We start from the raw sequence: 57,671 nt of genomic DNA, 5'->3' as shown, positions 1-57,671 counted from the left end.
TCTAATTGTTGGGAGTATCTATTTATTATTTTAAATCAATTTTATCAAACAGATTTAATCGTAGGGCATGATATTAGAGATAAAATAATTTACACAAAGTGTCATGATATCAAATTTATAAAAAAAGGTGAGGGTTATAAAATCAAGGTAACCTCTTTACCAGACAATCAAATCGAAGAGATAAAGCCGGATTTAGAAAAAGAACATAAACTTTTTAATATCTCCATTAACAAAAAAAAGAATATATTCACAAGAATTTTGAAAAAGAAATATACAGTAAATGATAGCCTACAATCATTATTAGATATATATTTTTCAGAAGAAGTTAAAGAAGTTATTGCTTTAAGGAATGAGATGGTTCATAGGAGATCATTAGGGGCTAAATATACTATGGCACCACTAGATGTTATTCCAGGGCAAGGTGTTAGTGTTAATCAGCAAGGGTGGTATTCTTTCAAAGAGATAGACATTAAACTTGAAAAAAACTTAGTAGCTATTCGCCAAGCTATACAATTAATGATTAATATTATTTTTTCTAACGAGGTACCAAATCTAAGTGTTAACGAAAATTTAACATTTTTTGTATTTAAGGTGAAATGTAATAATTGTACAAAAATATTATTAATTAATGATATTATTTTAAAAGGTTTGGAGTCCATTAAAATATCTGCCATTTGTCCAAATTGTAATAGTAAGGATACCGATGTAGGAGAGAAAATGGAGGTTTCTGATAGATATTATTACTCTAACCTAATAGAGTACAATAATTTTTTATTTGATTATTGGAAAAAAGAGGATTAAAAATTAAATGAATTTAATCAGAACTAATAGATGAATGATTTGCTGCAGCCTCTAGCTAGGTAAGTAGGTCGATATCGAGTTCCTTATGTACATTTCCTATAGCGAAGGAAGCAAATAAAAATATAAAATCAAGCTGAACATATTGCTATATCTCTTTTCTATATAACTTGAATTAAAGCTTCTATCTCCTTCAAAGCGGGTAAAGGATACAAACCCACTTTCGAAAGGATGATCTGACATGACACGCAATGAACAACTAGAAGAACTTCGATATGCGATGCGACAAACAAAAGATAAGCGATTATTTGAACGTTACCAGTCTGTACTTTTACATCTTGAAGGAAAAAACAACATTGAAATTGCTTCGATTATTCAACGTAATCGAGCGACTGTTGGTGAATATATTAAAGCCTATAAAAAAGAAGGTATTGCTGGCTTACGTATGGGCATTTCCACAGGTAAACCAAGTCGTTTAACGGTCGAACAGCGAGCTGAACTGGCTGAAATGATTACAGCGAAAACCCCTGCCGATGTAGGGTTCGCGCCGTATACGAACTGGACATTAGCCTTGCTTGTATCACTAGTTGAACGGGAATGGGCTGTTTCCTATTCTTTACGTGGTATGTCAAAATTATTGGAACGCATGCAATTTAGTCACACACATCCTACCTATACGTTGGCGAATGCGGATCCTGAAAAACAAAAGACTTTCAAAGAGGAAACCTTTCCTGTTTTAAAAAAAGCTATTTTATGAAGAAATCGATCATATTCTCTTTCAAGATGAGTCCATGATTCGCGATTATCAAGCGATTCAAAAGTCGTGGTTTTCAAAAGGTAAGCAGCGTCAAATTCCTACGTTTGGCAAGCATCAGGGTGTTAAATTAATGGGTACCTTGAACTACGAAACAGGTGAAATCTTCTGTGTCGAAGAAGAAAAATACGATGCAGAAGTCTTTTTCCGTTTCTTAGAAAAAATTCTCGTACATTATCCACACGGGAAAATTGCGATGGTGCTAGATAACTCCCGCATTCATCATGCAAAGCTCATTCAGCCATTCTTAAACGCGCATCAAAATCGACTACAGCTCGTCTTTTTACCACCTTACAGCCCACAATTGAATTTAATTGAAGGTTTATGGAAATGGTTAAAAGACAGTGTCATTAATAATGTCTTTTTTCCGAGTACGCCGAAAATTAAACTTGCGGTTCGCCAATTTATTAACTGCCAGAACAAAAATAAACAGGGAATAATCGATCGGCTTTGTGTTAGATTCTAAAGTTCAATTTATATAGCATCTAAAAAGTAAATTTTGATTTTAACTAGAAACAAATTTATTCAAGCAATCACTTTCTAGATCAATTTTTGGGTTTTCCATGTTTTATAGGAAAAGAAGTTCAGTTTATAAACTATTAAAATAAAGGATAAAAAAGCCTCAATTTGCTTCACTAAATAGAACTGTATCAAGTTTTCTATTATTCAAATTCACTGATTCCAGCAGCATTCCGGGAAAAAATACGTGAACAAAAACCAGTCTCTCCATACAAACCACTGTCAACTTACGTTAAATAAAATAGAAAATAAATAAATATGGCACACACAGCTATATCCGGTAAAATTTCCGCTTCGCCCGGAAAAGTGCGGCAATTGGCGGGAGCTCTGAACTTCCTCCATTCAACTGTGTGTACTCCTTTTTCTCTGTTACACTTAAATAGTAAAAAAGAACCCGTAGGCGGGACCTTTCGCAAGTGTCCTGCCCACGGGTTCCATAATATTTTCCCCGTCCATTATTAAGGAATCGGCTGTTTTGGTTTTAATTTATCATTGCCCCTTATTGCTAAAGGACCCCACTCTGGATCCTCTTACTTTAGCTGATCATTCAGCACACTATCCTCCAAAACCGAAAATTTATCTCCATATACTTTCGTTATATGTTTTTCACCCCATGAACATAATGAACTTAAAATACTTTCCAGGCTTTGTCCATATTCACTAAGCTCATATTCTACTTTTGGCGGAATTTGATTGTACACAATCCGATTGATGACCCCATCCTCTTCTAGCTCACGCAGCTGCTGGGTAAGCATTTTTTGGGTGATATTTGGCATGAGGCGCTTCAATTCGCTTGTCCGTTTTCTTCCATGAGTCAGATGACAGAGAATCACACATTTCCACTTTCCGCCAATTACTTCCAGTGTCGCTTCAACGGAAATATTATACTTCTTTTTTTGCATAATGTTCCTCCTTATTATAGGCGCAAAAAAGTACCTATATAACGTTTTGGTGCCTATATTACTTTAAAGTGCGTACTTTTATTTATGAACTCTATATATCATAATAACATTTGCAGGCTGATAAACACCATACTTTCTTTCAAATATTATTATTCACTGAAATGAAAGTTTACATGTATATAAAAGAAAAAGGAGAAAAGAATATGGAGTTAAGTAAAAAGCAAAGCATTTTAGCATTGCTTGCTTTAGCGGTAAGTGCATTTGCAATTGGAACGACTGAATTTATCAGTGTCGGATTGCTGCCTCTTATAGCGGAAGATTTAAGTATTCCTGTGACCACTGCAGGATTAACGGTTTCTTTATATGCCTTAGGGGCAACATTTGGAGCACCTATTTTGACAGCTCTGACATCGGGAATGCAGCGTAAAACATTACTGCTTTGGATTATGATTGTCTTCATTATTGGCAATACCCTTGCGGCAATTTCTACAACTATTGGATTGCTGCTGGTGGCGCGAGTAATTTCGGCATTTTCACATGGGGTTTTCATGTCAATCGGATCGACGATAGCTGCAGATTTAGTTTCGGAAAATCGCAGAGCCAGCGCGATTTCCATAATGTTTACAGGTCTAACAGTAGCTACGGTAACGGGTGTTCCTTTTGGTACGTTTATCGGACAGCTGCTAGGTTGGAGAACAGCCTTTATTACCATTGTTATTATTGGTGTTATTGCCTTGATTGCAAATAGCATTCTTGTGCCGTCAAATTTACGGAAAGGAGTAAAAACTTCCTTTAGTGAGCACCTTAAGCTTGTAACGAACGGACGGCTACTGCTTTTATTCATCATTACAGCATTAGGGTACGGCGGTACATTTGTCGTGTTCACCTTCCTGTCCCCGATGCTCCAGGATATTACGGGATTTAAAGAAGGAACTGTGGCCGTCATTTTATTAGCCTATGGACTTGCGATAGCAATCGGGAATATGATTGGAGGTAAATTATCCAATAAGAATCCGCTTGGTGCATTGTTCTATATGTTTATAGTACAGGCCGTCATTTTATTTATTTTAATGTTTACGGCACCATTTAAAGTTGCTGGATTAATAACCATTCTTTTAATGGGGCTGTTGGCATTTATGAATGTGCCGGGGCTGCAAGTATATGTCTTGATGCTGGCCGAGCGCTTTGTCCCTAGTGCAGTTGATGTCGCATCAGCAATAAATATCGCTGCTTTTAATGCAGGGATTGCGCTTGGCTCATTTGTAGGCGGTCTGATTACAGATTCAATTGGACTTATCCATACTTCATGGATTGGGGCACTTATGGTTTTGGCGGCAGCAGTCTTAACAGGATTTAGCAAATATTTGGAACGGAAAGATCTAAAAAGTAATGCATAATAATATTTTGGAGGTTTCAGGAATGATGATAAAAAATTTACAAGATACAACTACTTTGCATAACGGTGTGAAAATGCCTTTGTTCGGACTGGGGGTATTTAAGGTCGAAGAAGGCCCTGAATTGGTGAATGCAGTTAAAAATGCGATTAAACATGGATACCGCAGTGTGGATACAGCTGCGATTTATGAGAATGAAGAAGGAGTAGGAAAAGGGATTAAAGAAGGCTTACAGGAAACAGGCATTTCGAGGGAAGAGCTTTATGTGACGTCCAAGGTTTGGAACGCGGATCTTGGGTATGAATCAACTATCGCTGCATATGAAACAAGTTTAAAGAAGCTTGGCTTAGATTATTTAGACCTGTATTTGATCCATTGGCCGGTTGAAGGAAAATATAAAGAGGCGTGGAGAGCATTGGAAACACTTTACAAAGAAGGCCGGGTAAAAGCAATCGGCGTCAGCAATTTCCAGATTCACCACTTGGAAGAGTTAATGAAGGATGCAGAAATTAAACCAATGATCAATCAAGTGGAACGCCATCCTCGTTTAACCCAAAAGGAACTGCAAGCATTTTGTCAAAGCAATGGTATCCAGCTTGAAGCGTGGTCACCGTTAATGCAAGGCCAATTGCTGGACAATGGCGTTTTACAGAAGATTGCTGACAAGCATCAGAAATCTGTTGCTCAAGTCATTTTGCGTTGGGACTTGCAACAAGGGGTTGTTGTCATCCCGAAATCGACAAAGGAGCATCGAATTGTTGAAAATGCGAATGTGTTTGATTTTGAATTGACGAATGAGGAAATGAAAATCATTGATGAATTGAATCAAAATCTTCGTGTAGGACCAGACCCGGACAATTTTGATTTTTAATATAAAAGAACCCGGACTTCGAGTTCTTATACAGTGCAGGGAAATAGGGAAATGGATCTCTTTTTTCCTGCGCTTTTTTTGAGTGTGCCTGGCATTGCACAATAACCCGGTGGCGAAAATCCGATGCTTAGCTTGGATGCAGAAACTGTTGGCGAAAGATAGCGTGTCCATGGTGACGGAATAGCTGTAGCCCAACATTTTTTAAATAAATATATGTACTCTTGGTTAAACTTTAGAGTGGAAAGTATGAATGCAGACAGTCATTATTAATACTTTTCAAATAAAAATCAATGGAGGATGGCCATGTCAAATATGGGGACAAAGCGCAATAATGCAAAACCCAAGGGTAAGCAAATTGCGGATAAACTAGAAGTAAACCGAAATCTCAGGAATTCCCGGCAAGAGGAGTTTGAATCTGAATTTGATTTCAATGCAGCTTCAGCAAAGGAAAAAAACTTTGTGGAAGCACAAGGCAAAACAGGCATCAAGCAACCTGTAAGTGAACGAACTGCATGGCACTAGTTTATATTTGACAACTATTCAACACATTGAGATGAAGGACTAAGGCATGAGCCTTGGTTCTTTTATTGATTGGAAAGTACATGCAGAAATTATAAAAACTTAGGCACCTTAATACAGTGTCTAAGTTTTTTGTTCAAATTTATTTAGTCGCGCTCATGCTTCTTCGCGTTCCCTTTTATTTCCTCGATTTTCTTCATATACTCCTGATATTCTTTCTCGACATCCGAAGTTGCGGGCAGAAAGGAATCTGGATTTAAATCGACCCGCTTTCCGTACCGACTCATTTGGTAAATAATCATACCGTTGTTTGGCTTTCCATTGAATGTAATCATCGGCACTGCATCGAATAATACATAATAAAAAGCGTAGAATACAAAGCGGTCCCAAAATGTCTTGTATTCCCCAGCCCATCCGTTGGCAATCAAGAAATTGATTGTAAGACCAAGGAATAAATTGATCAAAATTGGCCCCGAGTAGATGCAAATATAAGCGAACTTACTGTCACGCTTTAATTCATCATATGAAAACCAACTATAGAAATGATAGTATTTGCGAATATCAAACATCCCAAGCTTTATAATTCTAGGGCCAGAACCAATTGTTACTCTTGGTTCTGTAACACCAAATAGCCAGCTGACAATTAAGTAGCCCATCTCCCGAAGAAATACAACGGCAGGCAAGATGATAAATGCAGAAATAGTAAGAGATATGAGATCCGATATTCCAAACATATAATATCCACTCCAAACGAATATGTCATAAGTGGATACCCTTCATAAAGTATTTAAAACATATAATCGAAAGGCAAAAAATATATGGATGTTAATATGTTTTAAGAAATAGTCACTTATTCTTTATATCGCTTTCCTGCATTTTTCTAATATTATCCGAATGGTAAGGAGAACCGTCAACTTCATTTACCACGCTAAACGGGTTGCCATCCAAGTCGAAGAAATCGAAACACTTCATACCGCCAAAATCGTCAAGTTCGGTAATAGCGATATTATTGTTTTTAAAATGCTGGTGGGCAGTTTCAATATCGTCAACAATAAAATTATAATAGGAATTTTTCTCGTTACCCTTTGCAGTAAATTCAGTAGGTTGCGTAGTTTCAACTTTTACCAAGGCCAATTGTGTTGATCCTGTCGGCAAATAAAACCCGACGCCATCTTCCCAACGTTCAATTACTTTTACACCAAGGAATTTTTCATACCATTTTGTAGATTCTTCAATATTTGTGACCGGGATAAATATACTGCCTATTTTAAACATGATTTTCCTCCTTCAAATGAAATTCTCGTTTATAACATATATAATATTGTAAAAACTAGACTTACGTATATAAATTAAAATCCCCTCCAAAAAAGAGTTTTTATTTTAACGGATATTTGTACAGAGAAGAGAACGATCCTATAATAATCGGGATTTATATAAGGAGACATAAGCATGCTTACTGTAAGGCAAATATATCAACAAGACTATCCGGCAGGTAAAAAAGTATTTTATAAGTATACATCAGAACAATATTATAATATCCGCATGGAAAGAAAAGAGAATGGCTGGATTTTCATTTTAAACGAAGAACGATTTGATGCCCCTTTTGTGAAAAAAATGGAGGAAGAAATTTTTGAACCATATAAAGAAGGTTCGGAAGTTTATGTAGGGGAAGTTGATGGCGAAGAATGTGCCGTTATAGTAATTCAGCAAATGGAATGGAACAACACATTATTAATCCATGATTTATATGTTGACGAACGATTCAAGAAAATGGGTATCGGTAGAACATTAATTGAAGCAGCTAAAAAGAGAGCGGCCGAACTAGGAGTAAGGTCGATAACATTGGAAACGCAAACAGCCAATTATCCAGCTGTCCAGTTTTATTTAAAAAATGGTTTTGAACTGATTGGATTAAACACAATCTCCTACACAAACGAAGATGTAAAGAATCATGAAGTACGCATAGAAATGGGCTTTATATTACATTCAGCCTATTAGCTGCGTTCCTTTGTGTTCAGCTTTGCGCCTTCAGAAAGAATCTGCATCGTAAATACCGTATCGATTTCGCTTCTGCAATTATAAAGTTTAGAAGGAAAACGCCCTTATACTTGTCGTGAGGATAAGGGCAAATAAAAAAACTCCTAAAGCGGTATTTAGGAGTTTTTCATTTTATTTTTATAAAAATCGTATTAAATTCATTGAAAAAAGTGCATACAAATGATAAATTTATATAGATATGCATTAAATACATTATTAGTGTATATTATCCCTATTTTAATTATATATGATATTTCTCCATTAGTCAACACTTAAATAATTCAGAGGAGTGAATGCTATGCATGTGGATTTCCTAGAGGAACAAAAACGTTTGAATGATGTTACGCGTGTTATTACAGACCAAATACTTCAAGTAGAATCGGAAATGTCCAATTCCAAAAATGAAGTGGTAAATATCCGCAAGCATTTTTGGGATGAAATCAAAGTGAATACAGATACATTTGATGATTTTCTTGAAACGATTATTAGCTTAAGACAGGAAACACAAGCTCTATCTGTTAGCCAAAGTACGTACAGTCACGTGGCAAAGCGGCTGGCAACGTTGCGCCGCATGCAGACAGTTCCCTATTTCGGACGAATAGATTTTCTTGAAGAGGGATATACAGCCGAGGAGCATATTTACATTGGCATTTCCTCCCTAATGGATGAAAGTAAAGAAGATTTTCTCATTTATGACTGGAGGGCACCGATTTCCAGCGTCTACTATGATTATGAACCAGGTCCTGCACAGTATAAAACGCCAGGTGGAATGATTTATGGAGAGCTAGAAAAAAAGTGGCAATATGTTATACGCGCACGTAAATTGCAATCTATGTTTGATACGAGCATCACAATCGGCGACGAAATTTTACAGCAGGTGCTTGGAAAAGGCACGGATAAGTATATGCAAAATATTGTGGCGACGATTCAGAAAGAGCAGAATCGTATTATTCGCCATGATCAAGGGCGTTTGCTTATTGTGCAAGGGGCGGCCGGCAGCGGGAAAACATCCGCAGCGCTTCAGAGAATAGCGTTTTTGCTATATAAATACAGGGACCATTTAAAAGCGGACCAAATTGTATTGTTTTCGCCGAACGCCATGTTTAACAGCTATGTTTCCAATGTGCTGCCAGAACTTGGTGAAGAAAATATGCAGCAGGTTACATTCCAGGAATATTTGGATCATCGGCTGAGCAAAGAATTCCAGCTGGAAAATCCATTTGACCAGTTAGAGTATGTGTTGACAGCATCAAATACATCTTCGTATAAAACAAGGATTAAAGGAATACGTTTTAAAGCATCAGGCCATTTCTTTGAGGCAATTAAATTATACCGGGAAACATTAGAGAAGTCAGGCATGCTATTTAAAGATATAAAGTTCAGGGGGAACGTCATTGTCCCGGCGCAACAACTGGCAAATAGGTTTTATGGGAACGATATTTCATTGAATTTCCATGGCAGACTGGAAAAGCTAAAAGAATGGCTAATGAATCACATAAAGGAAATAGAGAAGGTTGAACGTTTGAAACCATGGGCAGAAGAGGAGATCGAGCTGCTCAGCAATGAAACCTCTCATAAAATCCATAAATATTTGGCGGAGAAAAAGGGCTTTGCGCGGGAGGAGATGGCAGATTACGAGATGGATCATGAAGCGCTTATTCGAGTCATCGTCCGTCAAAAACTGAAACCATTGAAAAAGCGAGTTCAAGCCCTTGATTTCATTGATATAGAAGGGGTATATAAGCAGCTTTTTTCTGATCCGTTATTGATGAGGCAACTAAAGGTGGAAGTACCAGAGGAATGGGGGGAAATTTGCCAAGCCACACTTCAAATGCTGGGAGAGGGAAAACTGTATTATGAGGACGCGACACCATTTTTATTATTGCAGGAATTGATTCAGGGCTTTCAAACGAATCGCTCGATAAAGCATATTCTCATTGATGAAGCACAGGATTATTCCCCATTTCAATTCGAATTTTTAAAGCGCTTGTTCCCCTCAGCCCAAATGACAGTGCTAGGAGATTTTAATCAGGCAATTTTTGCTCATGCGAGTGAAATTGCTGATTTCCAAGTACTTAATAATTTATATGGAGAAAATCAAACAGAAGTAATTAATATGAGTCGCAGCTACCGTTCGACAAAGCCAATTATCGAATTTACGAGCAGCCTCATCGCGAATGGCGAAAAAATCATACCATTTGAACGTGCGGGCGAGCTGCCGGTGCTGACAGAAGTAAAAAATCATACCGAATTGCATCGCTGCATTCAATCCAAAGTATCTGCTTTGCAAAGCGAAGGCTATGAAAGCATTGCAATCATATGTATTTCGGCGGAGCAAAGCAAGGCTGCATTTGAGGCTTTGATGAACCAAATCGATGGCATCAAGCTACTGAAATATAGCTCGGCGGAATATGAACAGGGGGTTGTAGTAATCCCTACTTATTTAGCAAAGGGCATTGAATTTGAGGCGGTCATTATTTACGATGCAGCGGAACAAATATATGGAGAAGAAAGCTTGCGCAGAATTTTCTATACCGCTTGTACAAGGGCAATGCACGAGCTGCAGCTTTACAGTGTAGGCAAACCGAGTCCATTTCTGCAAAAGGCTGTACAGGAGAACTCGATCCGTATGGAATTGGATTATTAAAATCGGATATAGGTAAAAGAGCAAAAAATGATTTGGAAGATTAAAATTTCCGTTTTCGTTTCGTTTGCCCAATTGCCTTTTTCGCCTCATATACGAAAGTACCCTGAACGATAGGTTTATTAAGTCTATTTCCAGGGTACGACTTGCGCTGCGAATATTCCGTCATTTGTTTCACCAAACCATTTTTGATAATCCGTATTAGAAGTAGTTGCGTTTTAATACTCATTGAAATTCGTATTAAATTTAAAAAATTATGCTGCAACAATAGGCGAGTAAATAGTTCATCTGCGGAACTTTTCATACGTTAGTAAAGATACAATACGAATAAGGAAGGAGGATATAATTGGTTAATCGAAATTGGTTTGGCTCATTTGACGAAGACAGAGATCAAGGGTTTCCAGGCTATGCTCAGCAATTGCCGGCACAGACGGCTCCTACTCAATTCGCATCTCCCCAAATATCACCGACAAGACAATATGTACAAAGAAACGTAACAAACATGGTCGTACCACATATTCACCCATCCCATTTAACGACTGTTAACCAGCAATATATTAATAATCAGCACTATTTCCCTCATACGGAATCTGTAATGAATGAATGTTTCGAGACGAATACAATGTGCGGAACGCCGTTTAGGCCGGGCGGCGGCTGTGGTTGTTCAAAACGGAGAGGCTGGTAAACAATCCATTAACCTATTCTATAATTTCCAGCGTTGATAATTAAGGATTATCTGATCAGCTTAGCGTAAAAATTCCAATTTAAAATAATGATAGCACTGTCTATAATGGACAGTGCTATTTTACATTCAATCAATGATTCATAAAAACTGATTCTATTCAAATTGTTTCTGCTGCAATTACAACTCAGCATTAACGATAAAAGTCTATGTTGCTTTTGTATATTTCCGTTGATTTTAAAATACATTGGTAGAAAGTAATGAGCATAAGGAGAAATGATTATTCCTAAAATCGCCTCGGTTAGTACATATACGCCACCCTTTTCATTAGCCCAGTCCAATATTGAGCAATTGACGAAAGAGCTTTTTCAAAACAAAATCTCAAGGTTAGAACGGTTATTAAAAGTTTTTGAGAATGGCGAAATCGAAAGACGGAATTTTTGTGTTCCGCCTGATTGGTACCGTGAAGAGCATACCTTTGAAGAACGCAATTCGCTCTATATTGATATAGCTGCCCGGTATAGTGTCGAAGTCATTAATAGATGTTTAACGAATCGCTCTTTTTTACGAAACGATATTTCCGCGGGGGACATTGATGCAATAATTTTCGTCAGCAGCACAGGGATTTCAACACCAAGCATCGATGCCCGTATCATGAATTTGCTCCCCTTCTCAGATCAAATTGTCAGAATGCCTATATGGGGACTTGGTTGTGCTGGGGGAGCGGCCGGAATTAGCAGGGCTTACGATTATTGCAAAGCATATCCAAACGCTAAAGTTCTCGTAGTATGTGTGGAACTATGCAGCTTAACGTTCCAGAAGGATGACTATACAAAAAGCAACTTAGTAGGGACATCGCTGTTCGCGGATGGAGCAGCTTGTGCACTTGTTTGTGGCGATCATGTGGAGCTTGAACAGGATGTATTGACACCGCATATCGTTGGCCGTAGATCGAAGTGGATGCCGAATTCGGAAGATGTAATGGGCTGGAATGTGAAAAATGGCGGATTACATGTTGTATTTTCCAAAAGCATCCCGAGTATTATTTCAAACTGGCTTGGTCCTTTTATCCATGAATTTTTAAGCGCCTGTAATGTACCAGTAGAGCAAATCGTTAATTTCGTTGCACATCCTGGCGGGAAAAAAGTGTTAAATGCTTATGAAGATGCATTGCAATTAACGAAAAACCATACGAATGTTTCACGTGAAATATTAAAAAATCATGGAAATATGTCTTCCCCAACGGTCTTTTACGTTTTGGAACAATTTATGCTTAAGAAAAGCAAATTGAATACGCTGGGCTTATTAGTAGCTTTAGGTCCTGGTTTTAGTGGTGAAGTAGTGTTGCTGGAATGGGGGGAGTGAACTGATTTTCCACTTCATAATGGCTTTTGTTGTCGCTCAAAGATTAGTGGAATTGTTTATAGCAAAAAGAAATGAAAAATCAATGCTCGCCAAAGGGGCCTATGAAGTCGGGGCATCGCATTATCCGTTGATGATTTTGTTGCATGCAGCCTTTTTTGTAAGCCTTTTTATAGAAGTGCTCTATTATAAATCCATTTTTACACCGCATTATGCCTTGTTGTTTGTATTTTTACTATTGCAGCTGTTAAGGGTATGGTGTTTACTTTCGCTTGGAACGTTTTGGAATACGAAAATCATTGTTTTGCCAGGTGCCAATGTTGTCGTCAAAGGTCCGTATTCCTATATCCGGCATCCCAATTATTTAGTCGTATGTCTAGAAATTGCTGTGCTCCCCCTCATGTTCCAAGCGTATGTCACAGCTATTTGTTTTACAATTTTAAACTTCATTATCCTCTCGATCCGTATTCCGATAGAGGAAAGAGCGCTAAAAGAAGCGACGGACTACGCTGCGCCTGAACAACGGAACATTTAATATGTATAATAAAGCACTGATTCCATAGCGGATTAGTGCTTTACTGCTGCTATCGGGATTCCGCAAAAAACAGCGTAACTTAATGGTGGGCTGAATTCGAGGATTCTTTAAAATAGACATGATAAATAATCCTTATACGCTTTAGCCTTTTGTTCTTTAACGTATATTTTCCTGCTATGAGGGTAAACAGATTAAAGAATGACTTATTGAAGTTGAATTCTAATACTTTTTCCAGCAGGAGGGATCTATTTGAAAGCAGTAACTTATCAAGGCGCGAAAAAAGTGGAAGTGAAAGAAGTTCCGGATGCAAAGCTTAAAAAGCCAGATGATATTATTGTCCGCATTACCTCAACCGCTATTTGTGGTTCAGATCTCCATATATACCGAGGAGCTGTTCCGGCCAGAGACGGCTTTATTATTGGCCATGAACCGATGGGAATAGTAGAAGAAGTCGGTCCTAATGTGACAAAGGTGAAAAAAGGCGACCGGGTTGTGATTCCTTTTAACGTTTCTTGCGGGGAATGCTTTTACTGTCAAAACGAAATGGAAAGCCAATGCGACAATTCCAATGAAAATCCGGAAATCGATTCGGGCGCTTATTTTGGGTATACAGAGCGTTATGGGGATTTTCCGGGTGGCCAGGCTGAATATATGCGTGTACCATACGGGAATTTCATACCGTTTAAAGTGCCGGAATCCTGTGAATTGGAGGATGAAGCATTATTGTTTATATCGGATGTGCTGCCGACCGCATATTGGAGCGTGGAGCATGCAGGGGTAAAAAAAGGGGATACGGTCATTGTGCTTGGTTCAGGACCGATTGGCTTAATGGTGCAAAAATTTGCCTGGATGAAAGGGGCAAATCGCGTGCTTGTCGTAGATCCGCTGTCATACCGTCTTGATCATGCGAAACAGAAGAATAACGTGGAAATATTCAATTTTGATGATTTTGATGATGTAGGGGATCATCTTCATGAAATTACAAAAGGCGGAGCGGATGTTGTCATTGACTGTGTAGGGATGGATGGTAAAATGTCGCTCATGGAAAAGGCACAGCAAAAGCTAAAACTGCAGGGCGGAACATTAAGTGCGATTGATGTCGCCATTAAGGCAGCGAGGAAGTTCGGAACAATACAACTAACGGGCGTATATGGTTCGAAGTATAATATGTTCCCGCTTGGCAATATTTTCGAACGCAATGTAACGGTAAAGATGGGACAGGCACCGGCCATCCACTACAGTCCGATGCTTTATGACATGGTGGCTCAAGGGAAAATTGATCCGACAGAAATTATTACACATAAAATGCCGTTATCGGAAGCAAGCGAAGCATACCGGATGTTCCACGATCATGAAGATCAGAGCATTAAGTTCATATTAAAGCCGTAAATAGCCAAAAACTACCCGCAACGCTGAATAATTCGCGTTGTAGGTAGTTTTCATGTTGGCATATTATCTGTTTTACTGTTCCACTAAAGAAAAATCCTGAATTGCTATAATGCGGGTCGCTACTTGGCGCACAAAATATTCATCATGGGAGATAAACAGAATTGTCCCATCATAGGCTTGCATAAAGTTTGTTAGAGCTTTGCGAGTTGCAATATCGAGAAAGTTTGTCGGCTCGTCCAATAACAGCACATTGTAACGACCTAAAAATAGTTCACTTAAAAGCAGACGAATACGTTCGCCGCCGCTTAATGCTTGTATATTCTTTTGCAAATCACTTTGATCGAATTGCATATGATGCAAAGCACTTCGAATCATTGCTTCATTATAGTCGCTTCGGGATTTCATAAAGCCCCAAATTGTTTCCGGCGGCAAGCTTTGATAGGCAAGCTGCGAAAATTGGCCGATTTTCACTTTTGGAGAAAGGTCTATGTTTTCATGGCCACCGGTAATTGCCTGGAACAGTGTAGATTTCCCGCTGCCGTTAGGGCCTGTGATAGCAATCTTCTCCCGTAGGCCAATATGCAAATTTGCATGCTGCAACAAGATGTTATCCGCAACTTTCAGCTCGATATTTTGTATCATTACCGGAAACCTATTATGAAGCTCCAAAGATTGTGATTGCCGGAATTGGATGGGGGCAGTTTCTTTTACTTCTTCGATTACTTGTAGCTGCTCAATCCGTTTTTCAATGGCCTTTGCCGAGCGATGAACGGCTTTTTGGCTCGTTCCCTTTGATTTCGTTTCAAACATCCTGTTCGCTTTCGCCTTTGTTTCTTTCTTTGACATATTCGTTGCTTGTGTAATCTTTTCAGCCTTTTTCATTTTTTCGGCGGCAGCTTTTTCTAAATGGGCTTTTTCACGCGTGTATTTTTCATACGCTGCTTGTTGCTGCTGCTTCATTATTTTCTTTTGTGCTTCATAATCTGAATAGTTACCGCTAAAAATGGAGATTTGTCCCTCATCGACTTCCCAAATCGTCGTTACTACACGGTCGAGTAAATGGCGATCATGACTAATCAGCAAAATGGCACCGTAATAATATTGTAGCTGTTCCTGTAAAAAGTCGATTCCTTCTTTATCTAAATGTGTTGTCGGTTCATCGAGAAGCAATGCCTCATAATAATGGCTAAATGCCTGTGTTAGCTTCAGTCGTGTCTGTTCACCACCACTGTGCGGATGAGCCGCTTTCAATTTATACTTTAATGTCATATCTAGATTAGTTAGCTCAAGGGCAGGATTTGTTTGCTCAAAATAATAAAAATCAGCATTCGCTTTCAAGGTGCCTTGCTGTGGCGATAATGCCCCTGCCAATAATTTTAACAGTGTGCTTTTTCCGGCTCCGTTTTTGCCGACGATCCCAATACGGTCAAATTGATGTACCGTCAATCGCGGGATCGTTAATATATTCTTATTTAAAAATTCGATGTGTATATTTTTTAAGTCATAAATGATAGTTTCCATTGTTGCTACCTCCGAAATGGTTTATTTCGTACCGATAGCGTGATCGATACGAGCGGGTTAAGATCGTCCCGCCCGTATTAAAAGAATAATAGCATCTGCATAGTTTTAGTCCTCCATTAAAAAAAGTAAGCCTAAAACGCAATAAAAAAGCAGATATTTTGTATGCCTGCCCAGAAAAAATATAGAAAAATCCCGTTAAAAAGGGCTTTCCTCATATAATCTCCGTTTACAAGCATGACAAAAAAGTTCCTGTATTATAAGGAATCCCTTTTTTATTGCCAGCTTAGCGTAAACGAATTGAATACATAGGGAAAACCCTCCTTCTCATAAAGTACTTTCACTATAATCGATTTCTTTCCGTTTTTCAATCGAAAAATAACAACATAGAGAGGTTATAGTAAAATCATCCTTCATGAAAAATGCACCCCGTAAAGCCCCTCATTTGGTAAAATTGAATTAACGGCTAACTATATGGAGGTGCTTCATGGAATATTGGGATTTGTATGATGTACATCGTGTGAAAGTGGATCGGACAGTACAGCGTGGGCAAGCATTACAGCAAGGACAGTATCATATGGTCGTTCATATTTGCATTTTCAATTCGGATGGGGAAATGCTTATTCAGCAACGTCAGCCTTTTAAGGAAGGGTGGCCGAATATGTGGGATATTTCAGCAGGCGGAAGTGCTGTAGCGGGCGAGACGAGTCAGCTGGCCGCACAAAGGGAACTGTTTGAGGAAATCGGCTACGAATATGACTTTCAAAACATTCGCCCGCATTTCACGGTTAATTTTGAAAGAGGTTTTGATGATTATTATTTAATCTTTGAAGATGTGCCGTTGCATACACTTACATTGCAATATGAGGAAGTGAAAAATGTAAAGTGGGCAAGCATGGGGCAAATTTCGGAAATGATTCAAAATGGCGAATTCATTCCTTACTATGAAAGCTTTATTCAGCTATTATTCCAAAACCGCAAGCAGCGCGGAACAGTTCAGCGATAATGAAAAATGAAGAATAGCGCGTGTTTTACCGAGTTGTTTCCATATTGGAAATTATAAAATAGGTGCTGCCTCAGTATACTTTTTCATAGTATGATGGAATTATGTAATAGAAGGAGTGGATTTTTGATGAAAAAGTTTTATTTGCTGTTGTTCTTTGCACTTGCAACAGTTGTGCTAGCTGCATGTGGTGATGGAAAAACAGAGAGCGGAGAGCAGGAAAGCGCGACGGATTACGCCGCGGCTGTAACGGAAAATCCGATTGTGACGATCACGATGGAAAACGATGAAAAAATCCTCATTGAACTGGAGCCGAAAACAGCACCGAACACAGTGGCAAACTTTATTTCCCTCGTGGAAACAGGCTTTTATGACGGACTTATTTTCCACCGTGTCATTCCAGGGTTTATGGTGCAGGGCGGAGATCCGGATGGTACCGGCATGGGCGGTCCCGGTTATACGATTAAAGGGGAATTTTCATCAAACGGTTTTGAAAATACATTAACGCATGAGCGCGGCGTTTTATCGATGGCTCGCACAAATATGCCAGATACGGCGGGTTCCCAATTTTTCATTATGGTTGAACAAGCAACGCATTTAGATGGGGACTATGCAGCATTCGGCAAGGTAATAGAAGGAATGGATGTCGTGGACAAAATTGTTGCCGTTGAGCGCGACAGCGGAGACAAACCATTGGAAGACCAGAAAATGAAAACAGTGGAAGTGGATACGAAAGGCTTTGATTACCCAGAGCCGACCGTAGAAAAATAAAAGGGTTACGCGAAAGGTTGTGCTGTAAATGGCTCAATCTTTTTTTACGGATTTTTGCGGATTTCCAATTTAACGAATCTTTTTTCTTCCTTGTTCGTACGTTAAAAGGGGAAAGAAAATGGAGGCTTACTGTTATGGAAAAAACGAAAAAATTAATGGTCGGTGTATCGGCCACAGCTTTATCTTTCAGCTTAGCTGGTTGTGGCACATCAACGAGCAGCTTACCACCAAAACCTGCAGATCAAAGCTGCCACGATTGGGATTGGTCAGAAGAAGATGGCGTATGGCAATGTGATGAAAGTCGTTCGGGTCATTATGGATCGTATTACTATGGAGGACGCTATTATAAAAACAAATCCGCATTACAGAGTAACAATGATTATGCAAATTACAAATCTGTACAATCGAGCTCGGGATTTGGCAGTGGCTCAAAAAGTTTTGGAGGATAAGGGAGACAAAAAACGATGAATGCATATTTAAATTTTCTATCATATATTGGCGTATCACTAAGTTTATTAGTTATCGGAATGTTGCTCTTCACTTTAAGCACACCGAAAATTAAGGAATTTCAACTAATTGCACAAAAGAATGTATCGGCCGCGATGTTATTAGGAGGTAAAGTTATGGGGCTTGCTGTCGTATTAGGATCAGCGGCCGAGTATTCCATTTCGTTGATGGACATGGCAATTTGGGGTGCTATTGGAATTGTCGCACAAGTGGCTGTCTTTTTTGCCGCGGAAATTATTACGATTCGCTTTAGTATTCAGAAAGCAATTGAAGAAGATAATCGTGCTGTCGGTACAATCTTATTAATTTTGTCATTAGCAGTCGGCTGGATAGTAGCAAAATGTTTATCTTACTAGCATGAGGTGGGTGAGTTCTTGAAGCAGTTAATTTATTATATTGATAAAGGAAATAACCAGTATGAGGCATTTTATGAATATATGGCAACAGATGTTGGCTACGATGAATTTTATGCAAGACAGCTTTGTACGTATTTCATCATGCGCGGTACACAATATGAGCTGACATCAAATGAAATGGAAGGGGATTCGGAAGTTCTCGTATTAAAGGAAGTAGGGCGGAATTTATCGGGAGAGGATGAGCAAAACTTCCGTGGGCGAGGCATTCATATTGAATTTAGAAGCCCGAATGAACGCGAAAATTACCGTCTTCTATCACGCATTCCTTGTGCCACGCATTTTGAAGTGATTCGCTATTTACTGAAAGATGTTGTGGAATTGCCAGCGACAGGGCAAATGCTTGTTACATCTACAGAAATAGATGAAGATCGCGGTGTTTATGTAATATATGTAACAGATTTGAAAGCGAGCTGAGGAATTTGATATATAAAAGCAAACGCCAACAGTTTTATGCGGAAATCGGTAATTTTTGGGCGGATTTATATGGGGAAGAATACGCCCTTTATGATATTTATGAAGTAACTGATTGCGATTTTAAAAAAATTCGAATAGCGACTGAGCGAACAGGCAAAATCTACTTTAAAATCGCTGAATTGTTGCGCAATGTACCCGATGAAACATTACTTGATATGGGCTATCCCTATGAAACAATACCATTTCTCCGTTTAAAATCGGTATTAGCAGAAAGTGTAATTGCACGATTTGATTTTATTCCATATAACGAAAGCTATAAATGCATAGAAATGAATGCCGACACTCCAACTTTTATTAAGGAGCTGTTTTTTGTGAATGGACGAGCTTGCCAAGAGTTTTCGATGGACAATCCGAATGCAGGAATGGACTCCCTTTTGGAAGAGGCGGTCAGAACGAGTATTGAGCAAAGCGCACTTTCTCCTGCGCCGCATATCGTCTTTACTGGCGATGATCAAAATAGGGAAGATTATTATACAACTCTTTATTTAATGCAATTTATACGGGGAGCCAAATTTACACCATTGCATAAACTTCAAATTCAACGCGATATAGGGCTGTTTGATGAGGAAGGAAAGCGTATTGATATTCTTTATCGCCAAACATTCCCAATCGAAAATCTAATTCAAGATGAGGATGAAGCGCGAAACAAAATAGGTTTATGGCTTTTAGAGCTTGTCGAACAAAATAAGTTAAAAATCATTAATCCAATTTCCGCCTTTTTATTGCAAAATAAAGCGGTTCAATCGGTCATTTGGGGATTGCATGAGCAGCGAAATGAATATTTCAGCGAAGAAGAACATGAATGGATTGCTGAATATTTTTTGCCGACTTATTTGGAAGAGACTGTATTTCTTGAAAAAGGGCTGCCTTTTGTGAAAAAGCCAGTATTTGGTCGTGAGGGAGATACAGTTGAAATTTACAATTCAATAGGTCAGTTAATGCAAGAAGATGCGCAAAAGTCCTATCATCATTACATAAAAGTGTATCAACAATATATTGAACAACCGAAAATAAAGTTTCAGAGCGAAAAAGGGGAACAAATGGGGGAATTGCTATTTGGAAGTTTTTTGATTAATGGGAAACCCGGCGCTATAGGGGTGCGAGTAGGTGCGATGATTACGAATAATTTATCGTATTATTTGCCGATTGGTGTGAAAAGATAATAAAGAACTAAGAAAAGGTTTCCAAGAGAAATTGCCCTCTTGAAAACCTTTAGCATTTTAAATACTGCTACTTATCCGTAAAGAAAATCGCAATTGTGCCTCGGCCGACATGTGCCCCGATTACAGCCCCGATTGTTGTTGTTTCGATATTCTTTGGCTGCAATTTATCTTCAATCGCCGCTTTTACTTCCTTCATCAGCTCTTCATCATTACTATGGGAAATCCCGACAGTTTTATTCGCAAAATCGCCGCCACGCTCTTTCATAATCGCAATCATACGCTGGGTCGCTTTTTTAAAGCCGCGTGTTTTTTCAAGAGGAACAAGTTTCCCATCTTCCATATTCAGGATTGGCTTAATGTTGAGCAAGCCGCCCATAAAGGCACTCGATTTTGATACCCGACCGCCTTTTGCTAAATAATTCAGATCGCCGACAGTAAATAAATGCTCCATTGAATACGCCATTTTAGTCAGCTTGTCGACAGCTTCATCAAACCCGGTATCCGATTTATTTAACCGGACGGCTTCTTTCACGACTAAGCCTAGACCGTAGGAGGCGCATTTTGTATCGATAATGGCTAATTTTAATTCAGGATAATTTTCAAGCACTTGGTTTTTTGCAAGAATGGCTGTTTGACATGTACCAGACAGTTCGGATGAAAAGGCTAAATAAATCCCTTCTTCACCTGACTTCGCCAATTGCTCAAATGTTTCCAAAAAGATTTCCAACGAAACTTGAGATGTTTTTGGCTGTTCGCCTTCTCCAATGGCAGCATATATCTGATCTGTTGAAATACCAATAATGTCCTCATATTCAACGCCTTTCACTAGTACACGCAACGGAAAAAGATGGACGTCTTCTTTATCAAAAAAAGATTTAGGCAGGTCAGACCCACTATCCGCAAAAATTTTCATAAACATCCCCCTTAACTTATATAGTTTTAATTTTCATTAGTATAACGAACTATTTTCATTTGTCATATATCTTTCACGATGTTTGTCCTATTTCCCGTATTTGGTAATAAAATAACCCCATATTATATGTACTATCAAATTTATATAATTATGCTATTGATGGGGAAAAACAACATAATATCAGATGACAGTTAAGCTAGGAAAGGTACAATATGTTTTACAAACTCGCAACAATAAATATATCATATACATTTATGAACAATCATGATGAACCCTTAATTTTGACATATGTCTAAATCTACCTCGATAGTCGGAGCAATCGGTGTGTCTTCTTTACATATGTAAATGAAGAAAACTGAAGTATAGAATAGTTGGAATATACAGAATATAATAACAATTAAACCCTTCCAATACGAAAAATGCTCACAATTGTTGAGAGATTTCTCGTTCATGCCGAGCTTTTTAATAGCTTATAGCTAAGCAATCTGTATATATTTTAATCTTTTAACAATTGTGTTACACTACAATAAGGCAATAAATGATATAGAATGAATGGAGTCGCTTCCTTATTAGGTTGTCGATAGTAAAATATAGCGCTTACATTATTCTAAAAATCTTAATATATATACAAGGGAAGGTAAAAATGAGTAACAAGCATATCAAATCAGACGTTATCTTAATTGGTGCCGGAATTATGAGTGCAACTTTAGGTACAATGCTTAAAGAATTAGCACCGGATTGGAAAATCAAAGTTTTTGAGAACTTAGCAAAAGCGGGTGAGGAGAGCTCTCACGAATTAAACAATGCCGGAACAGGGCATGCAGCTTTATGTGAGCTTAACTACACAAGCGAGAAAAAAGACGGAACAATCGATATTACAAAAGCGATTAACGTTAATACGCAATTCCAAGATTCACTACAATTTTGGTCTCATCTTGTAAACAAAAAGCAAATCGAAAAACCGGAAAATTTCATTATGCCTTTACCGCATATGAGTATGGTACAAGGTGCAAGCAATGTTGAGTATCTTAAAAAGCGTCATGCGGCAATGACAGCTAATCCATTATTCGAGGGTATGGAATTCTCTGAAGATCCTGAAACACTAAAACAATGGATTCCATTAATTATGAATGACCGTAAATCGAACGAACCAATTGCTGCAACAAAAATCGATTCTGGTACAGATGTAAACTTTGGGGCGTTAACTCGTACTTTAATCGCAAACCTGCAAAAACAAGATGTAGATGTAAACTACAACCATAATGTTTTAGATGTAAAACGTTTAAAAGATGGTTCTTGGGAAGTAAAAGTCCACGATAAAGAAAGCGGTAAAGTAGAGTACCACACTGCAAAATTCGTGTTCTTGGGAGCTGGCGGCGGTAGCCTTGAGTTACTGCAAAAATCTGGTATTCCTGAATCAAAGCACATCGGCGGATTCCCGATTTCCGGTTTATTCTTAGTTTGTAATAATGAAGAAGTGATTAACCAACATCATGCAAAGGTATATGGTAAAGCAGCGGTTGGTGCACCACCGATGTCAGTACCTCACTTAGATACTCGTTATATCGATGGTAAAAAATCATTATTATTCGGACCTTTTGCGGGCTTCTCTCCGAAGTTCCTGAAAACAGGTTCAAATATGGATTTATTTGCATCGATCAAACCGCATAACTTAGTGACACTGCTTGCTTGTGGTGTGAAAGAAATGGCATTGAGCAAATATTTAGTTTCTCAATTGGTTCTTTCAAAAGAGGCACGTATGGGTGAATTACGTCAGTTCATTCCAGCTGCTAAATCAGAAGACTGGGAAATCAGTGTTGCAGGTCAACGTGTTCAAGTAATTAAAGACACAGATGCTGGTAAAGGTACATTACAATTCGGTACTGAAGTTGTTACTGCACAAGATGGTTCAATTGCAGCTTTACTTGGGGCATCTCCAGGTGCTTCTACAGCGGTATCTGTAATGTTAAAGGTTATTAAACAGTGCTTCCCGCAAGAGATGAAAACTTGGGAGCCTAAGATTAAGGAAATGATTCCATCTTACGGCGAAAACCTCGTTGAAAATACGGCACTTCTTAAAGAAATACATGAAACAACAGCTAAAGCATTAGGTTTAAACAAAGCATAATTGATCATAGAAAAGGACCTTTAATCATTGTCGGATTAAAGGTTCTTTTTTCAATTAAGAAATTGCGTTATAGTAAACACAATAAGAAAAAGAGGAGGAACATCGTGTATAAATTAGATTATGACTCCCCAATCGGGATTATCGAAATTGCAGCAACAGAGCAATATATTTCGTCGATATTGTTTGCTGAACGAGAGGAAATTCAATTTTTTCAAACGAGCGAAATGCCCCAGCTCTTATTAAAATGCCGCAAAGAGCTAGACGAATATTTTAAAGGGCAACGCAAAGATTTTTCGGTGCTTTATAAACTTGAAGGAACCGCTTTTCAAACATCTGTATGGCAAGCATTGACGACCATTCAATACGGGCAAACCGCTTCTTACAAGGAAATTGCACAACAAATAGAAAATGAAAAAGCTGTACGTGCTGTTGGAATGACTAATAGCAGAAATGTGATGAGCATTATTGTACCATGCCACCGGATTATTGGTAAAAACGGCAAGCTGACAGGCTATGCAGGTGGCTTATGGAGAAAAGAATGGTTGCTCGAGCATGAGCTGAAACATCGGTAAACATTATTTCGGAAATATATCTTTATTAATATAAAAAATCCTTATTCGGAAATATGGGGTGAAGCGATGAACGAGCAGCAATATGATAAATTATTGAATATTCAAACGACAGGCTATCAGTATGGATTTCCAAAGCTGGCAAAATACCATCGTTACGAACCAACGCCATATAGCGGACTTGAGCAATTATTCGAACAGTATGAAATGCCGCCAAACACAAGATTCCTTGATATAGGCTGCGGAAAAGGGCGTGTACCGATTTATGTACATCATCGTTTTGATATTCCCGTCATTGGGATTGAGATGGATCAGAAGTTTTTTGCAGAAGCCGAGCATAATGCTTGGCAATATTTAAAAAAGGGGAAAAAAAAGCGAGCTTCAATCCAATTTTTTAATATAATTGCCGAAACATATACGATTGCGAAACTTGATAATGTCTTTTTCTTTTTTAACCCCTTCTCTATTCATGTATTTCGTGAATTTATGAAGCGTTTGCTTGAATCAATCGTGCTCTATCCAAGAACAGTTGATATTATTTTATATTACCCCTCTCCCGACTACATGCAGTATTTACAACAGGAACAATCATTGAATAGCTATTTGGATATAAAGTTACGCCATGAAAAAAATGAAAATGAACGTATCGTCGTTTTTCGAATTCCGAAACAATAAACGGCGATTTTTTTATTAATGGACGATATTTTATTGTTAATTCCGATAACTCAAAATTTACAGAAAAATCGCACTAGACTAATAATTAAGTATCGTTTACAATACAGAAGTTGGAATAATTCCTACATTTATTCTAATACTTTTTATTCAGAAAATTAAAAAATCTGATTGTAGTAATGTAAGAGATTGAGTATAATTATCAGAAATATCAAACATTTTAAGTTTACTCAAGGGGGAGACAATAATGGCAAAGTATAACAAAACAAAAAAATATGGTTCATTATTTATGGCTACAGCGTTATTAACAGGGGTGTTAGCTGGATGTGGTACAGATGATTCTGGTTCTTCAAGCTCAGGTGGCAGCGGCAGTGGCAATACTGTAGGCGATGTTATTAAAATTGGCGCAAACCTGGAATTATCCGGAGGTGTAGCCTCTTACGGATCGTCAATCAATGATGGGGCAAAATTGGCCATCGAAGAAATCAATGCGGCAGGGGGTATTGACGGCAAAAAGCTTGAGTATATTCCAGTTGACAATAAATCAGAAACAGCAGAGGCAACATCTGCTGCAATGAAACTGGCTGAGCAGGAAAAAGTGGTTGCGATGTTAGCACCAGCTACTTCGGGCAACTCTGTTGCAACGGTCCAAATCGCAGGCCAACATAAAGTTCCGATGGTAACAGGTTCTGGTACGGCACCGAATGTAACGGTAAACGATGATGGCACAGTAAATGAGTATGCATTCCGTACTTGCTTCATCGACCCGTTCCAAGGTACGGTAGCAGCAAACTTTGCAACAAATGAAATAGGGGCGAAAAATGTCGCGATTTTTGCGGATAATGCTTCTGATTACGCAAAAGGTTTAGCGGCATCATTCAAAGAAACGATTACAGCTAATGGCGGTACAGTCGTAGCTGAAGAAGCATATGTAGCAAAAGATGTGGATTTCAAATCACAATTAACGAATATTAAAGGGAAAAACCCAGACTTTATCTTCATTCCAGGATATTACGAAGAGGTAGGTTTAATCGTTAAGCAAGCACGCGAAGCAGGCATTACAGCACCTTTAATGGGAGCTGATGGCTGGGATTCTCCAACATTGATCGACTTGGCGGGAGCTGATGCCTTAAATAACACATTCATTACAAACCACTATTCATCGGAAGACCCGGATGCGAAAATTCAGGATTTTGTTAAAGCGTTTAATGATAAATATAGCAAATCCCCGAATGCGTTCCATGCTTTAGGCTATGATTCGATTTACTTTATCGTTGATGCGATTAAGCGTGTGGATGGGGATATTACAGGTGAAGCGGTGCAAAAACAACTTGCCGCAACGAAAGATTTAAGCTTAGTGACAGGTACTTTCACAGTTGACGAAAACCACAACCCAGTAAAATCAGCAACAGTTCTAGAATTCGTAGACGGTAAACAACAGTTCAACTCTAAAGTTAATCCTTAATTTTTAACGAGTAAGGGGGGCGGAACTAGCCTCCCTTTTTTTCATATTTTCATACTTCAATATACGGAAAAAAGGAGTGAACTGTATGGAATGGATTCAACAATTAGTGAATGGTATTTCGCTAGGCAGTATCTATGCGCTTATAGCATTAGGCTATACGATGGTATATGGGATTATTAAACTGATCAACTTTGCCCATGGCGATGTGTTCATGCTTGGTGCATTTATTGGCTTTTATGCAGTTGCAAGGTGGGAAATGAACATATTTTTAGCCCTTATTTTAGCAATGATTTTATGCGCAGTCATCGGGGTTATTATTGAGCGTGTTGCATATAAAAGATTACGGAATGCAACACGTATTGCGGCACTTATAACGGCAATCGGAGTATCGCTATTGATCGAATATACGGTTATTTTCTTCCGAGGGGCGTCTCCAGAGGCATACCCGACGGTGTTCGCAACGAAGAATATTGAAATTTTCGGCGCCCAAATCAGTACATTGGCGATTTTCATTTTATCGGTATCGATCGTTTTAATGATTTTATTGCAGTTCATTGTTCACAAAACGAAAATCGGCAAGGCGATGCGTGCCGTTTCGCATGATGCTGATGCAGCCCGTTTAATGGGTATTAACGTAGATAATACGATTTCCGCAACATTCGCGATTGGCTCTGCCTTGGCAGGAGCGGCAGGCGTAATTTTTGGCATCTATTATACTCGTATCGATCCATTAATGGGAATTATGCCGGGTATTAAGGCATTCATTGCAGCTGTTTTAGGCGGTATTGGAATTATCCCGGGTGCAATGGTAGGCGGGCTTGTTCTTGGCGTTGTTGAAACTGTTGTTTCTGCGCTCGGCTATTCTTTATGGCGGGATGCAGCCGCTTTCGTCATCCTTATTTTAATATTAATTTTACGTCCAGCGGGTATTTTCGGTAAAAATACGCGCGAGAAAGTGTAGGTGAACAGCATGAAAAAATCAAAAATCTTTTGGGGTTATGCCGTCCTGGCACTTGTGGTTTATGCAGTTGTTCAGTTATTGATCTCAAATGGCGTGATCCAGTTTTACTATCAAAATATGTTTATCGCGATGTGCATTAATATTATTTTAGCGGTCAGCTTACATGTCATTATCGGGATCACAGGCCAGTTTTCGATTGGGCATGCAGGTTTTTTAGCGGTCGGTGCTTACATATCGGCTATTTGCACGATGAAGTTCGGCATGCCGTTTATTACAGGAATTTTAATTGGTGCGATTGTTGCAGGGCTTGCGGGCCTTTTAATCGGGATTCCCTCACTTCGTTTAAAAGGGGATTACTTGGCTATTGCGACACTCGGTTTTGCCGAGATTATTCGGATTGTGTTCGTCAATACAGACTATGTAGGCGGGGCGGCAGGTCTGCAAGTAGCCCATCAATCTACATGGACATACGCATTCTTTGCAACATTCATTACGATTTTAGTCATTTCGAACTTCACGAATTCCCGTCATGGCCGTGCTTGTATTTCGATACGTGAAGACGAAATTGCGGCAGATGCAATGGGTATTAACACGACATATTACAAAGTTGTCGCGTTTGCTATCGGTTCGTTTTTCGCGGGCGTTGCAGGTGCTATTTATGCTCATAACTATTACTTGATTCAGCCGACTGCATTCGGTTTTCTAAAATCCTTCGATATTTTGATTTTCGTCGTATTAGGAGGATTAGGAAGTTTATCGGGCTCTGTTATTGCTGCAATTTTACTGACAATTGTCTCGACATATTTACAGGACTTCCCGGAAACGCGAATGATCATTTACTCATTAATTCTAATTTTAGTTATGCTATATCGTCCTACAGGCTTATTAGGCTCGAAGGAGATTACAGCATACTTCAAGTTCGGTAAAAAAGGAGGTACACGCGTATGAGCAGTGCGCTTCTTAAAGTAGAGAATTTAGGCATACAATTTGGGGGCTTAAAAGCTGTGCAAAATGTGGGTTTGCATATGAATCAAGGTGAACTCATCGGCTTGATTGGTCCGAATGGTGCGGGGAAAACGACAACATTTAATATGTTGACAGGTGTTTATACTCCAACGGAAGGGACGATTATGTTTGATGGCAAGTCGATCAGCGGCTTGGATCCTTACAAAGTAACACGCCAAGGAATCAGCCGTACTTTCCAAAATATACGCCTGTTTAAAGAGTTATCAGTCCTCGATAATGTAAAAGTAGCGAACCACGGTTTAGCAAAGCACAATTTAATCTCGAGTATTTTCCGTTTGCCGAGCCACTTTAAAGGCGAAGAGACAATGGAACAAGAATCATTGGCATTTTTAAAAATATTTGGGCTTGATGTGTATCGCGATGAGCTTGCAAAAAACTTGCCGTACGGAATGCAGCGGCGTTTAGAAATAGCCCGGGCATTGGCGGCAGCCCCAAAGCTTCTTTTGCTGGATGAGCCAGCTGCCGGGATGAATCCGCAAGAAACAAATGATTTAATGGAGCTCATTGCTTTCATACGTAAAGAATTTGATTTAACGATTTTATTGATCGAGCATGACATGAGCTTAGTTATGGGGATTTGCGAGCGCATTTATGTGCTTGACCATGGGCAACTAATCGCAAATGGGACACCTGCGGAAATTCGTTCAAACCCGAAAGTGATTGAAGCTTACTTAGGTGAGGAGGTTACAGAATAATATGCTGAAAATCAATGATATCGATGTGTTTTATGGTAATATCCAAGCATTGAAAGGAATCTCCCTCGAAGTAAATGAAGGTGAAATCGTTACATTAATCGGTGCGAACGGTGCGGGGAAAAGTACATTGCTGAAGACGATTTCCGGGTTGCTGAAGCCAAAGCGTGGATCGATTGAATATTTAGGTTCCGCAATTGACGGCAAGCCAGCGCAATCCATCGTGAAGGCGGGTCTTTCGCATGTACCAGAAGGACGTCGTGTATTTTCGAATATGACGGTGGAGGAAAATTTGGAACTAGGGGCATATTTACGCTCGGATAGAGACGGAATCAAAAAGGATATGGAGCATGTTTTTGAGTTATTCCCCCGTCTATTGGAACGGCGCAAACAGCTTTCGGGAACATTATCAGGCGGTGAGCAACAAATGCTTGCGATGGGACGTGCTTTAATGGCCAAGCCAAAGCTTATTATTATGGATGAACCATCGATGGGTCTTGCACCGCTTATGGTAAAAAACATCTTCAATATTATTGAAATGGTCAATAAAGAAGGCGTTACGGTTTTACTAGTCGAGCAAAATGCGCATATGGCATTGTCGGTAGCACACCGCGCCTATGTTTTGGAAACGGGCAAAATAGTGCTTGCAGGATCAGCCAAAGAACTGCAGGAAAGCGACGAAGTGAGGGCAGCCTATTTAGGAGGCTTGTAGAATTTAAGCCAAAAAAGGCGCATGGAACAGTTATACTCCATGCGTCTTTTCCTTGTTCTTTACCAAATGATTGATTCGTCATTTGGATACTTTAAAGTTAGTTCCACCTCATATAATGATTGCTTCGAAACACTTGTCACATCCAGAAGCTGTTGAACTAGCACTTTATAAGTCTCATCTTCCGTTAAAAAGCGTAAAGCAAATGATGTCATATGCTCTTCGCGTTCATCTTTTGACAGCGACAAATATTCCAGATTCAATAAATCGACATACTGTGTAGCATACTGATGAAACAGTGGCGATTTCGTATGGAGCGTTGTTAAAAACAACATATAATGACCCTCGGGAATGAATGCCGCGATGGAATTAGCAACGAGTGACTGAAACTTGCGAATCGATGTCACAGCGATGCTCCATTCCGAGTCATCGACCGTTTCTTTGTAAAGCGAAACAAAATCATTCAATGCGAGCGCGGAAAAAATAAGCTCGGGTGTAAGTAAGTTCACACTATAATAAATATTTTTCTCAGGGATGATAGCGTTCATTCTCTTCAGTGCATCTTTGCTTATCCCGTTTGCTATATAATCAATGCCATGCTCCCCTTTAGAAGCTTGACGCATTTTCAGGCAAACAGTGAGCAAGCGCTGCCGCACACCTTCAAAATGAAAATAGCGCTTTTCTTCTCCGATGACTTCATAAATAGCATGAATTAAATCATCCAAATCCCAATAATCCCCGCTTACTGTTAATCCTGTTAAATTCTCAGTTGGCTGGATCGTCAACATAATGATGCCCCCTACGCAAAATAAGTAGCTCCATCGTTTGATGAGAATTGATACTTATTGCTTTGGTGTGTAGTTTAGTAATTGAAATAGTTCATTTTTTTCTTTATCTGTAAGGTCACGCCATTGCCCGACTTTTAAATTGCCGATATGAATATTCATAATACGGATGCGCTGAAGTCGCTGTACAGAATAGCCAAGCGCAGAGCACATACGGCGGATTTGACGGTTTAAGCCTTGCTCCAAAATAATTTTGAATACTTTGGAGGAAATTTTTTCGACGCGGCAAGGAAGTGTCGTCGTATCCAAAATTTCCACTCCCGAGCTCATATCGAGAATGAATTTGTCGGTAATCGGCTTATCGACTTGGACGACATATTCCTTTTCATGATGGTTTTCCGCACGTAAAATTTCGTTTACTATATCTCCGTCATTTGTCAGAAGAAGCAACCCCTCTGAATCTTTGTCCAAACGGCCGATATGGAAAATACGCAACGGATGGTTTATAAAATCTACGACATTTCCTTCGATATGTTTTTCTGTTGTACTCGTAATCCCAACAGGCTTGTTCAACACAATATATACAAGCTGCTCTTCTCTTTTCACAGGCTTGCCGTCAACAAAAACTTCATCGCCTGCCTCTACTTGACTTCCATTTTCTGCGAGTATGCCATTAATCGTTACTCGTCCTTCTTCAACCCATTTATCTGCACCGCGACGCGACACGATGCCTGTTTCTGCTAAAAATTTATTTATACGCATAATTTTTCACCTACTAATAGAATATCTCCAGTATACATTAAATACAGCATAAATTCGCAGCGCTACGTTTTAGAAGTGGGCCGTTAATTTTGAATTAATGTTTTAAAATGCTCGAGCGGCATGGAATTTTGTATAGGTATACGGGGCACATATAATCGCGGGCTCGTCATTTCCGTTTTGCCGCCTCTATTTAAAAATGCGAGCGAAATATTGTTTTCTATAAGTGTTGCCTCATGATTTTTATTGAACTTCCCAAATGGATATGAATAGTACTGTGCTTGTATGTTTGGATCTATTCGCTGAAAAACCTCATTTGCTTGCTGCAGGTCGTAATGCAAACCGCGATTCGATGTAAGCTGAAGCTGGCTTCTCTTTAATGCTTGATCATAAACATGCAGTGCATATGTATGATGTTCGATCTCGATTCGTTCCATCACATTGTGAAGCTCGTTAAAGCCTGAAAACTGAACTTTTTCGGCTTCACTATTAAATTCCGGTGTCTCATCTTTCACACGATTGCCGATGACAAATGTAGTTCCGTACATATTTTTCCCCTGTAAAATTGGATAAACCATTTTTTCCAATGATAGGTTTGCATCATCAAATGTCAGGGCGACCACTTTTGCAGGAAGTGCCTGTTTCTTTTGCATCCATAAATCCACATCTTTCAGAGAAACCGTTGTAAAGTTTTCATCGTTCAAGAACGTCATTTGTTGTTCGAAATGGTCAATATCGACAACCGATACATTGTTACGGAAATAAGAGTTTTTAATATCTTTTACAAAGTGATGATAAATCAGTATAGGAATTCCGCTATCAATCTCCATTTTGCTTATAGGGACATATCCAAGCTTGCCCCCGATGACGATCTCATAATAGTTGCCCTTTACACCATTTGAGCTAATGCGCGTGTTTTGGCCTAATATGGCGATTGGCTTGCCTTTGCCGTGATGGGAAGCATAAACAGGGACAGTTTCATGTGTTAAAATCTGTACTTTGTTTTTGTTTTTAGCAGGCTGTATTTTTTCATTCAGGCGTCTTGCCCGCTGTTCGCCAATTTGGACTTTTGCATTTCCCGCTTCGATCAACCATGAGGAATCCTCTAAAACGGCGCTGTAAGTTTCCCCTTTTGAAAAAGTAATATACTTTACTTCCTGCCCATTATGCAAATGGAAGCGAGCGGTTGTTTCTTCCTCAATCTGTATCGTTTCCATTGAAGAAGCGTACGTTATTTTTGTAAAGAAAAATGGCGTAAATATTAAAATAGAAAGAGCGATAAGGCGTTTCATATATATACTTCCTTTAATGTAATAGTAATAATTACCAGTATAGCAGAATGTTGATTATAAAATCTTCGGAAAATTGTAGTTTAATATTTGAAATAATATAACTTTTCTGACAATATAATAGTTGAAGATACTTCTCACAAATAAAGAAATTTCAGCATAGATCCCGGTACATCCTGTATGTGAAGGTATTGTCAAAACAATTTATGCAAAGGGGAGAGATTTCAATGGCAGCAGTGTATCAAAATCCAAACACGGACGGCGCAATAGTGAATTTTAAGGAGCGCTATGACAACTTTATCGGCGGTAAATGGACAGCGCCGGTTAAAGGGGAGTATTTTGACAATGTAACACCTGTTACAGGTAAAGCATTCACGCAAGTAGCTCGTTCAACTGAAGAAGATATCGAACTCGCTTTAGATGCGGCCCATGCGGCAAAAGACGCTTGGGGTAGGACGTCTGCAACGGAGCGTGCCAATATTTTGCTGAAAATTGCGGATCGCATGGAACAAAACCTTGAAATGCTGGCGGTTGCAGAAACCTGGGATAACGGTAAAGCGGTAAGGGAGACATTGAATGCGGATCTGCCTCTTGGCATTGACCACTTCCGCTATTTTGCCGGGGCTTTACGTGCTCAGGAAGGCTCGCTTAGCCAAATTGATGACAATACAGTTGCATATCATTTCCATGAGCCGATTGGTGTTGTCGGACAAATTATCCCATGGAACTTCCCGTTGCTTATGGCAGTATGGAAGCTTGCACCAGCGCTTGCGGCAGGAAATTGTGTCGTATTGAAGCCTGCAGAGCAAACACCAGCATCAATTTTAGTGCTGGTTGAGCTGATTGAAGATCTATTGCCGCCAGGTGTGCTGAATGTTGTGAATGGTTTCGGTTTGGAAGCAGGAAAACCGTTAGCTTCGAATCCGCGCATCGGCAAAATCGCCTTTACTGGCGAGACGACGACAGGGCGCTTAATTATGCAATATGCGTCACAAAATTTAATCCCCGTTACATTGGAATTAGGCGGTAAATCACCGAATATTTTCTTTGAAGATATTATGGATGCTGATGATGCATTTTTGGATAAAGCGGTGGAAGGTTTTGTATTATTCGCGTTAAACCAAGGGGAAGTATGTACATGTCCTTCTCGTGCACTTATTCAGGAATCGATTTACGAAAAATTTATGGAGCGCGTCTTAAAGCGTGTAGAAGCAATCAAAACAGGGAATCCTTTAGATACAGATACGATGATGGGTGCTCAAGCTTCGTCAGAGCAAATGGAAAAAATCCAATCATATTTACAAATTGGCAAAGAAGAAGGCGCTGAGTGCTTGATCGGCGGCGAAAAGAATGATCTTGGCGGCGATTATGCGGAAGGTTATTATATTAAACCGACTGTATTTAAAGGCCATAATAAAATGCGGATTTTCCAAGAGGAGATCTTTGGTCCGGTTGTCGCTGTTACAACATTCAAGACGAAGGAAGAAGCATTGGAAATTGCGAATGACACATTATATGGTTTAGGCTCGGGTGTATGGACGCGCGATATGAATACGGCATACCGCTTTGGCCGCGGCATTCAAGCAGGCCGTGTTTGGACAAACTGCTACCATGCTTACCCTGCGCACGCAGCATTTGGCGGCTATAAAATGAGTGGTGTCGGCCGTGAAAACCATAAAATGATGCTGAGCCATTACCAGCAAACGAAAAACCTGTTAGTAAGCTATGATGAAAACCGCTTAGGCTTCTTCTAAGAGAGGGGGTGCGAAATTTGGTTGAACGCGTAGTCGCAACCGATTCGGCACTGCAATTAATCGAGAAGTTAAAGGAGCGCCATGGCCCGATTATGTTCCATCAATCAGGCGGCTGCTGTGATGGCTCTTCACCTATGTGCTATCCTGATGGCGACCTAATCATCGGCAATCAAGATGTGCTTTTAGGCCGCATTGGTGACAGTCCGTTTTATATGCATAAAAACCAATATGATTATTGGAAGCATACGCAAATTATTATTGATGTCGTCGATGGACGTGGTGGCATGTTTTCATTGGAAGGCGTCGAAGGAAGGCGCTTTTTATCAAGATCACGGGCATTCACAAAAGAAGAGCTTGAGCAGCTTCAAACATAAACCGGAGAGTAAACGCTGATGGCTAATCATCGGTGTTTACTCTTTTTATATGCGAAAAAATCCAATGCTTTTTCACTTCAAAAATTTAGGCGTATAATAATGAATAGGAGTGTGAGGACATGGACAAAACATCATTTATACAATTATTTGAACATAACTATGAGCGAATGGCGCTCTTTTTCGGGGCGGATGTATCCAGCAATGTTCGAATTCCGTTAGCTGTCCAATTTACATTTTCACGTGAAACATTCAATGGATTGCAATTTGAAGCGAACGTAGAAAAATTACATAAGTATCAGCCGAAACAAACATTAATTGAATTTTTAGCAACACCGTCAAATAAATCTGTATTAACTTATAAAGTTTTAGCACATCTTGTATTGCATCTAGAGCCTGAGCAAGAGCTTGAACGATTGATTTCAAACGAAAAGGCATTGGTAAAGGCAGGCTTCAAAAACAGTTCATATCAAAATATCGCCGCACTGTTTTTAACGGATGAAGCGCATGCTATCCGGGCAAAAACACTTTATGAGGAAATGAAAAAACACCACTTTTTCTTAACTGGCAAAGATGATATCCCATATGCAGTATTATTGACAAAGCAGCAAGAAGATCCGATAAGGCAAGCCAAAACGATGCGGAAATATTACGATGCCCTATCGAAGAAGGGCTTTAAGGGCGGGGATGCTTTACAAGCGGCGACACAGCTTTTAACATTGTACAATGAAGCATTTCAGCCAGTACTGGTCGATTATGTTGTAGCAATTAAACAGTCATTTACTAGCTGTAATATAAAAATAAAGAAAAGGTTTTATCCGTATTTAGCTTTACTCGCCTTAACAGCGGCAACAACCGGAGCCGTGGATGAAATTATAGGGATGAAGCAAGATTTAGTGAAGCTTTCCATGTATGCAGCAGAGCAGGATTATGCGCTCATGACAGCGACCCAGTATGTACTGCAGCAGCTAATTGATAATGATGCGCTAGCCGATTTCAATGACAGTCTATTATTTATGCAGGCGCTTAATATGAGCGGTTTCATTAATGACGCAGCATTTTTCGGGGTATTTGATATTCTCGATATATTTCTTTAATTTGGGTAAACAATATAGAGGAGTGATGAACATGAAAGAAGCAAAATTATGGATAGATGGCGCATGGGAAAGTACAGCAGAAACAAGTGAACTAAAAGCGCCTTATACGGGCGAAATTCTCGCAAAAGTAGCAAAAGCGACGGTAGCTGATGTAGAGCGTGCGATTGAAGGGGCGCATAAAACATTTCAATCTTTTAAAAAGATGCCTGCATATGAACGTGCGGAAATTTTATATAAAGTCGTGACGATTATGCGAGAGAGAAAACAGGAGCTGGCAGAAATTTTGGCTAGCGAAGCAGCAAAACCGTTGGCAGCTGGCTTGGGAGAAATAGATCGAACAATTGCGACATATCAATTCGCGGCAGAAGCGGCAAAACAAAGCACAGGCGAAACAATTCCAATGGATGCAGCACCAGGTGTAACGGATAGAATCGGTTATACAAAGCGAGTGCCATTAGGGGTTGTATCAGCAATTACACCGTTTAATTTCCCGTTTAATTTAGTTGCTCACAAATTAGGGCCTGCCTTTGCCGTAGGGAATACGGTTGTATTAAAGCCTGCATCTCAAACACCGTTAAGTGCGCTTGTCATGGCGGAAATTTTCAAAGATGCGGGATTGCCGGACGGGGCACTTCAAATTGTAACAGGCAGCGGTGGGGAATTAAGCGATACACTCGTGACACATCCGCTTGTGAAAAAAGTGACATTTACAGGAAGTGGTGCGGTAGGGTTAAAAATAAAAGAAAAGATTGGTCTGCGGAAAATAACGTTGGAGCTTGGTTCAAATGCAGCGGTCATCGTGGAGCCTTCAACCCCGATTGAAAAAATTATGGCACGCTGTGTAGGAGGGGCATTCGGTTTTGCTGGGCAAGTTTGTATTTCCCTGCAGCGCATATATGTTCATGCTTCGATTTATGAGCCATTTACGAAGCTGTTTGTTGAAGAGACGGCAAAACTGGTTATCGGGAATCCGCTTGATGAAAAAACCGATGTCAGCGCAATGATTCATCCAGATGAGGTAAGCCGTATAAAAAGCTGGATTGACGATGCAAAACGGCAAGGCGCGATTGTCGCGACAGGAGGGGAATTTACAGACCGCACATGTACACCGACTGTTATGACAAATGTGAAACCACATATGAAAGTTGTTTGTGAGGAAACATTTGCACCGATTGTTTCGATTGTTCCCTATGATACGTTGGATGAAGCAATTGCGCTTGTAAATGAGTCTGAACTTGCGTTGAATGCCGGGATTTATACAAATGTATTAACAGATGCAATGAAGGCTGCTGAAGAGATTGAAGCAGGGGCGGTAATTATTAATGATATTCCAACATTCCGTGTGGATAATATGCCTTATGGTGGCGTGAAAATGAGCGGCTACGGTAAAGAAGGCATTAAGTATGCGGTAGAGGAAATGACCGATTTAAAGTTTATTACAATGAAGTTGAATTACTGAATTTTCATACTAGCACTTCCAACTTCCGAATAGTAACATGGAATGTATGTTAGAAAGGAGGTCGATTATGAGAACAACATTTCCGATGAGTTATTCAAAATCTATCCAAACAAGATTAGTACTGCCACCTGATACAAATCACCATCAATCTATATTTGGTGGGAAAGTATTGGCATATATTGATGAGATTGCGGCGATTGCAGCGATGAAACATTCACAAGGAGAGGTCGTTACTGCTTCTTTTGACTCGGTCGATTTCGTTTCACCCGCCTATGCAGGGGATATGATCGAGCTAGAAGCGGTCGTTTCAGGAACTGGGCGTACATCGATGGAAGTATATGTGCGTGTCGTGACGCGTAATATCAAAACAGGCGCAAAAAAATTGACGACAGAGTCTTTCGTTACAATGGTCGCCATTGACGAAAAAGGCAAACCGAAAGAAGTGCCGGGTGTCGAGCCGGAAACAGATTTCGAACGTCATTTATTTGAAACAGGTCCAATTCGTCAAGAACACCGCAAGCAAAAGCGAGCATTATCAAAAAGTCGCCGCGGATAAAAAGAAGGGATATCAAAGCCGGAAGCTATTTGATATCCCTTTTCAAATTTAACTTTAACGGTGCTTTTAGAGGTTAGCCATGCAACTCGTGGACAATGCGCAGCAACGAATCAGAAGAAGTCGATACGAGATTTGTTGTTTGTGTAAGGCCGGTAATAACGGAAGATATTGCATGAATATCCTCGTTAGTATTTTCGTATTGCATTTTAATGCCGGATACCGCTTCTGTAATGGAAGTAAACGAATCAGCCAAGCTTTTTTGTGTGTCGACACTCATTTTCACTTGCTCATCAACACTTGAAACAGAGTGGGACATTTGCGTAATATTAAGCTCTGTTTCTTTGATTAAATGCGATACGTTTTGCACTGCATTTTTCGTTTCCTCGGCAAGTTTACGTACTTCATCGGCAACGACAGCGAAGCCTTTGCCGTGTTCGCCGGCACGCGCCGCTTCGATTGATGCGTTTAATGCAAGTAAATTCGTCTGATCGGCAATGCCTGTGACCAAACCAACGATGTCCGCAATTTTTTGAGAGGATTGACGCAATGTGACCATCGATGTTTCCAATGTATCAACACGGTCCAGAATCGTCGTCATAATAGCCGTTTGATTGACTAAATACGTTGTACCTGTAGTGGATTTATCTTCTGTTTCCGCCACCAGGCTCAAGCCTTGTGCAGTATTGGACGCAATTTCCTCCGATTGACTCGCGATTTCCTGCAATGATGCATTCGTTAGATCACTTATATTGTTTAATTCTTGAGCAGTATTCTGAATACGGTCGATGAGCTTTAGCTTCATATCTTCGTTTTCCATACGGATCCGCTCTTCTTCCTTTTCATATGCTTCAATTACAAGCTGCTGCTCGAAGTTGATGATTTTGGAGAAAGCATTTACCGCTTTTCCCATATCATAATTTGGCATATCGACTTTTTCGATGAATTCGATAAATGTTGTCATTAAAGACTGGAACGAAGCGATATACCATTTTGATTTCAAGCCGATTCTTACATGAACATGCGCGATTATTTGGCGTTCCTCTATGTAAGGTGAATCGATTTTACATTTAAAAATACCTTCCAAATGTTTATACAAAGTAATTTTAAGGCGATCCATTTGAGTTGTATTTTTTATAATATCTACTAGCTCCGGACTTAGACTGATTGCGCCGTAAAATTGCTCCACCATTACCGGAATCAATTCCGGGGCGAACGGCTCAAGCTGTTTGATGATCGCTAAATCATCTTTCGTCAATTTTAATAATTGAAGCTGTTTATTTAAATCTGGATACTTTGAAACATCTAAATAAACTTCTTGAGAATATTTAGCTAAATCAAAGTAAGGTCTATTTGAAGCTTTTGCTGTTTTAGAAAACAAAATACCCATACTCTTCCTCATTTCACAAAATTTTATGATACAAATATCTTACTATTTTTTGTGGGAATTATCAGTATTATTTCAAAATAAGTTCTTATTTGAGAAGAATTTGTATTTTAAAGTTAAACGAGGTATCATAGAAATTAACGAAAACCGATATATTTTTAAGCGAAGGGCGTTGTAAAGATGAAATTTCATAAAGGTCGTTTGAAATTTGTTTTACCATTGTCGCTTGGTGTGGCAATTGCTTCGTATATTATGCTAGTGAACAATTATGCGGAAGTGGGCGACCGCGATCGAATTTTGATCGTCATTGGAGCTACTATTTTAACGGCAATTATCTCCTATTTTTTATTCCCTCAAAAAGAGGATAACCCGAATGATAGAGGACCTTACTAAACGTAAATGGACGCCATGAGAAATCTCGATATTAAAAATCGGGATTTTTTTATTAACTATGTGAAACTTTTAAGAACGTTAATCGTAAATAAACTAACAAAAAAAAGTGAGGTTGATTACAAATGGAATCTAAATGGTCGAAAATTATTATTCATGCAAGCGCATTTTTTGCTCCTTTTCTAGTACCGATTCTATTTTTCTTAATAAGTTCCGAAGAAGATGTAAAGCGTACGGCGATCCAAGCACTATTGTTCCAAATCGTATTTGGAATTTTAATTGCAATTGCGGGATTCTTCACAATTTTACTGATCGGTTTGCCATTCTTATTATTGTTCTTAGTCATTTTCTGGATTGCGCCAATCATTGGCATCGTAAACGCGTTGTCAGACAAACATTGGAACTATCCGATTGTAGGGCGCTGGGTTTAACATGAAAAAGCGGTAAGGTCTGTTACTACAGATCTTATCGCTTTTTTTACATAAATAGGGATTTAACGGCGGGAAATTAGGGAAGCCTTAAGGAAGAGCGATTATTTGCATTTTAAAAATTACTTATTGTATATTTAAGTCAAAGATAGTCAAAGTCAGTTGATAAGAGGTGAGAGACAGCATGAGGAATATATCTGACATAATTGAAGGGTATTTGAAGGAAGTTATTGAATTAGACGGACAAGGACATATTGAAATAAAGCGTAATGAATTAGCGAAGCAATTTGCCTGTGCTCCTTCACAAATCAATTACGTCATAAATACACGTTTCACGACCGAGCATGGTTACTTTGTGGAAAGTAAGCGTGGAGGTGGCGGTTATATTCGGATTTTGCGTGTAACCCTCCACTCGAAGAAAAATTTATTGGACGAAATGAATACGCAAATAGGGAATTCAATTGCACAGACGAATGCAGAACGTATTATTTTTCGATTGTTAGAAGAGGATATTATTACCGAGCGTGAAGCAAGCATTATGAAAGCGGCATTGGACCGCGTCACATTGCAAGTTGGCTTGCCGCTGCGTGACCAGCTTAGAGCGCGCATTATGCAGGCAATGCTGCAAACGATTTCTTTTGAAAAGTAGAGGTGGATAAATATGATATGCGAGCATTGTAAACAGCGCCATGCAAATGTAATGGTTACACAAGTTCACAATGGGCAGAAGGTTGAGCGTCATTATTGTGAAGTATGTGCAACTCAATTTCATCCATTCCAATTTGAAGTGAGTGAAGAACCGACTTCCCTTCAGCAACTTATATCGAATTGGTTCAATTTTGTGCCGACGACCGCAAAAAAGGAAAATGCTACAGCAAGCGCATCCAGTCCAAAAGCATGTCCATCTTGCGGTTTTTCGTACCGCCAGTTTTTAAAGCAAGGCAAATTCGGATGTGGCCAGTGTTACGTAACATTCAGTGAGCAATTACCACAGCTACTCGAGCGGCTTCAAGCAGGTACACAGCATGTAGGCTATGTAGAAGAAGCGCCATCAAACGAAAAAATTGAACAACAAATCAGCGAGCTCCGTGCCTCGATGCAGCAGGCGATTTCTGAGGAACGCTTTGAGGATGCTGCTTCTATACGCGATGAAATACGTGGACTGGAAAATAAAATAAATAAGGAAGGAGAGGGGGACGCATGAATATCGAGCATTTCTTAACGAATGCCAGTCCTAGCTGGATGCAGCATGAAAGCGAATCGGATATCGTCATTAGCACGCGCATTCGGCTTGCTCGTAATATTGCCGATACTCGATTTCCGATTAGTTTTACAGAACAAGAAGCACAAACAGTTGAAGATAAAATGAGGCAGGCCTTATTATCGACGGATGCGAATCTTTATCAATTTTCTTACTTCCAAATAAAAGATATGCCGGTTTTACAACGGCAAATTTTGGTGGAGAAGCATCTCATAAGTCCAAATTTAGCGCGAAGAAAAAAAATTGGTTCGTTTTTCTTAACAAAAGATGAATCCATTAGCATATTAGTAAATGAAGAAGACCATATTCGCATCCAAAGTTTGACCCAAGGCATGAACTTAAAAGAAGCATTTGAAAAGGCAAGGAATGTCGACCGCTATTTAAGTAAGTCGTTAGCATATGCATATGAAGACCGCTACGGCTATTTGACGAGCTGCCCAACAAATGTCGGAACAGGCCTCAGAGCCTCTGTCATGCTCCATCTGCCGGCGCTTACGATGACTAAACAAATGAATGCATTAACACAGATGATGACACGATTAGGAATGGTAGTGCGGGGTATATATGGGGAAGGAAGTGAAAATTTAGGGAATATTTATCAAATATCCAACCAAATCACTTTAGGAAAATCAGAAGAAACAATATTACAGGAGCTTCAAGAGGTCGTGGAGCAAGTAATCCAAAAGGAAAAGCTTGCCCGCAAAAATTTATTAATGCGAGCGCCTTCAATTTTGGAAGACCGTCTAAGTCGCTCACTCGGCACTTTGAAATATGCAAAAATTCTGCCGAGTGAAGAAGCCGCAAGCTGTTTATCGAATGTCCGTCTTGGGGTAAGTTTAGGATTATTGGAATCCATTTCACAGCGTAAATTAAATGAATGCATGCTTTTAATGCAACCCGGGCTCATTCAGCAATATATAGGCACTACATTGCAGCCGGCAGAACGCGATATGTATCGTGCGAAGCTTTTGCAAGATAAGTTAAACGAGCAAGATGAAGCTACAAACAATGGGGAAAAAGGAGAGGATTTTCTATGATGTTTAATCGATTCACACAACGCGCTCAAAAAGTATTACAGCTTGCTCAAGAAGAAGCGATTCGTCTTAAGCATAAAGAAATTGGAACAGAGCATATTTTACTTGGCTTAATTCGTGAAGGAGGCGGAATTGCTGCAAAAGCATTGGAAGCGATCAATATTAGTCCTCAAGTGATCGAATCAGGCATTGAGGAACTAGTAGGAAAAGGTACGGAAGAAGTTGGCCCGATCGTTCATTATACACCGCGTGCGAAAAAGGTAATTGAGCTTTCCTTGGATGAATCACGCAAACTAGGTCATGCATATGTAGGAACAGAGCACATATTATTGGCGTTAATTCGCGAAGGGGAAGGTGTCGCGGCACGAGTGCTTGCAAATACCGGAGTAAGCATTAATAAGGCGCGCCAGCAAGTTTTACTGCTATTAGGGAATAATGATGCCAATAATAGCGGCAATTCAAATATGGCGCAAACTGTAAATACGCCTACGCTTGATAGTTTGGCGCGCGATTTAACAGCGGTAGCGCGAGAAGGCACGCTTGACCCGGTAATCGGCCGATCAAAAGAAATTACACGTGTTGTGGAAGTATTATCCCGCCGCACGAAAAATAACCCAGTTCTAATCGGTGAGCCGGGTGTTGGTAAAACAGCGATTGCCGAAGGATTGGCACAACAAATCATTAACAACGAAGTACCTGAGATACTGCGTGATAAACGCGTAATGACTTTAGATATGGGAACAGTTGTCGCAGGCACGAAATACCGCGGCGAGTTTGAAGATCGTCTGAAAAAAGTGATGGATGAAATACGCCAAGCGGGCAACATCATTTTATTCATCGATGAGCTTCATACATTAATCGGTGCTGGCGGTGCGGAAGGGGCGATTGATGCATCCAATATTTTAAAACCGTCATTAGCGCGGGGCGAACTGCAATGTATCGGTGCGACAACGCTTGATGAGTACCGCAAATATATTGAAAAGGATGCTGCATTAGAGCGTCGTTTCCAGCCGATTCAAGTTGATGAGCCATCTGTTGAAGAGACGATTCAAATTATTAAAGGCTTGCGTGATCGCTATGAAGCACATCACCGTGTGAAAATTTCCGATGAAGCGGTGGAAGCGGCGGCAAAATTATCGGACCGCTACATTTCCGATCGTTTCTTGCCGGATAAGGCGATTGACTTAATTGATGAGGCAGGTTCAAAAGTACGTCTGCGTTCATATACAGTACCGCCTAATTTAAAAGAGCTGGAAGATAAATTAGAAGGCATTAAATCTGAAAAGAATGCCGCTGTTTCCAGCCAGGAATTTGAAAAGGCGGCAGCATTGCGCGATTCGGAGCAAAAGCTGAAACAAGAGCTTGAGCAGCTGAAAAAAGAATGGAAAGAAAAGCAAGGCAAAGAAGAGTCAACTGTACATGTGGATGACATCGCACAAGTTGTCGCGATGTGGACAGGAATTCCTGTTTCAAAAATTGCGCAGGCGGAATCCGCGAAATTATTGAACCTTGAGGAAGAGCTGCATAAGCGCGTAGTCGGTCAAAGTGAAGCTGTAGAAGCAATTTCCCGCGCTATCCGCCGTGCACGCGCAGGATTAAAAGATCCGAAACGCCCAATTGGTTCATTCATCTTCCTTGGTCCTACAGGTGTCGGTAAAACAGAGCTTGCGCGCGCACTTGCCGAAGTAATGTTCGGTGATGAGGATGCGATGATTCGCGTGGATATGTCTGAGTATATGGAGAAACACTCGACTTCGCGTCTAGTCGGTTCCCCTCCAGGCTATGTAGGCTTTGATGATGGTGGACAATTAACGGAAAAAGTTCGCCGTAAACCATATTCAGTTGTCCTGCTTGATGAAATCGAAAAGGCGCATCCAGACGTATTCAACATTTTATTGCAAGTGTTGGAAGATGGACGCTTAACAGATTCGAAAGGGCGTGTCGTAGATTTCCGCAATACGGTTGTTATTATGACATCGAACGTTGGGGCAGATGCGTTGAAATTCCGTAAGCATGTCGGATTTGGTGCGGGTAGTGATGCATCGAAAGATAAAAACATGAAAGGCACAATGCTGGAAGAGCTGAAAAAGGCATTCCGACCAGAGTTCTTAAACCGTATTGATGAAATGATTGTTTTCCACTCACTGGAAAAGGAACATTTAAAAGAAATCGTAGCATTAATGGGCAACTCTTTAACGAAGCGTCTAAAAGAGCAAGATATTGAATTGCAGCTTACAGATGCTGCACTTGAGAAGATTGCAGAGGAAGGCTATGATCCGCAATACGGTGCTCGTCCATTACGTCGTGCATTGCAAAAACATGTGGAAGATCGCCTATCGGAAGAACTGCTGAAAGGTACATTAGACAAATCCCGAACGGTTGTGCTCGATTATGCGAATGATGAGTTTGTTGTACGCACACAGGAAAATGTAACAACAAACTAAACACTATTTGCGAGGTAGGAAAGCTAAATTTCTTACCTCGCTTTTTATATTCACCTAGAAAAGTTCAAGCAAAAAAAAATAGGTGTTTGAAAATGTTTCGTGTACAATAATAGGAACAAACATTCGAAGGAGCTAGCAAAATGGCGAAAAAAAAATCAAAATTTATGTGCAATAGCTGTGGCTATGAAGCGGCAAAATGGATGGGGCGTTGTCCAGGCTGCGGTGAATGGAATACGATGAACGAAGAAGTTGAAATCATTTCGAAAGGTCCCCGCGGCGTGTTCCAGCATTCTTCAACGACAACGAAGGCGACACCGATTATTCAGGTGGAAGTACAAGAGGAAACACGTATCGTCACACAAATGAATGAATTCAACCGTGTACTCGGGGGCGGCATTGTCCCGGGTTCGTTAGTGCTGATAGGGGGAGATCCGGGAATCGGGAAATCCACATTGCTTTTACAAGTATCTGCACTGCTGTCCAATCAAGGGAAGCGTGTTTTATATATTTCGGGCGAGGAATCTGTACGTCAAACGAAGCTGCGTGCGGAACGGTTAGGTGTACAATCACCCGAACTTTATATTTATTCGGAAACAAATTTGGAGTTTTTAAATCAAACGATTGATGAAGTTCAGCCGAAGTTCGTGATTGTCGATTCGATTCAGACGGTACACCATCCGGAAGTGACGAGTGCGCCGGGGAGCGTTTCGCAAGTACGTGAATGTACAGCAGAATTAATGCGTATTGCAAAAACAAAGAATATCGCGATTTTCCTTGTCGGCCACGTAACGAAGGAAGGGCAGATCGCGGGACCGCGCATTTTGGAGCATATGGTGGATACAGTGCTTTATTTTGAAGGGGAACGCCATCATAACCACCGGATTTTACGCAGTCAGAAAAACCGTTTTGGATCCACAAATGAAATTGCGATTTTTGAAATGCTTCATGGCGGGCTGAAGGAAGTATTAAATCCGTCCGAGCTTTTTTTGCAGGAGCGCTCACAAGGTGCACCGGGCTCAACGATTGTTGCGTCAATGGAAGGGACACGCCCCATTCTCGTGGAAATCCAATCGCTCGTAACACCAACAAGCTTTAACTATCCAAAGCGAATGGCAACAGGGGTAGATCAAAACAGAGTTCAGCTTTTAATGGCTGTATTGGAAAAGCGCATGGGGATGATGCTGCAAGCGCAAGATGCGTATATTAAAGTGGCGGGCGGTGTGAAGCTGGACGAGCCGGCCATTGATTTGGCTGTGTTGACAAGCATCGTTTCCAGCTTCAAAGATCAGGCGGTGCGTCCGACAGATTGCTTTATTGGGGAAGTTGGGCTGACGGGGGAGGTTCGCCGTGTATCCCGTATTGAACAGCGTGTTCAGGAAGCGGCGAAGCTAGGGTTTAAACGCGCTTTTATCCCGGCTTCAAATATTGGGGGCTGGGAATTCCCGGCGGATATTCAAGTAGTCGGTGTTGATACAATCAGTGATGCATTGCGGGAATCTTTTCAGGATTTAGGGCGTTAAAAAAATTATTCATCAATGGACTTATTGCCGCATTTAAAGTCGAGATACTATCGCAGTACCGAATAAACTGATCCCGCCCGGAGTAACATCAAAAATTTTTGTTCCTTTCGCCGGGTTCAAAACGCATCTTCCTCTTCTTTAAGGCGCCTTCATATATTATATGAAAATAATATATGAAGCGATGCATTCGATTATTATGTATTGGAATGATTTTGAAGTGACCCGGCAATTATTAAAATTATAAGCTTCCAATTCAATGAAAGAATAAGGTATTACACTAAGATGGAATAAATAAAATTTTTATTAAAATAATTTATTTTATTATGAGGCAAATGATAAAAACCCTTTTTTTTCGCGGTGTACTTTTGGTAGCTGTGCATCGCATGAAAAGAGCTTTATATGTATAATTATTTTATGGAGGTGATACTGTTGTTGAAAAGAGTTATTCAAGTAGCGTTTTTATTTATCGGTGGAGCATTAGGTCTCATTTTCTTACCGCCATTATATGCTTTTATGAATTTATCATCCAATCCGTGGCTTAATAATCCATATTTTAGTGTTGCGATAGGTGCTGCTTTGTTATTCGTATTATCGTTTGCGTTATCCGATTACTTTGTGAAATTGATTACTTGGCTAGAAGAAGTGTTGTTTAAATTACCAGCGGCAGACTTGCTGTTCGGGACGCTCGGTTTGATCGTCGGGCTCTGTGTGGCGACATTAGTCGGCGTAGCTATTAATCAAATGAACATTCCTGTAATTACCGCTGTTGTTCCGGCGATTTTGTCGATCGTCCTTGGATATTTAGGGTTCCGATTAGGATTTAGCAAACGTGATGAGCTTTTGCAAATTTTCACGGGCAAATCATCGAAGAAACGTCTCAATGATGCATCCGGCAAGGAAATCCAAGATCAATATAAATTACTTGATACGAGTGTGATTATTGATGGCCGTATTGCCGATATTTCGGCGACAGGTTTTGTCGAAGGGGTTTTAGTCGTTCCTCAATTCGTGTTGACAGAGCTCCAGCATATTGCGGATTCCTCCGATACGTTGAAACGTACGCGTGGTCGCAGAGGGCTTGATATATTAAAGCGTCTCCAAGATGAACGTGCTTCAAAGGTGCTGATTACGGAAGTTGATTTTGAAGATGTGGCGGAAGTGGACTTAAAACTGGTCCGCCTGGCGAAAAATATGGGTGCGCAAATTTTAACGAATGATTTTAACTTAAATAAAGTTTGCGAATTGCATCGTGTGCAAGTATTAAATATTAACGATTTGGCAAATGCAGTAAAACCGGTCGTTATTCCAGGCGAAGATATGCAAGTCGTTGTTATTAAAGACGGAAAAGAACATAATCAAGGTGTGGCTTATTTGGATGATGGCACGATGATTGTCGTGGAGGGCGGACGTAGCTATATCGGCCAAGCCATTACAGTAACGGTGACAAGTGTTCTGCAAACATCGGCAGGGCGAATGATTTTCGCGAAGCCAAAAGAGGATTAGGAAGTGAAGCATTTTGCGTTATGAAGTCGTTTTGCCGGCAGCAGGCAGCGGAAAGCGGATGGGCGCCGGGCAAAATAAATTATTTTTGAATTTGGCGGATAAGCCTATTTTAGTGCATACACTTCTTGTTTTTGAACAAGATGAAAACTGCACAGGAATTTGGCTTGCAGTAAAAGATGAAGAACGTCCATTTATTCAGTCGCTAATCGAAAACTACAATATTACAAAAGTAAAAGGCTTGCCTACAGGCGGAGAAGAACGTCAGCATTCCGTCCACTCATGCATCAAAGAGATGAATGCAGTGGAAGTTGTGCTTGTCCATGATGCGGCGCGTCCGTTCATTACAACTCCGAAAATTTCGGAGCTCACAAAAGTTGCCCACGAAAAAGGTGCGGCCATTGCAGGTGTGAGAGCAAAGGATACGATGAAGGTTGTGCACAATGGCCTCATTAAAGAGACGGTCGATCGTGAATCTTTATGGATTGTTCAAACACCGCAAGCATTTCGCTATGATCTGCTGGCAGAAGCGGAAGATGTCGCTGAAAAGGTCGGTTTTTTAGGAACGGATGAGGCGATGCTTGTGGAACGTTTAGGGCATGACATCCACATTGTCGAAAGCAGCTACGAAAATATAAAAATGACGACAAAGGAAGATTTAATTTTCGGCGAAGCGATTTTAAAACAACGAAAAACGATTATTTAAACGAAAGCCCTGAAAAATGCGAAAGTTTTTCAAGGCTTTTTTTCGAGAAGTTGATTATACTAAGAATAATGAGATTAGCAGAAAGAAGGTGAAGGCTAGTTTACTTTGTAGGCTAGCATATATATGTTTCGAATTGGACAAGGGTTTGACGTTCATGAATTTGCGGAAGGGCGTCCGTTGATTTTAGGTGGGATTACGATTCCGCACGAGCGCGGCTTAGTAGGCCACTCGGATGCGGATGTGCTTTTACATACAGTGACAGACGCGGCACTAGGAGCGATTGGTGAAGGGGACATCGGACGTCACTTCCCGGATACTGATCCAGAGTGGAAAGATGCGGATTCGGCGAAGCTTCTTGCATATATTTGGGAAATGGTTGAAGAGCGTGGCTATAAGTTAGGGAATGTGGACTGCACAATCATGGCACAACGCCCGAAAATGGCTCCATATATCGGCCAAATGCAAAATCGCATCGCTGAGCTATTGAATGCCGAACCTTCACAAGTAAATGTGAAAGCGACAACGACGGAAAAGTTAGGGTTCGTTGGTCGCGAAGAAGGCATCGCGGCAATGGCGACAATTTTATTAATAAAGGCGTAATTGAGCGTGTGTGTGTCAAATTTCGGCACACACTACTTTTATTTAACCGATTCAAGTGGTAAAATGAGCAAAGTTTAGAAAGACATATGCTGTGTCATGCTAGCACTACATAATGTCCTTTCTTATGCATATAAAAAAATGTATAATTTTTATATGCAAAAAAGGTCGAAATTATTTTAGACGTAAATTTAGGAGGCAATATTATGACGAAACCAGTTCGTGTTCGTTATGCACCATCGCCAACAGGATTTTTACATATCGGTGGCGCACGTACAGCTTTATTCAATTATTTATATGCAAAACATCATAACGGTACTTTTGTAGTGCGTATTGAAGATACAGATATTGAGCGTAATGTAGAGGGTGGCGAAGCTTCTCAATTAGATAATTTACGCTGGTTAGGCATTACACCCGATGAGTCGGTTGATATCGGCGGTCCTTATGCGCCTTACCGTCAAATGGAGCGTTTGGATATTTATAAAGAGCATGCAGAAAAAATGCTGGAAGCCGACAAAGCGTATAAATGTTTCTGTACTTCGGAAGAGCTTGAAGCTTCACGCGAAAAACAAAAGGCACAAGGCGTTGCGGCACCTGCATATGATGGTAAATGCCGTCATTTAACAGCTGAGGAAGTTGCTGAAAAAGAAGCTGCTGGTATCCCTCACACAATTCGTATGCGTGTTCCTGAAAATGTTACGTATCAGTTCACTGATCTAGTTCGCGGTGAAGTATCGTTCGATTCAAAAGATATTGGCGATTGGGTACTTGTAAAAGCAAACGGTATCCCGACTTACAATTATGCGGTAGTGCTGGATGATCACTTCATGGAAATTACACATGTATTCCGTGGGGAAGAGCATTTATCAAACACACCAAAACAAATGATGATCTTTGACGCATTCGGATGGGAATATCCGCAATATGGCCATATGACATTAATCGTAAATGAAGAGCGTAAAAAATTATCAAAACGTGATGAGTCAATCATCCAGTTCGTTACACAATACAAGGACCTAGGCTACTTACCGGAAGCGATGTTTAACTTCTTTGCATTACTTGGCTGGTCACCTGAGGGAGAAGAAGAAATCTTCTCACATGACGAATTTATAAAGCTGTTTGATGAAAAACGCTTGTCGAAATCACCGTCAATGTTCGATAAAACAAAACTAACGTGGATGAATAACCAATATATTAAAAAAATGTCTCATGAAGAGGTAGTTGCTTTAGCATTGCCACATTTACAAAAAGCAGGTTTACTTCCAGAAGAGTTATCGGAAGAGCAACATGCATGGGCTTCTGATTTAATCGCTCTTTACCATGAGCAAATGAGTTTCGGGGCAGAAATTGTAGAACTATCGAGCCTATTCTTTACGGAGGAAATTGCATATGATGAGGAAGCGAAAGAAGTGCTTGCCGGCGAAACAGTTCCGGCGGTAATGGCTTCATTCAAAGCACAATTAGAAGCTTTAGAATCATTTGATGCTGATTCCATCAAGGCTGCGATTAAGGCAGTGCAAAAGGATACGGGCGCAAAAGGCAAAAACTTATTTATGCCAATCCGTGTTGTCACAACAGGCCAAACACATGGTCCGGAATTACCGAATGCGATTGTCTTAATCGGCAAGGATAAAACAATTGCCCGTGTAGAGAAGTTTGCAAAGTAATAATCAAATGCCATTTAATTTGAGTTTGGCTTGGCAGCAAGGGAATAAACTGTTTTCAGGATGGGGCGAAGTATGTTACCGCCATTTTCGGTTAAACAAAAATATTGATTTTTCAGAAAATAACTGTAAAATGTATTTAAATCGTATATAGCGTTAGCGCGTTGAGAAGGAGAAGTATGTGGCGCATACCTTTTAGAGAGGATCATCACCGGCTGAAAGTGATCCAGGTCAAAGCAAAACGGAAATGCACCTTCGAGTATTTAATTGAAACTTTAGTAGGTTAAATCGGTTTGTCCCCGTTAGCGGACTTTCAAGCGGAAAAAGTATTCATGCTTTTTCAACCAGAGTGGAACCGCGCGTAAAGCGTCTCTGTCATCTTATACAGGTGATGGAGACGCTTTTTTTCGTCGAAGATAAATGGAATTTTCGTTTCGGATAACTTAGAGCCGCTGTGTATATGAACTATGAACGGGGCTTTAGTGCATTTGCTCATATTTGAATGGCGGCAAAAAGGGGAGGTAAAAACATGTTGAAAAGAATAAAAGAAGATATCGATAATATTTTTGAAAATGACCCGGCGGCAAGAAGTGTATTTGAAGTGGTATTAACATATTCGGGTTTACATGCGATTTGGTCGCATCGCATTGCCCATTGGTTTTTTAAACGGAGATTTTTCTTTATTGCACGGGCGATTTCGCAAATTAGCCGTTTCTTTACAGGTATTGAAATTCACCCGGGCGCAAAAATCGGCCGTCGCTTTTTCATTGATCATGGCATGGGAGTTGTCATCGGCGAAACATGCGAAATTGGAAATGATGTGACGTTATATCAAGGTGTGACACTAGGTGGTACAGGGAAAGAAAAAGGTAAGCGTCACCCGACTTTGGAAGATGGCGTATTGGTGGCAACAGGGGCAAAAGTGCTCGGCTCGATAACGGTTGGCGCAAACAGTAAAATTGGCGCGGGCTCCGTCGTCCTAAAAGAAGTTCCGCCGAATGCAACTGTTGTAGGCATTCCGGGCAAGGTCGTTATGATTGACGGTATTCGCACAGAAGCGAAAAAGTTGGATCACCAAAATATCCCGGACCCAGTTGGTGACCGCTGTGATCTATTGGAAAAAACAATTGAACAATTACAACAGGAAATTGCACACTTAAAAAAGGAGCAGGCAAAATGAGCATTCAAATTTTTAATTCATTGACGAGACAAAAAGAGCCTTTTATTCCACAGGAGGAAGGCAAAGTGAAAATGTATGTATGCGGACCGACTGTATACAATTACATCCATATCGGAAATTCACGACCGGTTATCGTCTATGATACGGTACGTCGCTATTTGCAATATGCGGGCTATGAAGTGAATTTCGTTTCGAATTTTACCGATGTTGACGACAAAATTATTAAAGCGGCAAATGAACTCGGAGAAGATACATCTGTATTAACTGAGCGTTTTATTGCAGCTTATTTTGAGGATATTACGGCACTGGGATGCAAAAAAGCAGATGCGCATCCACGTGTAACAGAGCATATGGGTGACATTATCGAATTTATTAAGGTGCTAATCGATAAAGGTTTTGCATATGAATCTCAAGGCGATGTTTATTATCGCACACGTAAATTCGATGGCTACGGAAAGCTAAGCCACCAATCGATTGATGATTTAAAGGTAGGGGCACGCATCGAAGCGGGCGAGAAAAAGGAAGACCCGCTAGACTTTGCGTTATGGAAAGCTGCAAAACCAGGTGAAGTAAAGTGGAGTTCGCCTTGGGGAGAAGGTCGTCCAGGATGGCATATTGAGTGTTCTGTTATGGCGCGAGAGCATTTAGGTGATACAATCGATATTCACGCAGGCGGGCAAGATTTAACATTCCCTCACCATGAAAATGAAATAGCCCAATCAGAGGCGCATAATGATAAAACGTTTGCGCGCTATTGGATGCATAACGGATATATTAATATCGATAATGAAAAAATGTCGAAGTCGCTTGGCAATTTTATATTAGTGCATGATATCCGCCAGCAAATCGACCCGCAAGTATTGCGTTTCTTTATGTTGTCAGTACATTATCGCCATCCGATCAACTTCGCGCAGGATTTAGTGGAGGCTGCAAAAAACGGACTGGAGCGCATTCGTACATCTTATGCAAATGTCGAGCACCGTTTTGCATCATCGGCAAGCCTGGCTGATAATAGCGAGGAATGGCTGCAAAAAATCGATCAGGCGAAAGTTGATTTTGAAAATGCGATGAATGATGATTTTAATACGGCAAATGCGATTTCGGTACTATTTGAGCTATCACGCATTGCGAATATTTATTTAAACGAAACGAATACAGATAAAGTAGTGCTGCAAGCAATTTTGAATATGTTTGATACAATTGGGGAAGTATTGGGAATCCATGTGAAAGTTGAAACGGTCCTGCTTGATGAAGAAATTGAGGCATTGATCGAAGAACGTAATCAAGCACGCAAAAATCGCGATTTCGCACGTTCAGATGAAATCCGCGATCAATTGCTAGGCATGGACATTGTGTTGGAAGATACTCGTCAGGGAACACGCTGGAAACGAGGACAATAAATGCAAAACTTGACACCCCATGAAGTAATACAGCTAAATGCATTGGCGCTCGCTTATATGGGCGACGCCGTGCTGGAACAAAGAATTCGGGAACATTTAATTTTATCGGGCCGGGCAAAGCCCAATACACTGCATAAAGAAGCGACAAAATATGTTTCGGCAAAGTCCCAGTCGCATATTGTGCATCGCATGATTGAGGAAAACTATTTAACAGAAGAGGAGCAAGCGGTTTTTCGCAGAGGACGCAATGCGAAATCCGGTTCCGTTCCAAAAAATACAGATGTGCGCACATATCGGAACAGCTCAGGTTTTGAAGCGGTTTTAGGCTTTTTATTTTTAAGTAAAGAGCATCATCGCGCAAATGAAATTATTGATTATGCAATCGAAATTGTAGAACAATCAAAAGGAGTGTAACTATGGCAGAGAGAAGACAGCAAAATCGTAAGCCGCGAGATTACAAAGTCCGCGATAAAAAAGCAGACACTTATAAAGCTCACGATAAAAAACAACAAGAAAAACCGCAATCTGCCCAAGAAGAAGTCTCAGGAGAAATGATTGCAGGGAAAAATCCGGTATTGGAAGCGCTTCGTTCAGGCCGCGAAATTAACAAGCTATGGATTGCGGAAGGTGTAAAAAAAACAGGTGTGCAGGAATTGATGGACTTGGCAAAAGAGCAGGGCGTATTAGTCCAATTTGTACCGAAACAAAAAATTGATAAATTAGCGGAAAACCACCAGGGGATAGTCGCATCTGTGGCAGCTTACGACTATGCACAGCTCGACGATTTATTCGATGTAGCCAAGGCAAAAAATGAAGATCCTTTTTTCCTGATTTTAGATGAACTGGAAGATCCGCATAACTTAGGTTCCATTATGCGTACAGCAGATGCGATTGGTGCACATGGTATCATCATTCCGAAGCGCCGGGCAGTTGGTTTAACGGCTGTTGTAGCGAAAGCTTCCACAGGCGCAATCGAACATGTGCCGGTTGTACGTGTGACAAATCTGGCACAAACGGTGGATGAGCTAAAAGACCACGGTGTATGGATTGCGGGAACAGATGCAAAAGGTTCGGCAGATTATCGTAAAATGGATGCAACATTGCCGCTCGCATTAATTATTGGTAGTGAAGGTAAAGGAATGAGCCGTCTTTTAAAAGATAAATGTGATTTCTTATATCACTTACCGATGATTGGTCATGTTACATCATTGAATGCTTCCGTAGCAGCGGCACTGCTTATGTATGAAGTGTACCGTAAACGACAAGAAGCTAACGGATGAGGACATGCAGAACATTTTGCTAGTAGACGGCTATAACATGATTGGCGCATGGAGTGAGCTGCGTCCTTTGCGCGATCCGCACTTTGAAGATGCGCGTGATCGACTAATCGAAAGAATGGCAGAATATAAAGCACATACAGGCTGGCGTGTTATAGTTGTATTTGACGCGCATCTTGTACCGGGCACAGAGCAGCTTTATATTCAGCATGCTGTGGAAGTTCTTTATACGCGCAAAAACGAAACAGCAGATGAGCGCATCGAAAAACTATCGACCGAATTGAAAGGGCGGAAAGTCCAAATACATGTCGCAACTTCGGATATGACCGAGCAAAACGTCGTATTTGGTCATGGCGCTTTAAGGAAATCCGCGCGCGAGCTTGAAATTGAAATGCAGATTATCCAATCGAAAATTTCATCAAAAGTAAAAGAAACTACTAACGAAAAACCAGTCTCAAGAATTAAGTTATCAAAAGAAGTAGAACTGCAATTTGAAAAATGGAGAAGGGGGCTTAAGTAATCGTTTGCCCGCAATTTCCAATTAAGTTATACTATTCCTAATGATTCTAGCGTAGCTGAGGTGATTTTCATTGCTTAAAAGTGAGAAGTTACAAATGGTACTGCATTTTGAACATTTGACAGATGAAGAGCTTGTAGAGCAAGTGCATCTAGGCAATACAGATGCGTTAGATTTTTTGATTTCAAAATACCGACTGTTCGTCAAGGCTAAAGCGCGGTCGTATTTTCTGGTCGGTGCCGACAAAGAAGATATTATTCAAGAAGGCATGATTGGTTTATATAAGGCGATCCGCGATTTCAAAGAGGATAAGCTTGCTTCATTTCGCGCATTTGCCGAACTTTGCATTACAAGGCAAATTATTACGGCGATTAAGACCGCTACACGTCAGAAGCATATTCCGCTAAATTCCTATGTATCGCTGGACAAGCCTATTTATGATGAAGAATCTGAGCGTACGTTGATGGATATTATTACGAGTCCGATTTCCGACGATCCGGAATATTTGATGATTAACCGTGAAGATTACACTTATCTAGAACAAAAGATGGGTGAAGTATTAAGCGAACTAGAACAGCAAGTGTTAGTCCGCTATCTTGAGGGACAATCCTATAATGAAATTTCCGAAGAATTGAATCGCCATGTGAAATCCATTGATAATGCACTGCAGCGTGTGAAGCGGAAATTAGAACGGCATCTTGAACTGAAAGAAATGACTTAAACACTGTGAACCTTTGTTGACAGTGGGAAATTTAGGTGTTAGTCTTTAAAGGACAAACTGCCGAAAAGGTGATAAGCATGGCAAAGAAAGTCGTTTTAAGCTGTGAAAAATGCGGTTCAAGAAACTACAGCGCCCCGAAAAAAGAAGGAGCGGCTGAGCGTTTAGAATTGAAAAAATTTTGTTCACACTGCAATGAGCATACAATGCATAAACAAACGTTATAAATGAAATATAGATTAATTTGTTGTTCGGAGGTTAGGCAAAGATGAGTAAAGTAACAAACTTTTTACAAGAAGTCGGCTCGGAAATGCGCAAAACAAGCTGGCCAAAAAGTAAAGAGTTAACGAAATATACGATAGTAGTAGTTTCAACAGTTATCGTGATGGCGTTATTCTTTACAGTTATAGATTTAGGAATTTCAGAATTATTCCGTTGGTTCTTGTCTCTATAAGCAATATCATGTTAATATTTCGAAATAGCCCGTCCATGCCATATAACGGGTTTTTTCATTTGTTTGAAATGTATAGATTGTTGAATTTTTGTGAATAGGGAATAATGTCCTTAACACATTTTATGTAAAGGAGGGACGGACGATTTAGTCCTACCTATATGGAGAAAAATTGGTATGTAGTTCATACGTATTCTGGTTACGAAAATCGGGTAAAAGCGAATCTTGAAAAACGTGTTGAAACAATGGGAATGCAAGATAAAATTTTCCGTGTAATCGTAGCAGAGCATGAAGAAATCGACGTAAAAGAAGACGGCAAGAAAAAAGCGGTAATGCGTAAAATATTCCCCGGCTACGTTTTAGTTGAATTGATTATGACAGACGACGCTTGGTATGTCGTTCGAAATACTCCGGGTGTTACAGGGTTTATCGGGTCTTCAGGCGGCGGCGTAAAACCGACGCCATTATTGCCGGAAGAAGCGGAACGTCTGCTTGCACAAATGGGAATGAACGAAGCGCAATTAGGTGAGGTCGAAATTTCGGTTGGTGAAGTTGTGGAAGTTCTTGAAGGACCATTCGCACACTTCCAAGGCCGTGTGGAAGAAGTGGATACCGACAAAGCAAAACTAAAAGTTCTTGTAGATATGTTCGGCCGCGAAACAGTTATGGAGCTAGACTTTAACCAAGTTCAAAAAATATAGAATTATTTATACTTGATTAAGCATTTTAAAAGTGTTATCATTTCATAGGTCAGACTGTCAAAAAAATGACGTGTGATTCTAATTAGTTTTAATGTTATCGGCAAGTTAGCTGACGAACAGATATTTGAGTGGGAGGGGCAACCCAATTACCACATCACGGACTTAAGGAGGTGTGTCTCGTGGCTAAAAAAGTTATTAAAGTTGTAAAACTTCAAATCCCTGCTGGTAAAGCAAACCCAGCACCACCGGTTGGTCCTGCATTAGGTCAAGCAGGTGTAAACATCATGGGATTCTGTAAAGAATTTAACGCTCGTACTGCTGATCAAGCTGGTCTTATCATTCCAGTAGAAATCTCAGTATTCGAAGACCGTTCATTCACTTTCATTACTAAAACTCCACCTGCAGCAGTATTACTTAAAGTAGCAGCTGGTATCCAATCTGGATCAGGTGAACCAAACCGTAAGAAAGTTGCAACGGTTAAACGTGATAAAGTTCGCGAAATCGCTGAACAAAAAATGCCAGACCTTAACGCTGCTTCAGTTGAAGCTGCTATGTTAATGGTTGAAGGTACTGCACGAAGCATGGGTATTACAATCGAAGATTAATCCCATCTTCACACTTGATGATGTTTTTGTTTTTGGAAGGTTGCTGCGCTCGGATAGTCAATTTGAAGAGTGCGCAACCTTTATTCGTGGGAGGTCAAATCCGTTACAACCACAATCAAGGAGGAAATTATAATGGCTAAAAAAGGTAAAAAACTGCAAGATGCAGCTAAATTAATCGATCGCGCTACTTTATATTCTGTAGAAGAAGCAGTAGCTTTAGCGCAAAAAACATCTACAGTCAACTTCGATGCAACTGTAGAAGTAGCATTCAAATTAGGTATCGATACTCGTAAAAATGACCAACAAATCCGTGGTGCGGTAGTATTGCCACACGGTACTGGTAAAACTCAACGCGTATTAGTTTTCGCTAA

61 protein-coding genes and 1 other annotated feature (2 of these 62 cut by a window edge) are annotated in these 57,671 nt (G+C 40.1%); of the genes, 52 read left to right on the top strand and 9 right to left on the bottom strand.

The annotated features are described in order from the left end of the window. A protein-coding gene (locus ACTHOQ_RS07630; RefSeq protein ID WP_440495226.1) for a hypothetical protein crosses the window boundary here: on the top strand, nt 1–801 show its 3' portion. The gene continues 330 nt to the left of window position 1, outside the view; the window shows 801 of its 1,131 coding nt (coding positions 331–1,131); the start codon falls outside the window, past its left edge; its stop codon occupies nt 799–801. A 238-nt stretch (nt 802–1,039) separates the two neighbouring features. Beyond that, nucleotides 1,040–2,078, top strand: a protein-coding gene (locus tag ACTHOQ_RS07625) for an IS630 family transposase (protein ID WP_440495224.1) whose coding sequence is annotated in 2 segments (ribosomal slippage) — nt 1,040–1,537 and nt 1,539–2,078 — 1,038 coding nt in all. Because the reading frame shifts where the segments join, the coding sequence is not laid out codon by codon here. A 583-nt stretch (nt 2,079–2,661) separates the two neighbouring features. Here ACTHOQ_RS07625 and ACTHOQ_RS07620 read toward each other — a convergent pair. Further along, entirely contained in the window at nt 2,662–3,033 is a 372-nt protein-coding gene (locus ACTHOQ_RS07620; RefSeq protein ID WP_440495223.1) for a winged helix-turn-helix transcriptional regulator, read from the bottom strand. A gap of 203 nt (nt 3,034–3,236) precedes the next feature. Between ACTHOQ_RS07620 and ACTHOQ_RS07615 the strand changes: the two genes are divergently transcribed. The 3 genes from ACTHOQ_RS07615 to ACTHOQ_RS07605 all read left to right on the top strand — a co-directional run bounded on the left by ACTHOQ_RS07615 (nt 3,237) and on the right by ACTHOQ_RS07605 (nt 5,820). Continuing rightward, a complete protein-coding gene (locus ACTHOQ_RS07615) occupies nt 3,237–4,430 on the top strand; it encodes an MFS transporter (protein WP_440495222.1) in 1,194 nt (397 codons plus the stop codon). Nucleotides 4,431–4,455: 25 nt separating this feature from the next. Beyond that, nucleotides 4,456–5,298, top strand: coding sequence for a glyoxal/methylglyoxal reductase (pgoN, locus tag ACTHOQ_RS07610; RefSeq protein ID WP_440495290.1), 843 nt, complete (start codon nt 4,456–4,458; stop codon nt 5,296–5,298). A gap of 303 nt (nt 5,299–5,601) precedes the next feature. After that, a complete protein-coding gene (locus tag ACTHOQ_RS07605) occupies nt 5,602–5,820 on the top strand; it encodes a hypothetical protein (protein WP_440495221.1) in 219 nt (72 codons plus the stop codon). A gap of 143 nt (nt 5,821–5,963) precedes the next feature. Here the strand turns inward: ACTHOQ_RS07605 and ACTHOQ_RS07600 are convergent, their stop codons facing one another. Then, a complete protein-coding gene (locus ACTHOQ_RS07600; protein ID WP_440495220.1) occupies nt 5,964–6,551 on the bottom strand; it encodes a hypothetical protein in 588 nt (195 codons plus the stop codon). Between the two features lie 112 nt (nt 6,552–6,663). Next, nucleotides 6,664–7,092 (bottom strand): VOC family protein, encoded by a 429-nt coding sequence (locus tag ACTHOQ_RS07595; protein ID WP_440495219.1) that lies wholly within the window; start codon nt 7,090–7,092, stop codon nt 6,664–6,666. Between the two features lie 174 nt (nt 7,093–7,266). Between ACTHOQ_RS07595 and ACTHOQ_RS07590 the strand changes: the two genes are divergently transcribed. The 6 genes from ACTHOQ_RS07590 (at nt 7,267) to ACTHOQ_RS07565 (ending at nt 14,466) form a co-directional block, all read left to right on the top strand. Continuing rightward, nucleotides 7,267–7,815: a GNAT family N-acetyltransferase gene (locus ACTHOQ_RS07590; RefSeq protein ID WP_440495217.1), complete on the top strand. Its 549-nt coding sequence runs from the start codon at nt 7,267–7,269 to the stop codon at nt 7,813–7,815. Nucleotides 7,816–8,152: 337 nt separating this feature from the next. Beyond that, a complete protein-coding gene (helD, locus tag ACTHOQ_RS07585; RefSeq protein ID WP_440495216.1) occupies nt 8,153–10,501 on the top strand; it encodes an RNA polymerase recycling motor HelD in 2,349 nt (782 codons plus the stop codon). Nucleotides 10,502–10,844: 343 nt separating this feature from the next. After that, the gene (locus ACTHOQ_RS07580; RefSeq protein WP_440495214.1) at nt 10,845–11,183 is read left to right on the top strand and encodes a CotD family spore coat protein; all 339 of its coding nucleotides are present in this window, start codon (nt 10,845–10,847) and stop codon (nt 11,181–11,183) included. A 279-nt stretch (nt 11,184–11,462) separates the two neighbouring features. After that, nucleotides 11,463–12,545, top strand: coding sequence for a type III polyketide synthase (locus ACTHOQ_RS07575; RefSeq protein ID WP_440495289.1), 1,083 nt, complete (start codon nt 11,463–11,465; stop codon nt 12,543–12,545). 1 nt (nt 12,546) lies between these two features. Beyond that, nucleotides 12,547–13,077 (top strand): isoprenylcysteine carboxyl methyltransferase family protein, encoded by a 531-nt coding sequence (locus ACTHOQ_RS07570; RefSeq protein ID WP_440495288.1) that lies wholly within the window; start codon nt 12,547–12,549, stop codon nt 13,075–13,077. Nucleotides 13,078–13,326: 249 nt separating this feature from the next. After that, nucleotides 13,327–14,466, top strand: a complete 1,140-nt coding sequence (locus ACTHOQ_RS07565) for a zinc-dependent alcohol dehydrogenase (RefSeq protein ID WP_440495212.1) — start codon at nt 13,327–13,329, stop codon at nt 14,464–14,466. A 72-nt stretch (nt 14,467–14,538) separates the two neighbouring features. On the opposite strand, the gene abc-f is transcribed toward ACTHOQ_RS07565, so the two are convergent. Next, nucleotides 14,539–15,987 carry a ribosomal protection-like ABC-F family protein gene (gene abc-f, locus ACTHOQ_RS07560; protein WP_440495211.1) on the bottom strand — a complete coding sequence of 483 codons (1,449 nt, stop codon included), beginning with the start codon at nt 15,985–15,987 and terminating at the stop codon, nt 14,539–14,541. A gap of 484 nt (nt 15,988–16,471) precedes the next feature. Between abc-f and ACTHOQ_RS07555 the strand changes: the two genes are divergently transcribed. The 6 genes from ACTHOQ_RS07555 to ACTHOQ_RS07530 all read left to right on the top strand — a co-directional run bounded on the left by ACTHOQ_RS07555 (nt 16,472) and on the right by ACTHOQ_RS07530 (nt 20,318). After that, nucleotides 16,472–16,990 carry an NUDIX hydrolase gene (locus tag ACTHOQ_RS07555; protein ID WP_440495210.1) on the top strand — a complete coding sequence of 173 codons (519 nt, stop codon included), beginning with the start codon at nt 16,472–16,474 and terminating at the stop codon, nt 16,988–16,990. Between the two features lie 126 nt (nt 16,991–17,116). After that, nucleotides 17,117–17,758: a peptidylprolyl isomerase gene (locus ACTHOQ_RS07550; protein WP_440495208.1), complete on the top strand. Its 642-nt coding sequence runs from the start codon at nt 17,117–17,119 to the stop codon at nt 17,756–17,758. Between the two features lie 134 nt (nt 17,759–17,892). Further along, the gene (locus tag ACTHOQ_RS07545; protein ID WP_440495207.1) at nt 17,893–18,207 is read left to right on the top strand and encodes an aminotransferase yhxA; all 315 of its coding nucleotides are present in this window, start codon (nt 17,893–17,895) and stop codon (nt 18,205–18,207) included. Nucleotides 18,208–18,222: 15 nt separating this feature from the next. Then, nucleotides 18,223–18,621, top strand: coding sequence for a DUF350 domain-containing protein (locus ACTHOQ_RS07540; protein WP_440495206.1), 399 nt, complete (start codon nt 18,223–18,225; stop codon nt 18,619–18,621). 18 nt (nt 18,622–18,639) lie between these two features. Continuing rightward, complete coding sequence (locus tag ACTHOQ_RS07535; RefSeq protein ID WP_440495204.1) at nt 18,640–19,095, top strand: RNA helicase; 456 nt, start codon at nt 18,640–18,642, stop codon at nt 19,093–19,095. 5 nt (nt 19,096–19,100) lie between these two features. Further along, the gene (locus tag ACTHOQ_RS07530) at nt 19,101–20,318 is read left to right on the top strand and encodes a glutathionylspermidine synthase family protein (protein ID WP_440495203.1); all 1,218 of its coding nucleotides are present in this window, start codon (nt 19,101–19,103) and stop codon (nt 20,316–20,318) included. A gap of 67 nt (nt 20,319–20,385) precedes the next feature. Here ACTHOQ_RS07530 and ACTHOQ_RS07525 read toward each other — a convergent pair whose 3' ends face one another. Next, the gene (locus ACTHOQ_RS07525; protein ID WP_440495202.1) at nt 20,386–21,231 is read right to left on the bottom strand and encodes a DegV family protein; all 846 of its coding nucleotides are present in this window, start codon (nt 21,229–21,231) and stop codon (nt 20,386–20,388) included. 613 nt (nt 21,232–21,844) lie between these two features. On the opposite strand from ACTHOQ_RS07525, the gene ACTHOQ_RS07520 reads away from it, so the two are divergent. The 8 genes from ACTHOQ_RS07520 (at nt 21,845) to ACTHOQ_RS07485 (ending at nt 29,456) form a co-directional block, all read left to right on the top strand. Continuing rightward, entirely contained in the window at nt 21,845–23,359 is a 1,515-nt protein-coding gene (locus ACTHOQ_RS07520) for a malate:quinone oxidoreductase (RefSeq protein WP_440495286.1), read from the top strand. 104 nt (nt 23,360–23,463) lie between these two features. Next, the gene (locus ACTHOQ_RS07515) at nt 23,464–23,931 is read left to right on the top strand and encodes a methylated-DNA--[protein]-cysteine S-methyltransferase (protein ID WP_440495201.1); all 468 of its coding nucleotides are present in this window, start codon (nt 23,464–23,466) and stop codon (nt 23,929–23,931) included. Nucleotides 23,932–23,997: 66 nt separating this feature from the next. Next, nucleotides 23,998–24,603, top strand: coding sequence for a class I SAM-dependent methyltransferase (locus ACTHOQ_RS07510; RefSeq protein WP_440495200.1), 606 nt, complete (start codon nt 23,998–24,000; stop codon nt 24,601–24,603). A gap of 244 nt (nt 24,604–24,847) precedes the next feature. Continuing rightward, complete coding sequence (locus tag ACTHOQ_RS07505) at nt 24,848–26,065, top strand: ABC transporter substrate-binding protein (RefSeq protein WP_440495199.1); 1,218 nt, start codon at nt 24,848–24,850, stop codon at nt 26,063–26,065. Between the two features lie 85 nt (nt 26,066–26,150). Further along, on the top strand, nt 26,151–27,026 hold the full coding sequence (locus ACTHOQ_RS07500; protein WP_440495197.1) for a branched-chain amino acid ABC transporter permease: 876 nt from the start codon (nt 26,151–26,153) through the stop codon (nt 27,024–27,026). 9 nt (nt 27,027–27,035) lie between these two features. Then, nucleotides 27,036–27,974, top strand: coding sequence for a branched-chain amino acid ABC transporter permease (locus ACTHOQ_RS07495; protein WP_440495196.1), 939 nt, complete (start codon nt 27,036–27,038; stop codon nt 27,972–27,974). Further along, nucleotides 27,971–28,747 carry an ABC transporter ATP-binding protein gene (locus ACTHOQ_RS07490; RefSeq protein ID WP_440495195.1) on the top strand — a complete coding sequence of 259 codons (777 nt, stop codon included), beginning with the start codon at nt 27,971–27,973 and terminating at the stop codon, nt 28,745–28,747. Before ACTHOQ_RS07495 ends, ACTHOQ_RS07490 begins: the two co-directional genes overlap by 4 nt. 1 nt (nt 28,748) lies before the next feature. Continuing rightward, the gene (locus tag ACTHOQ_RS07485) at nt 28,749–29,456 is read left to right on the top strand and encodes an ABC transporter ATP-binding protein (protein ID WP_440495193.1); all 708 of its coding nucleotides are present in this window, start codon (nt 28,749–28,751) and stop codon (nt 29,454–29,456) included. Nucleotides 29,457–29,515: 59 nt separating this feature from the next. Here the strand turns inward: ACTHOQ_RS07485 and ACTHOQ_RS07480 are convergent, their stop codons facing one another. The 3 genes from ACTHOQ_RS07480 to ACTHOQ_RS07470 form a co-directional block, all read right to left on the bottom strand. Continuing rightward, nucleotides 29,516–30,241, bottom strand: a complete 726-nt coding sequence (locus tag ACTHOQ_RS07480; RefSeq protein ID WP_440495192.1) for a DUF6904 family protein — start codon at nt 30,239–30,241, stop codon at nt 29,516–29,518. A 54-nt stretch (nt 30,242–30,295) separates the two neighbouring features. Further along, nucleotides 30,296–31,000 (bottom strand): 23S rRNA pseudouridine(2604) synthase RluF, encoded by a 705-nt coding sequence (rluF, locus tag ACTHOQ_RS07475; protein ID WP_440495191.1) that lies wholly within the window; start codon nt 30,998–31,000, stop codon nt 30,296–30,298. A gap of 83 nt (nt 31,001–31,083) precedes the next feature. Continuing rightward, nucleotides 31,084–32,289: a polysaccharide deacetylase family protein gene (locus ACTHOQ_RS07470; protein ID WP_440495190.1), complete on the bottom strand. Its 1,206-nt coding sequence runs from the start codon at nt 32,287–32,289 to the stop codon at nt 31,084–31,086. 224 nt (nt 32,290–32,513) lie between these two features. Here ACTHOQ_RS07470 and adh point away from each other — a divergent pair, with 224 nt between their 5' ends. The 5 genes from adh (at nt 32,514) to ACTHOQ_RS07445 (ending at nt 37,523) form a co-directional block, all read left to right on the top strand. Beyond that, entirely contained in the window at nt 32,514–34,040 is a 1,527-nt protein-coding gene (adh, locus tag ACTHOQ_RS07465; RefSeq protein WP_440495188.1) for an aldehyde dehydrogenase, read from the top strand. Nucleotides 34,041–34,057: 17 nt separating this feature from the next. Further along, nucleotides 34,058–34,414, top strand: a complete 357-nt coding sequence (locus tag ACTHOQ_RS07460; protein WP_440495187.1) for a DUF779 domain-containing protein — start codon at nt 34,058–34,060, stop codon at nt 34,412–34,414. 119 nt (nt 34,415–34,533) lie between these two features. After that, nucleotides 34,534–35,508 (top strand): DUF4003 family protein, encoded by a 975-nt coding sequence (locus ACTHOQ_RS07455; RefSeq protein WP_440495185.1) that lies wholly within the window; start codon nt 34,534–34,536, stop codon nt 35,506–35,508. A 31-nt stretch (nt 35,509–35,539) separates the two neighbouring features. Next, the gene (locus tag ACTHOQ_RS07450) at nt 35,540–36,967 is read left to right on the top strand and encodes an aldehyde dehydrogenase family protein (protein ID WP_440495184.1); all 1,428 of its coding nucleotides are present in this window, start codon (nt 35,540–35,542) and stop codon (nt 36,965–36,967) included. Nucleotides 36,968–37,034: 67 nt separating this feature from the next. Next, nucleotides 37,035–37,523: an acyl-CoA thioesterase gene (locus ACTHOQ_RS07445; RefSeq protein ID WP_440495183.1), complete on the top strand. Its 489-nt coding sequence runs from the start codon at nt 37,035–37,037 to the stop codon at nt 37,521–37,523. A gap of 73 nt (nt 37,524–37,596) precedes the next feature. Here the strand turns inward: ACTHOQ_RS07445 and ACTHOQ_RS07440 are convergent, their stop codons facing one another. Then, on the bottom strand, nt 37,597–38,910 hold the full coding sequence (locus ACTHOQ_RS07440; RefSeq protein WP_440495181.1) for a globin-coupled sensor protein: 1,314 nt from the start codon (nt 38,908–38,910) through the stop codon (nt 37,597–37,599). Nucleotides 38,911–39,087: 177 nt separating this feature from the next. Here ACTHOQ_RS07440 and ACTHOQ_RS07435 point away from each other — a divergent pair, with 177 nt between their 5' ends. The 22 genes from ACTHOQ_RS07435 to rplA form a co-directional block, all read left to right on the top strand. Continuing rightward, a complete protein-coding gene (locus ACTHOQ_RS07435; protein WP_440495180.1) occupies nt 39,088–39,300 on the top strand; it encodes an acyltransferase in 213 nt (70 codons plus the stop codon). Nucleotides 39,301–39,422: 122 nt separating this feature from the next. Continuing rightward, a complete protein-coding gene (locus tag ACTHOQ_RS07430) occupies nt 39,423–39,728 on the top strand; it encodes a magnetosome magnetite crystal formation protein family (RefSeq protein WP_440495179.1) in 306 nt (101 codons plus the stop codon). 181 nt (nt 39,729–39,909) lie between these two features. Then, on the top strand, nt 39,910–40,374 hold the full coding sequence (locus ACTHOQ_RS07425) for a CtsR family transcriptional regulator (RefSeq protein WP_440495177.1): 465 nt from the start codon (nt 39,910–39,912) through the stop codon (nt 40,372–40,374). 12 nt (nt 40,375–40,386) lie between these two features. Beyond that, the gene (locus ACTHOQ_RS07420; protein ID WP_440495176.1) at nt 40,387–40,929 is read left to right on the top strand and encodes a UvrB/UvrC motif-containing protein; all 543 of its coding nucleotides are present in this window, start codon (nt 40,387–40,389) and stop codon (nt 40,927–40,929) included. Next, complete coding sequence (mcsB, locus tag ACTHOQ_RS07415) at nt 40,926–42,023, top strand: protein-arginine kinase McsB (RefSeq protein WP_440495175.1); 1,098 nt, start codon at nt 40,926–40,928, stop codon at nt 42,021–42,023. The genes ACTHOQ_RS07420 and mcsB overlap by 4 nt, the downstream gene beginning before the upstream one ends. Beyond that, nucleotides 42,020–44,464, top strand: coding sequence for an ATP-dependent Clp protease ATP-binding subunit (locus tag ACTHOQ_RS07410; RefSeq protein WP_440495174.1), 2,445 nt, complete (start codon nt 42,020–42,022; stop codon nt 44,462–44,464). The genes mcsB and ACTHOQ_RS07410 overlap by 4 nt, the downstream gene beginning before the upstream one ends. Nucleotides 44,465–44,604: 140 nt before the next feature. Then, nucleotides 44,605–45,984 (top strand): DNA repair protein RadA, encoded by a 1,380-nt coding sequence (gene radA / locus ACTHOQ_RS07405; protein WP_440495173.1) that lies wholly within the window; start codon nt 44,605–44,607, stop codon nt 45,982–45,984. A gap of 429 nt (nt 45,985–46,413) precedes the next feature. After that, complete coding sequence (locus ACTHOQ_RS07400; protein ID WP_440495172.1) at nt 46,414–47,487, top strand: PIN/TRAM domain-containing protein; 1,074 nt, start codon at nt 46,414–46,416, stop codon at nt 47,485–47,487. Nucleotides 47,488–47,500: 13 nt separating this feature from the next. Beyond that, complete coding sequence (gene ispD / locus ACTHOQ_RS07395; RefSeq protein ID WP_440495171.1) at nt 47,501–48,190, top strand: 2-C-methyl-D-erythritol 4-phosphate cytidylyltransferase; 690 nt, start codon at nt 47,501–47,503, stop codon at nt 48,188–48,190. A gap of 123 nt (nt 48,191–48,313) precedes the next feature. Beyond that, complete coding sequence (ispF, locus tag ACTHOQ_RS07390; RefSeq protein ID WP_440495170.1) at nt 48,314–48,790, top strand: 2-C-methyl-D-erythritol 2,4-cyclodiphosphate synthase; 477 nt, start codon at nt 48,314–48,316, stop codon at nt 48,788–48,790. Between the two features lie 203 nt (nt 48,791–48,993). Next, nucleotides 48,994–50,454, top strand: a complete 1,461-nt coding sequence (gene gltX / locus ACTHOQ_RS07385; protein ID WP_440495169.1) for a glutamate--tRNA ligase — start codon at nt 48,994–48,996, stop codon at nt 50,452–50,454. Nucleotides 50,455–50,606: 152 nt separating this feature from the next. Next, nucleotides 50,607–50,828 (top strand) — a binding site (T-box leader). A 152-nt stretch (nt 50,829–50,980) separates the two neighbouring features. Further along, on the top strand, nt 50,981–51,631 hold the full coding sequence (cysE, locus tag ACTHOQ_RS07380) for a serine O-acetyltransferase (RefSeq protein WP_440495168.1): 651 nt from the start codon (nt 50,981–50,983) through the stop codon (nt 51,629–51,631). Next, nucleotides 51,628–53,031, top strand: coding sequence for a cysteine--tRNA ligase (gene cysS / locus ACTHOQ_RS07375; protein WP_440495167.1), 1,404 nt, complete (start codon nt 51,628–51,630; stop codon nt 53,029–53,031). Before cysE ends, cysS begins: the two co-directional genes overlap by 4 nt. Then, nucleotides 53,032–53,445: a Mini-ribonuclease 3 gene (locus ACTHOQ_RS07370; RefSeq protein WP_440495165.1), complete on the top strand. Its 414-nt coding sequence runs from the start codon at nt 53,032–53,034 to the stop codon at nt 53,443–53,445. Nucleotides 53,446–53,582: 137 nt separating this feature from the next. Beyond that, entirely contained in the window at nt 53,583–54,311 is a 729-nt protein-coding gene (gene rlmB / locus ACTHOQ_RS07365) for a 23S rRNA (guanosine(2251)-2'-O)-methyltransferase RlmB (protein ID WP_440495284.1), read from the top strand. 4 nt (nt 54,312–54,315) lie between these two features. Then, nucleotides 54,316–54,828, top strand: a complete 513-nt coding sequence (locus tag ACTHOQ_RS07360; protein WP_440495164.1) for an NYN domain-containing protein — start codon at nt 54,316–54,318, stop codon at nt 54,826–54,828. Nucleotides 54,829–54,922: 94 nt separating this feature from the next. Further along, entirely contained in the window at nt 54,923–55,546 is a 624-nt protein-coding gene (sigH, locus tag ACTHOQ_RS07355) for an RNA polymerase sporulation sigma factor SigH (protein WP_440495283.1), read from the top strand. Between the two features lie 77 nt (nt 55,547–55,623). Then, complete coding sequence (rpmG, locus tag ACTHOQ_RS07350; RefSeq protein ID WP_440495281.1) at nt 55,624–55,770, top strand: 50S ribosomal protein L33; 147 nt, start codon at nt 55,624–55,626, stop codon at nt 55,768–55,770. Between the two features lie 41 nt (nt 55,771–55,811). Further along, nucleotides 55,812–55,997: a preprotein translocase subunit SecE gene (secE, locus tag ACTHOQ_RS07345; protein ID WP_440495163.1), complete on the top strand. Its 186-nt coding sequence runs from the start codon at nt 55,812–55,814 to the stop codon at nt 55,995–55,997. A 158-nt stretch (nt 55,998–56,155) separates the two neighbouring features. Then, nucleotides 56,156–56,695: a transcription termination/antitermination protein NusG gene (gene nusG, locus ACTHOQ_RS07340; RefSeq protein ID WP_440495162.1), complete on the top strand. Its 540-nt coding sequence runs from the start codon at nt 56,156–56,158 to the stop codon at nt 56,693–56,695. 179 nt (nt 56,696–56,874) lie between these two features. Further along, nucleotides 56,875–57,300 (top strand): 50S ribosomal protein L11, encoded by a 426-nt coding sequence (gene rplK, locus ACTHOQ_RS07335; protein ID WP_008406998.1) that lies wholly within the window; start codon nt 56,875–56,877, stop codon nt 57,298–57,300. A gap of 132 nt (nt 57,301–57,432) precedes the next feature. Further along, a protein-coding gene (gene rplA / locus ACTHOQ_RS07330; protein WP_440495161.1) for a 50S ribosomal protein L1 crosses the window boundary here: on the top strand, nt 57,433–57,671 show its 5' end (the start). It continues 460 nt past the right edge of the window; 239 of the gene's 699 nt are visible here — the first part of the coding sequence; the start codon lies at nt 57,433–57,435; its stop codon lies beyond the right edge, outside the window.

The sequence above is a fragment of the Solibacillus silvestris genome (genome assembly GCF_051967575.1).
Lineage (GTDB): Bacteria > Bacillota > Bacilli > Bacillales_A > Planococcaceae > Solibacillus > Solibacillus silvestris_B.
Note: the sequence above shows the minus strand (reverse complement) of the source record. Positions and strands in the feature narration are given on the sequence as shown.

Excerpts from the sequence above, each read along its gene's own strand:
- ACTHOQ_RS07620 (WP_440495223.1), bottom strand. The coding sequence starts at position 3,033 with ATGCAAAAAAAGAAGTATAATATTTCCGTTGAAGCGACACTGGAAGTA.
- ACTHOQ_RS07615 (WP_440495222.1), top strand. The coding sequence starts at position 3,237 with ATGGAGTTAAGTAAAAAGCAAAGCATTTTAGCATTGCTTGCTTTAGCG.
- pgoN (WP_440495290.1), top strand. The coding sequence starts at position 4,456 with ATGATAAAAAATTTACAAGATACAACTACTTTGCATAACGGTGTGAAA.
- ACTHOQ_RS07605 (WP_440495221.1), top strand. The coding sequence starts at position 5,602 with ATGTCAAATATGGGGACAAAGCGCAATAATGCAAAACCCAAGGGTAAG.
- ACTHOQ_RS07600 (WP_440495220.1), bottom strand. The coding sequence starts at position 6,551 with ATGTTTGGAATATCGGATCTCATATCTCTTACTATTTCTGCATTTATC.
- ACTHOQ_RS07595 (WP_440495219.1), bottom strand. The coding sequence starts at position 7,092 with ATGTTTAAAATAGGCAGTATATTTATCCCGGTCACAAATATTGAAGAA.
- ACTHOQ_RS07590 (WP_440495217.1), top strand. The coding sequence starts at position 7,267 with ATGCTTACTGTAAGGCAAATATATCAACAAGACTATCCGGCAGGTAAA.
- helD (WP_440495216.1), top strand. The coding sequence starts at position 8,153 with ATGCATGTGGATTTCCTAGAGGAACAAAAACGTTTGAATGATGTTACG.
- abc-f (WP_440495211.1), bottom strand. The coding sequence starts at position 15,987 with ATGGAAACTATCATTTATGACTTAAAAAATATACACATCGAATTTTTA.
- ACTHOQ_RS07555 (WP_440495210.1), top strand. The coding sequence starts at position 16,472 with ATGGAATATTGGGATTTGTATGATGTACATCGTGTGAAAGTGGATCGG.
- ACTHOQ_RS07550 (WP_440495208.1), top strand. The coding sequence starts at position 17,117 with ATGAAAAAGTTTTATTTGCTGTTGTTCTTTGCACTTGCAACAGTTGTG.
- ACTHOQ_RS07545 (WP_440495207.1), top strand. The coding sequence starts at position 17,893 with ATGGAAAAAACGAAAAAATTAATGGTCGGTGTATCGGCCACAGCTTTA.
- ACTHOQ_RS07540 (WP_440495206.1), top strand. The coding sequence starts at position 18,223 with ATGAATGCATATTTAAATTTTCTATCATATATTGGCGTATCACTAAGT.
- ACTHOQ_RS07525 (WP_440495202.1), bottom strand. The coding sequence starts at position 21,231 with ATGAAAATTTTTGCGGATAGTGGGTCTGACCTGCCTAAATCTTTTTTT.
- ACTHOQ_RS07510 (WP_440495200.1), top strand. The coding sequence starts at position 23,998 with ATGAACGAGCAGCAATATGATAAATTATTGAATATTCAAACGACAGGC.
- ACTHOQ_RS07505 (WP_440495199.1), top strand. The coding sequence starts at position 24,848 with ATGGCAAAGTATAACAAAACAAAAAAATATGGTTCATTATTTATGGCT.
- ACTHOQ_RS07500 (WP_440495197.1), top strand. The coding sequence starts at position 26,151 with ATGGAATGGATTCAACAATTAGTGAATGGTATTTCGCTAGGCAGTATC.
- ACTHOQ_RS07495 (WP_440495196.1), top strand. The coding sequence starts at position 27,036 with ATGAAAAAATCAAAAATCTTTTGGGGTTATGCCGTCCTGGCACTTGTG.
- ACTHOQ_RS07490 (WP_440495195.1), top strand. The coding sequence starts at position 27,971 with ATGAGCAGTGCGCTTCTTAAAGTAGAGAATTTAGGCATACAATTTGGG.
- ACTHOQ_RS07485 (WP_440495193.1), top strand. The coding sequence starts at position 28,749 with ATGCTGAAAATCAATGATATCGATGTGTTTTATGGTAATATCCAAGCA.
- ACTHOQ_RS07480 (WP_440495192.1), bottom strand. The coding sequence starts at position 30,241 with ATGTTGACGATCCAGCCAACTGAGAATTTAACAGGATTAACAGTAAGC.
- rluF (WP_440495191.1), bottom strand. The coding sequence starts at position 31,000 with ATGCGTATAAATAAATTTTTAGCAGAAACAGGCATCGTGTCGCGTCGC.
- ACTHOQ_RS07470 (WP_440495190.1), bottom strand. The coding sequence starts at position 32,289 with ATGAAACGCCTTATCGCTCTTTCTATTTTAATATTTACGCCATTTTTC.
- adh (WP_440495188.1), top strand. The coding sequence starts at position 32,514 with ATGGCAGCAGTGTATCAAAATCCAAACACGGACGGCGCAATAGTGAAT.
- ACTHOQ_RS07455 (WP_440495185.1), top strand. The coding sequence starts at position 34,534 with ATGGACAAAACATCATTTATACAATTATTTGAACATAACTATGAGCGA.
- ACTHOQ_RS07450 (WP_440495184.1), top strand. The coding sequence starts at position 35,540 with ATGAAAGAAGCAAAATTATGGATAGATGGCGCATGGGAAAGTACAGCA.
- ACTHOQ_RS07445 (WP_440495183.1), top strand. The coding sequence starts at position 37,035 with ATGAGAACAACATTTCCGATGAGTTATTCAAAATCTATCCAAACAAGA.
- ACTHOQ_RS07440 (WP_440495181.1), bottom strand. The coding sequence starts at position 38,910 with ATGGGTATTTTGTTTTCTAAAACAGCAAAAGCTTCAAATAGACCTTAC.
- ACTHOQ_RS07435 (WP_440495180.1), top strand. The coding sequence starts at position 39,088 with ATGAAATTTCATAAAGGTCGTTTGAAATTTGTTTTACCATTGTCGCTT.
- ACTHOQ_RS07430 (WP_440495179.1), top strand. The coding sequence starts at position 39,423 with ATGGAATCTAAATGGTCGAAAATTATTATTCATGCAAGCGCATTTTTT.
- ACTHOQ_RS07425 (WP_440495177.1), top strand. The coding sequence starts at position 39,910 with ATGAGGAATATATCTGACATAATTGAAGGGTATTTGAAGGAAGTTATT.
- ACTHOQ_RS07420 (WP_440495176.1), top strand. The coding sequence starts at position 40,387 with ATGATATGCGAGCATTGTAAACAGCGCCATGCAAATGTAATGGTTACA.
- mcsB (WP_440495175.1), top strand. The coding sequence starts at position 40,926 with ATGAATATCGAGCATTTCTTAACGAATGCCAGTCCTAGCTGGATGCAG.
- ACTHOQ_RS07410 (WP_440495174.1), top strand. The coding sequence starts at position 42,020 with ATGATGTTTAATCGATTCACACAACGCGCTCAAAAAGTATTACAGCTT.
- radA (WP_440495173.1), top strand. The coding sequence starts at position 44,605 with ATGGCGAAAAAAAAATCAAAATTTATGTGCAATAGCTGTGGCTATGAA.
- ispF (WP_440495170.1), top strand. The coding sequence starts at position 48,314 with ATGTTTCGAATTGGACAAGGGTTTGACGTTCATGAATTTGCGGAAGGG.
- gltX (WP_440495169.1), top strand. The coding sequence starts at position 48,994 with ATGACGAAACCAGTTCGTGTTCGTTATGCACCATCGCCAACAGGATTT.
- cysE (WP_440495168.1), top strand. The coding sequence starts at position 50,981 with ATGTTGAAAAGAATAAAAGAAGATATCGATAATATTTTTGAAAATGAC.
- cysS (WP_440495167.1), top strand. The coding sequence starts at position 51,628 with ATGAGCATTCAAATTTTTAATTCATTGACGAGACAAAAAGAGCCTTTT.
- ACTHOQ_RS07370 (WP_440495165.1), top strand. The coding sequence starts at position 53,032 with ATGCAAAACTTGACACCCCATGAAGTAATACAGCTAAATGCATTGGCG.
- rlmB (WP_440495284.1), top strand. The coding sequence starts at position 53,583 with ATGATTGCAGGGAAAAATCCGGTATTGGAAGCGCTTCGTTCAGGCCGC.
- ACTHOQ_RS07360 (WP_440495164.1), top strand. The coding sequence starts at position 54,316 with ATGCAGAACATTTTGCTAGTAGACGGCTATAACATGATTGGCGCATGG.
- sigH (WP_440495283.1), top strand. The coding sequence starts at position 54,923 with ATGGTACTGCATTTTGAACATTTGACAGATGAAGAGCTTGTAGAGCAA.
- rpmG (WP_440495281.1), top strand. The coding sequence starts at position 55,624 with ATGGCAAAGAAAGTCGTTTTAAGCTGTGAAAAATGCGGTTCAAGAAAC.
- secE (WP_440495163.1), top strand. The coding sequence starts at position 55,812 with ATGAGTAAAGTAACAAACTTTTTACAAGAAGTCGGCTCGGAAATGCGC.
- nusG (WP_440495162.1), top strand. The coding sequence starts at position 56,156 with ATGGAGAAAAATTGGTATGTAGTTCATACGTATTCTGGTTACGAAAAT.